Genomic DNA, 56600 nt, shown 5'->3' on the forward strand with positions numbered 1-56600 from the left:
TAATGCGGTGGCGTGTGGTCTGAGGTTTACGCGATGTAATGGAGAGTTTTTGGCCCAAGATTTGGTTGAGCAGCGTAGATTTACCAACATTGGGTCGGCCTACAATGGCAATAAAGCCACAGTGCTGATCCTCTGGATCACTCTTTTTGGGTTCGGCTTGCTCTGCGAAGTATGCGTCGAGATCAAACTCTTGTTCGTCATCTTGGTGCTTAGACATGGCTTAAGCGCTCCAATGCTTGGTCAGCCGCTGCTTGTTCCGCTTTGCGTCGACTGGTTCCGATTCCTACAACTGGCTTCTCTAAGCCAGCAACAACGCACGTAACAGTAAACTGCTGGTTGTGCGCTTCACCTTTTATCTTAGTCACATCGTACTGAGGTAAAGGCATACGCTGCGCTTGCAAATGTTCTTGCAGACGCGTTTTCGGATCTTTTTGTGACACACCGGGTTGAATGGCATCTAATCGAGGTTGATACCACTTCAATACAATGCTTTGTACCTGATCGGTATCGCTATCCAAGTAGACAGCACCAATGATGGCTTCAATCGCATCTGCAAGGATCGAGTCACGGCGGAAACCACCGCTTTTCAATTCACCTGGACCTAATTTTAAGTAATCTCCAAGCTCAAACTCACGACCAAGTTCAGCCAAAGTGTCACCGCGAACAAGCGACGCACGCATGCGGCTCATATCGCCTTCATTCACCTTTGGGAAACGATGGTATAAGTCATCAGCAATGACAAAACTTAAAATTGAATCGCCCAGAAACTCAAGACGTTCGTTGTGTTTTCCACTGGCGCTGCGGTGTGTCAGCGCCATTTCAAGATGGTTGATATCTTTAAACTGATACCCAATCCGTCTTTCTAGTCTATCTAATGTCGAGGTCATTTTCTCTCGCTAGTCTATTCCACCAATGCGGCTAAAACGAACACCCGTAGGTATCCATGACGGCAGAATACTGTCGCCACCACGTTCAAATTCAAAGCTAATCCAAATGCCAGTTGCTTTACCGACTAAATTAGCCTCTGGTACAAAGCCCCAGTAGCGGCTGTCAGCACTGTGATCTCGGTTATCACCCATCACAAAGTACTGTCCTTCTGGCACAACCCATTGATTGGTCCCCGCTCTCGGGTAGTAGTCGCTAGTGCTATAACGACGCAATGGGTTGATTAGGATCTGGTGCTGGTTGTCATCAATTTTTTCATCCAGTTGAGCCAGTGGTACGCCATTAAGTGAGTATGGACTCTCTTTAACGTTGTTAAGCTCCAATGGATTACAGGTCGTCTCTCCCGCTTTTTTCAGACATAGCTCTTTACGAGCGTTGTAGCCAACAGTATCTCCCGGAACACCGATCACTCTCTTAATGTAGTCTATGTTCTCTTGCTTAGGGTATTTAAACACCACGATGTCGCCGCGTTCAGGTTTACCCATTTCAACCAGTTGATTACGCCAAACAGGATCTTTTATCCCGTAAGTAAATTTTTCAACTACGATGAAGTCGCCAACGAGCAAGGTTGGCATCATCGACCCTGAAGGGATTTGAAACGGTTCATATAAAAATGAACGTAAAACCAATACAAAACCGATGACAGGGAAAATAGAGACGCTATTTTCTATCCACCAAGGCTGGGCAAGCAGCTTGGTTTTTGTCTCTTGGTCTAACCCTGTAGTTTGAGCTTCAATTTCTTCGACTTCTGCGAGACGCTTTTTACCCCAAACCCATTTCTCTAACGCCCATACGATGCCGGTAACCAATGTAGCTATTACCAAGATCAGCGAAAATGTATTGGCCATTCCAATCCCTTATTTAGCATGTTCTAAAAATACGAAAGTGAAAGGGCCTTCACCCTTTCACTTCCTTAGAGCGATTTAGCGGCAAAAAGTTTAGTCTTTGCCGACATGAAGGATCGCTAAGAACGCTTCTTGAGGCAGTTCGACATTACCGATCTGCTTCATACGTTTCTTACCTTCTTTCTGTTTCTTCAATAGCTTTTTCTTACGGCTTACGTCACCGCCATAACATTTTGCGATTACGTTCTTACGCAACTGCTTCACCGTCGAACGAGCGATGATGTGGTTACCAATAGCCGCCTGTATGGCGATGTCGAACATCTGACGAGGAATGAACTCTTTCATTTTCTCAACCAGCAATCGACCACGAGACTGTGATTGTGCTTTGTGCGTAATAATCGCCAAGGCGTCAACACGGTCACCATTCAACATCACATCAACACGTACCATGTCCGAAGTCATGTAGTGGTGGAAATTATAATCCAATGACGCGTAGCCGCGAGACGTCGATTTGAGACGGTCGAAGAAATCGAGTACTACTTCAGCCATAGGAATATCGTAAGTGATAGCCACTTGATTGCCGTGGTACACCATATCAACCTGAATACCACGCTTCTCTACACACAAGGTGATAACGTTACCCAAGTAGTCAGATGGAACCAAAATATTACAACGCGCTATTGGCTCACGAATTTCATTCAAATCGTTCACTGCAGGCAATTTAGCAGGGCTGTCTACATACAATATTGTGCCATCGGTTTTCTCGACTTCATACACTACCGTAGGGGCGGTAGTAATTAGATCGAGGTCGTATTCTCGCTCTAGACGCTCTTGGACAACTTCCATGTGAAGCATACCTAAGAAACCACAGCGGAAGCCGAAACCGAGTGCTGCGGAGTTTTCTGGCTCATAAAATAGCGACGCATCGTTCAGGCTCAATTTGCCCAGCGCATCACGAAAGTTTTCGTAATCGTCTGACGATACAGGGAACAAACCTGCATAAACCTGTGGTTTTACCTTTTTAAATCCTGGTAATGCCTCGTCACTGCCGCCTTTAGCAAGCGTCAGCGTATCGCCCACCGGTGCGCCTAAGATATCTTTGATACCACACACTACCCAGCCAACTTCGCCAGTATTTAAACCGTCTGCATCAATTTGCTTAGGCGTAAAGATACCAATGCGATCAACACCCCAAATTTGGCCGGTGCTCATCACTTTAATTTTATCGTTTTTCTTTAGTTTGCCGTTCTTAATCCGAACTAGCGACACAACGCCTAAGTAGTTATCAAACCAAGAGTCGATGATAAGCGCTTGAAGCGGCGCATCGGGATCGCCTTCAGGAGCAGGAATCGAAGCGACAATGTTCTCTAAAACATCATCGACACCAAGACCCGTTTTTGCTGAACAGCGGGTCGCTTCCATTGCATCAATACCGACGATTTCTTCAATCTCTTCAGATACGCGCTCTGGATCGGCAGCTGGTAAGTCAATTTTATTCAGAATTGGCACAACCTCGAGATCCATTTCGATCGCGGTATAGCAATTCGCCAAGGTTTGAGCTTCAACACCTTGACCGGCATCGACAACAAGCAAAGCGCCTTCACAGGCGGCCAGTGAACGCGATACTTCGTAAGAAAAGTCTACGTGTCCAGGGGTGTCGATGAAGTTAAGTTGATAGGTTTCACCGTCTTTGGCGTGGTAATCCAAAGTCACACTTTGAGATTTGATGGTGATCCCGCGCTCACGCTCTAGGTCCATCGAATCCAATACTTGAGCTTCCATCTCACGAGCACTCAGACCACCACATTCCTGGATCAAGCGATCCGAAAGTGTAGATTTACCATGGTCGATGTGGGCGATAATCGAAAAGTTACGAATGTGCTTCATAATAGGGTGTGACAACTTCCAATAGATAAGTGAAATCAGTCCAACAAAAGGACAAATTAGTACAAGTTGCGAGATTCTACCCAAAAAATAGACGACTCGCTATCGGTTTTGGTATTGAGTGAGGTGCTTTTAGGGTTGATGGATTTGTATGGCTGCGCCTAACTGGCGAATTAAAGTGACTTGTTGAGAGCGTGAATGGACTGAATGTGCAAAGCCTCGCTTGAGCCACAAAAGGCTGCCAACAAAGCCTAGTGCTCCACCTAGTATAGCGGCAACTTCTCCCTGCCCCCCCATAGAGTGGTAAACAAGGTTAGCTAATACACTGCCTAACAGCATGGCTAGCAAAGGAATCAGGTACATTTTTGCAGCGTTTTTGACGATTTCAGACTCTGGAAAGCCTATCTCAACTTGTTCGCCTACCTGCAATGGTTGGTCGGTAAACAGCGTCCACAAGTGTTCTCGGTTACCAATAACCTTGGTCACTTGGCCCGTTGCACAGTTCGATTTGGAAGCACACCCTGAGCAGCTGCTTTGCTGTTGACACGATAACACCGCTTTAAATCCCTGTGGCTCTTTACTGACTTCTGCCACAGTCGCTATGGCCGTCATCATGGTTGCGCGACCGCTGCAAAGCTGACTGAACGGGCAATTTCATTTGCCGTTTCTGGTGGGATGTCCCCAACAACAATCACTTCTTTGTCTCCTAGTTGCTGAGACTGGAAAGTACGTCGACCTTGACGCACTAGCTGATTGCGCAGAGTGAGGTTGTCTTGTTCAGTAATGTACACCGAGAACTGAAAAAGCCCGTCACTAAAAATCTGGCTCTCAACCACTTTGTTGGTCAGAGGCATTCGGTAACGAGTATGGGGCTTAGCTTCAAAGCCGACAGGAACGTTATTGACGATCCAATTTGAATCACTCACACGATTATTGGGCAGCTTAAATACTGGCGGCAGTTCAACGTCTTTTAACCCAACCATTAGCTCCGCAAGCTTATCGTCAACGGTAAAAGCGACCGTTCGATATTGCTCTAGGACTTCACCGGTTCGATCCACAAGATCACCACGGATCGGTAGATAGGAGTTTTCGTCTATCCACACCACGTAAGAGTAGCGTTTTCCATCTTTAGGCACGATGCGAACCACTTGCGCAGATACTCCGGCCTCTCTTGCTCTCCCCATAGCAACAAAGTCGTAGGCGCTCGCTAGACTGTCAATATCGACGTTCAACATTGGCATAAGTGGTGCCACCATATTGGTCGATTTGACTGAAAAAGGTTCAATGCCAGGTTCGATGTAGCTCACTTCGCCACCACGTAGAATGACTTCTCGTACAGGGCCGCTTAAATAAATGAGTTGAGCAAATCTGTCCCCCTCTATATCGCTAGCTTGTCGATAAAGAATGGGCTCAATGCTGTTTTTACGGATAAGAATGTACGATAGCTCGTAGTTCAGAGTTTGACTGGCTTGATTAAGTCTCTGCAACAGTGTTTCTGCTGAGGGCTCTTGAGCGTGCGCAACTGAGGTTAGCAGTGAACTCAAGAGCAATAGAATAGCTAAAAAGCGGGTTTTCATAGATTATTCGGTGACCACCTGCTCGCCGGAAAGGAAACGCAGTTGTAACTCATAGTCCTGCATCATTGCATTAATTTTTTGGCGTTGCTGCATCAACTCTTGTTCGGTGAGTTGTGGTTCAACGCTGCTGCGTAATGAGTCTTGAGTCAAGCTCACTGGTTCAACAGTCCCTGCAAATGGAACGGTTTGTAACACAGGTGGTTGTGTAATTGCCGCGTCTTCACCGCCAATGCCAGAATACTGCTGAACACCGACAACAACAGCCAACGACACACTGGCAGCAATCGCAACTTGACCCAGTTGAGACAACCAAGCTGGACGACTCCAACGAGCTTGCTTAGGTGTCGGTTGCTCATCGACTTGCTGAACTGGCACAACAGATGGCCCTTCATGGAGTGCATGAGGGTTATGTGCAGGCTCTTGTTCGAGTGCAGCCGCCACAGACGCTGCGATATCCCATTGTGGATTGAGCGGTTCTTCACCTCGTAAGGTATCGCCAATCACATGGTAATTTTGCCAAGAGCGACCTAGCTGAGCATCGTTTTCAAGATCATGAATGACCTCGATATCTATGCTTTCGCCATCCATCAAAGCGGACACTTGCTCTCTGTTTGCCATTGTATTCACCTAGTTCTTTAAAGACTCATGTGCGCAATAAGCATTCGCAAACATGAACCAATCACGAGCTACCAAAAGGTAATGCTCAAATTAAGTACGCTCCATCAACGGTTGGATGCGTTTATCCACCGCGTCTCGTGCGCGAAAAATTCGTGAACGAACTGTACCCACGGGGCACTCCATGACATGAGCAATTTCTTCGTAACTCAAACCTTCAATCTCACGAAGAGTAATGGCGGTTTTAAGATCGTCTGGCAACTCAGCCACGGCAGCAAAAATATGCTGCTTCAATTCATTGGACAACGTTAAGTTCTCTGGGTTCGTTATTTCTCTCAAATTGCTACCCAGTTCAAAGTTTTCTGCTTCGACAGCATCTACATCACTGGCAGGCGGCTTACGGCCCACCGAGGTTAAGTGATTCTTCGACGTGTTTACAGCCACGCGGTATAACCATGTGTAAAAAGCACTTTCACCACGGAAAGAGCCAATTGAGCGATAGGCCTTAATGAACACCTCTTGGGCAACATCGGGCACATCACTTGGATTATTGACGTATCGAGCTATCAAATTGCATACTTTGGTCTGGTATCTTCCTACCAGTAAATTAAATGCTTGTTTGTCACCCTGCTGTACACGCTCAACCAAAACTTGATCGGTCAATTGCTCGCTCATTCGAGCCGTTACTCCTCTGCTCCGGGGCTATATTTTTTATTATCAATATTGGCCCGATGTGACGACTAGATCTGTCGAGCACTATTTATGACTCATTGATTAGACGAAAGTTCCCACTGAATGAACTTTTTTTACAATGGGATGTGAGGTAATCTTATCTCTTTCTTATTTGGGAAGATATACCGCCAAGGATAATCTCTCGGTTAAGTATGTCTAAGTAGAGTGAGTATGAGTCGAGCGCAAGGACACCAGTGTGACGTATTGGTGATAGGAAGCGGTGCAGCAGGTCTATCTTTGGCCTTACACGTCGCCAACAATGCTAAGGTAATCGTTCTTAGCAAGGGATTGAGCAGCGAAGGCGCAACGTTTTATGCTCAAGGTGGTATCGCCGCTGTATTTGACGAAGATGACACCGTCGAATCACATGTTGACGACACATTGGTCGCAGGCGCAGGACTTTGTGAAAAGCAAACCGTTGAATTTATAGCCGAAAACGCTCGTCAATGTGTACAGTGGCTCATCGATGGTGGCGTGCCTTTTGATGAAATCGAAAATAGCGACGACTCCGAGACTAAATACCACCTAACCCGCGAAGGTGGACACAGTCATCGACGAATTTTGCATGCAGCCGACGCTACAGGTAAGGCGATGCAATACTCTCTCCAAGACAACGTCATCAATCACCCCAACATATCCATATTTGAGCGCCACAATGCGTTAGATCTGATCTTAGATGATCCTGATTCAGAAGATGGTACGGTCATTGGAGCTTATGTCTGGAATAGAGACAGCGAGCAAGTTGAAACCATCAGCGCCAAATCGGTGGTATTAGCCACTGGTGGCGCATCAAAAGTGTACCAATACACCTCCAACCCGGATGTTTCATCTGGAGACGGTATCGCTATGGCTTGGCGCGCTGGGTGTCGGGTTGCCAATATGGAATTTAATCAGTTCCACCCAACCTGCTTATTCCATCCCGATGCACGAAACTTCTTGCTGACTGAAGCTCTTCGTGGTGAAGGGGCTTATCTTAAGCGTCCCGATGGCACTCGTTTTATGCCCGACTTCGATGAGCGTGGAGAGTTAGCGCCGCGCGATGTTGTTGCTCGCGCTATCGACTTTGAAATGAAGCGCCTTGGTGCCGATTGTATGTACTTAGACATCAGTCATAAGCCTGCCGAGTTTATTCAAAAGCATTTCCCGACCATAGATCATAGGCTTAAAGAGTTGGGTATCGACATGACCAAAGAGCCGATCCCTGTGGTACCAGCGGCCCACTACACCTGTGGTGGTGTTATCGTAAATCAATCTGGTCGCACCGATATTCGAAACTTGTACGCTATTGGCGAAGTCAGCTATACCGGTCTGCATGGTGCCAATCGCATGGCTTCTAATTCACTTCTAGAGTGTGTCGTTTATGCTTGGTCCGCCGCTAATGATCTTTTGCGTCAGCTGCATAAAATCCCTGCTCCAACTAATTTGCCGCAATGGGATGAAAGCCAAGTTACCCACTCAGATGAAGAAGTTATTATTCAGCATAACTGGCATGAACTGCGTTTGTTTATGTGGGATTACATGGGCATTGTACGTACCGATAAACGCTTGGAGAGAGCGTTAAGACGTATCGAACTGCTTAAGCTTGAGACTCACGATTACTACGCAAATTTCAAAGTATCGAACAACTTGTTGGAGTTGCGTAATTTGTTACAGGTTGCCGAGCTAATGGTACATTGTGCAATGAAGCGCAAAGAGAGCCGCGGCTTGCATTATACGTTGGACTACCCCGACAAACTGCCTGACAGCAAGCCCACCATTTTAGACCCTAAAGAACTAAAATAGAGTCAAAAAAAACCACCGACTTCGGTGGTTTTTTTATCTTTATGTAAAGATCAGATAAAGAGAGCAAACACGCTTAGCATGTAAGCTATCAATTGAATTCGGAAGCGATTAACTAAGAGCGAACTTTGCTCAAATTGTGTGCGACTATCTTATCGATCATTGAAGCGTGAGCTAAATTCTCACTGCGACCGTGTCCCATTATCCAGGTGAAAAGATCCGGATCATCGCACTCTAATAACGACACGAAATCTTTCTGCTCTTGTTCCGTTAACGTCTCAAAACATTCTTCAAAAAAAGGCATTATGACCACATCGAGCTCAAGCATGCCTCGGCGGCAGGCCCATTTTATACGGGCTTTGTCTTCTGTACTGTACATGTCACTTCCTTGGGCAAAGTTAGTCGTTCGAGTGTAACAAGGTGTTTGCTACTGCACTATCGGTTCTCTACGTTAAACCGCCTAACGTCACAGAAATTAAAGCTGTACAAAAAAAAGCTTTTAGACAAATGGTCTTAAGCTAATTACCATGTCGCTAATGATCTTAGTGGTTTACAACTCACCACAATACGGCGATAGCAGGAAAGCACATCATGACCGACATATATTACAACCAGATAAGCACTAACCCGTTAACCACACCTTCTGCCACTTGGTTAAGAGATTGGGCTTTAATCACTGTAACGGGCCCAGATAGTAAATCGTATTTGCAGGGCCAACTGACCTGTGATGTTGTTTCTCTCGAAGCTAATCAATTCACGTTTGGTGCCCATTGTGACGCCAAAGGTAAAGTCTGGAGCTTGTTTAGGATTTTTCATATCGACGGTGGGTACGGATTGCTGTTACCTCGATTAGGTGCAGAAAAAGCCTTATTCGAGCTAAAAAAATATTCGGTTTTCTCCAAACTAGAAATGGTGCTTTCTGAAAGTGAGTTAATGGGCATCATTTCAGATGAGTCTATTGCTGTAGACCAAACAGCAAAGCTTCAATCGGTGAACGTCGATGCCACAAGAACCGTCGTCATTGGCGAAGCAGAACGTCTGCAATCACTTATCGATGAGCACTCTTTGTCATTGATAGAGCAAGGCGTTTGGCAACAGCACGACATTGCCAACGGTATTCCTCGTGTGGATGAGAACAATCAAAATCAGCATATCCCGCAAGCCTTTAATCTACAGGCCATCGGTGGGATTAGCTTCGATAAAGGTTGTTACACAGGTCAAGAGACCGTTGCACGGGCAAAGTACAGAGGAACCAATAAGCGTGCCTTGTTTATTGTCACAGGGTTGATGGGTGCTGATGCAACTCAACCATTATCGCTTGAACGCGCAGTCGGCGAAAATTGGCGCAGTGCTGGGCAGTTAATTGAATGTGTAGTGGTTGGAGAAACAGCTTATGCCACCATTATTCTAGCCAATGACACCGCCACAGATGCTCAACTTCGCCTTGCGGGAACCGATACTCTCTGGGCACTTGGTAAGCTACCTTACACACTTGATGAGCAAGAATAACCCTTTGGTGGCGATCTTAGATCGCCACCACATTCCTTATACCCTTCATAGTCAATCGTACTCTACTCGAACGATTGAAGAGACCGCACAAGCACGCGGGATCTCTGCTGACAGCATGCTCAAATGTGTATTGATGAGAGATTTGGATGATCAGTTGTACCTCGCCTGTACCCGCGGAACTAAGCGCGTCATTCCACAAGCAGTTCGCTCTCACTTTGATTGTCGACGAGTCACCTGTGTCGCCCCCACCGATGTAGAATCCCGTTGTGGGTACGCCCTAGGCACCGTCAATCCTGTACTACTCCCAACGAGCGTTTTCCGAGTATTCGATCACCATATAGCCTTAACAGAAAGTATCACCATTAGTAGCGGCAATCCTCTATTGGGCATTGGCATTAAGTACGCAGACCTTATTGAGCTGTGCCGTTTGTTAGGTCATCCCGTACAGGTAAGCTCTGTCCGCTAATCTCAATATAGAGACATCTGTTGCATTATTTCATGCTATTACCGATCGAGATCTTACTCTCAGGTCATACCAATGATTTTTATTGTTTTTAAATTGAATAAATATTCATCTACATATATTGTAATTTCACTCTTTAGGAAGCCCAAGATACTCAATTTGAGCATCTCATTCTTATCGAGCGCAGCAGATTGACTAATAACTCAAGTTATCCTGCTGTTCTGTGTAATGCATCTGTGACTTTTGACCCACCTCTGTGTGGGTTCTTTTTTTTGCATAATAATGCAAGTCATTAAATCCTTCCCAAATATTGAACTTTTTTACCTGAACCTTAGTCTATATTCATACGTACGATAATCTTGTGTTTAGCGCAAAAGTTTGCACACCTGTTTTAAAATTCGGTGGTGCAATCCTAAAAATATAATTTTGTGCTACAAAGCACGCTAAACAGCGTACCTTTTATTGGTTTCGATGACGGGCGCTCAAAATAGCCAATACGCATAAGGAAAAATCCAGTTTCTCTAAAACAGTCACAAAGCTGTCACTGGTGTGCGTTTATAATGCACCCGCAATACATAAGGATAATAATAATGAGAAAATTTAAACGTTACCTTCCGGGGCTGATTGCGAAACATGTAATGCGCCTATTTAAAGGCAGTATTTATATCTACGGAATCGGACGATTTGAATTTGATGAAGGGAAACTCATTTTGCCAAAGCAAGCTAAGCAACTTGACTTCAAGACCGTTAAAGAAGTTAACGAAGAAGTTAAACGCCTACGCTTCGCATACGCATAAATCAGTTGGCTATGAATAAGGGCATCAAATGATGCCCTTTTTTAATGGATATGTGTTTGGCTATCGAGCGTTGGGGTCTAATACCCCTTTTGCGAGATTGGGCAGTTCGCCCTTCAACCCTAATGCACGATTCATAATTTCATGTTTTGCACCCGGAAGTTGACCTGCAAGGCTCATCCCAATGCCACGAATGAGTTTTTTCGCTGGATTATCACCTTCAAACAGATCTTTAAAACCTTGCATCGCTGCAATCATTTTAGCTGCTTCGGCTTTTCGCCAACGTTCGTATTGGCGCAGGTTTGCTTTGCTACCAATATCTTTTCCTTTATCGACCAATGACGCCAACTCTTGTGCCAGCGCCGCGGCATCTAAAAGACCTAAATTAACGCCTTGACCTGCTAGCGGGTGGATGGTGTGCGCAGCATCCCCAACCAAGGCAACACGTTCTACAACAAAATCACGTGCGTACCTCATGGTCAAAGGGAATGCTCGACGCGGGGATTGAAGATAACTCATACCCAGTTTGGCATCGAACTCAGCGGTTAATGATTTCTCAAACTCGTCATCATCCACAGACATCAGTCGTTCTGCTTTTTGAGAGTCGACTGACCAAACAATCGAACTAAGATGCGATTGGTGCAGTGGCAAAAATGCAAGTGGCCCTTGCGGGGTAAATGCTTGGCGCGCAATCCGTTGGTGTGGCTCGGTAGTACGTACATTGGCGACTATAGCCGTATGCCCATAATCCCAATGAGTCAAAGGGATATCTTGCTGCTTACGAATCCAAGAGTTCGCACCGTCGGCCCCAACAACAAGCTTAGCCGTTAGGCCTTGTCCATTGTCTAGCATCAACCACGCTTCAGACTCGCCCATATTAAGAGACTGACATTTGGTTTGACTAAACAATGTAATATGGCTCTCGCGCTTAACTTGCTGGTATAACGCATGAGTAATGATTTGGTTTTCAGCGATGTAACCTAGGTTACTTGGAGACATACGCATAGCGTCAAACTCAATCTTTGCGAAGCTGTCTTGCTCCCACACTTCCATCGCTTGGTATGCCGTCACACGTGATGCTTCTATCTCTGCCCAAACTCCCAAGTTTCGAAAAATGTTTTCGCTTGCCCGACTGAGCGCAGAGACTCGACTATCGGGTTCATTTGAGATTGGCGTATCCAAATCTTGGCTCTCAATAACCGCCACTCTCAACCCTAATGGCTTAAGTGCAAGTGCAAGAGTAAGACCGACCATTCCGCCGCCAATCACAGCGACGTCTACATTATTCATCATGATGTTTCATCTCTATTTAGTTCGCTGCTTACCATCGAGTGTTGAGGTCTAGAGCCAACCCACCCTAGGGTTTGCTCAACGAGCGGTCGCTGCACAGGTGAGAGCCAGTCCATCGCCATTAAGCCGACGTTGCGAGACGCACTAATTAATGGGTTATTCGTTGAAAACGTTGTGACAAGAGCATGCGTGAGTAAGCACGTATTGTCGACATCTGCTTTTCTTGCTTTTCGGTAATTAAGCAGTTGTTTGGGGCAACCCAATTCATAAGTTCCACACGCAATCACTCGCACAAGAGCAACGACATCGCGCAGTCCTAAATTAAATCCCTGTCCCGCAATCGGGTGGAGCGTTTGCGCTGCATTACCTATTGCTACAACTCGGTGATGCGTGGTGGTATGCCTGCGATGCAAAGATAAAGGGTACTGGCTACGCTGACCGGCTTTTAGTATTCGCCCTAAACGCCATCCAAAAGCTGATTGAAGGTAGTCTATAAATTGCTGATCTGAATACTGACTCACCTGATGCACTTGAGATTCGTTCACACACAAAACAAGGGACATTCGAGATTGATTAGGATGTTCTGCACGCATTGGAAGCAGCGCTACAGGCCCTGACGACGTAAATCGTTCAAATGCGCATTGTTCATGCGACACTTGGGTAACAATATTAGAAATAATAGCATGTTGACCAAAAGGGGTAATTTCGCGCTTCAACCCTACTTGCTCACAGGTGCTCGAAAACGTTCCGTCTGCTGCAACGATCAGTTTGCCACGCAAATGATTTCCGCTGCTGAGGAACACCTCTACGTCATCCTGATGCTGAACGATCTCTTTTATCGAATCTGGTTGATAGAGATCGATACTGCGCTCTTTTACTGCGTTAATCAGCGATTTACCAACAAGCTCGAGCTCAATAACCGCGCCAAGCTGCCCAACGCCATAATCTTGCGCAGTCATTTCTGTTGCACCAGCATGGCCTCTGTCGGACACCTCAATGCGAGATATCGGTTGCGCAAACGCAGAGATATACTGCCATAAACCTAACTGTTTCAGATGATCAATAGAGCCTTGTGCTAATGCGATCGCCCTAGCATCAAATCCTGGGTGTTCGTCATCCCCCGAACTGGCTTCAATCACTGCTATTCGCAAAGGTTGCTTAAGCTCTTCAAGCGCTAGTGCTAAACAACTTCCTGTCATCGCCCCACCGACAATGATCACATCATATTCGGTCACTCAGAACTCTTCCTTAATGCAATTTTGGCTTAGAATTTGATTTTATGCTGGGCTTGGTTTGGCGAGCGAGCTCAACGTAGACAGTCAAGACACACGCTTTAACGTGCTCTAGTACTTGTTCCAGCAAGTCCGCTTGTTCTTCGAGATCATCGTTTTCATCGATGCCCAGCTTCGAAATTTCCTCTAGGTCGCCCATTGCTTCTTTTACGTCGGCTGGGAGTTTATTGAGTTTCGCATTGGCTAAGCCGACACCAGAAATAAAGTGATTCACCCACTCTGTTACCGCATCAGCATAGGTCATTAAATCGTCCCCATCAGGAAGCAACATTGACAACTCAAAACTTCCATCTCCGAGCTCGTTAGAGGCAAAATCAAACACTGTGTTCGCGTAGTTAAGCGCTGACATAGGCCAGCCCATCCCGTCGTTTGTGTAATCGAACAACATCGGCTGCCAGGTTGCTTCAGACGTTGTCACGCCTCCACAAATCATTCCGATTAGAAGCCCTTGCATTTCAGCCGGCGTGACCGCTAACGATTGCTGCGATAGCTCTTGAGCAATCTGCTGATAAGGAGGGAGAGAAGTTGCGCTCATGTTGATAGTCTCACTACGAAATTGTACTCGCTATCCTATCATGTTCACCAAAGTGTTGGAAAACCGTCGCTTAGCGTTTATTTGCTTTGGTGATAAGTCTTTCGATAATGAGCAAATAAATTGGCTGAGTAATAGGCAAGTTGAACAAAATATCACTGTATAGACCCCAAATGCCTCACTTCAGAAGTGAAAAGCTTGAATCTTAGAATCGCATTTTCTATAGTTCGAAAGCTGTGGCAACGGAGATTTGTCCAACCCTCTTAAGAGAATGAGTGATTCATTAATGAGTAATCAAGCGGTCGAAGTAGAAATTCTGGGGAAACTGACTCGGGTAGCCTGTCCTCCGGGACAAGAACAAGCCCTAATTAACGCCGCCAAGGAATTGGATCGTCGATTGAAATCGATGTCTGAAAAAACTCAAGTGTTAAACGCTGAAAAGCTCTTAACCATTGCTGCGCTAAACGCATGCTATGAATTACTCGAATCACAAAAAGTCAGCACGACAGAGCTGGACAGTATCGAAAACAAAATGGCACAATGGAGTCAGCAGCTGGATGCGGCTTTAAACAATGTGACACGGAAAGAGTCAAACGAATAAATTTCCCTGGGGTGTTCGTCAGTTGGATGCAAGTCCCTGAGCCGATAAGCAATACCTAAGGGTTAGTATTTAGTAGCTATTGAGCAAGCTTGGCTAGTACCGAGAAGCCTACGGTTATTATTGCTGATCCGCCTTGAACCAGCTGGTTCAAGGGCCACACATCCGCAACGGCACTCTGGGGTTCCCTTTCATGATTAATCACTCGTCAACGCCTTTACATACAGGCATGACTCGAACAGAGTTCAGACAAGTCATTCGAGCTCGGCGTAATCAACTGTCCGAGCAACAGCAGCAAGATGATGCACACCAATTACTCGACACCTTACTGAAGGTCGATGAATGGGTAAACGCGTCGACCATCGCCCTTTATCTTAGCTTTGATGGAGAGATCAACACCCAAAACTTGATTCAGTGGTGTTGGGATCACGGCAAGCGGGTGTGCGTTCCGGTGCTGCATCCATTTTCTACGGGACAGTTGTTGTTTTTGGAGTACACGCCATCAACACCAATGCGCATAAACCAATACAACATTGCTGAGCCAGCACTCAATCAGTTATCCATCGTACCTGTTGCAACCATTGACCTTATTGCAACGCCACTGGTTGGCTTCGATAACAATGGACACCGCATCGGCATGGGCGGTGGCTATTATGACCGTACGTTAGCGCCGTTTCTACACACGACTACTGGCCCAATGGCACTCGGGCTTGCTCATCATTGTCAACACGTAGAAAAGCTGCCTACAGAGTCTTGGGACGTTCCATTACCTTGTATTGTGACTCCCAGCAAAATTTGGCGTTGGTAATCACGCATAGGCTGCTATAATCTTGCCGCAACAAGCTACACACCATTATTGACGCTACTGGAGATAAGCATGACTCAAGACGAAATGAAAAAAGAAGCTGGCTGGGCCGCTCTAAAATACGTAGAGCCAAACAGCATTGTTGGGGTTGGTACCGGTTCAACGGTAAATCATTTCATTGATGCTCTTGGTAGCATAAAAGAAGAAATTAAAGGCGCTGTATCGAGCTCAGAAGCTTCTACTAAGCGTTTAGAAGAACTTGAAATTCCTGTATTTGATTGTAACGAAGTCGGTGGACTGGACGTCTATGTCGACGGCGCAGACGAGATCAATGCAGATAAAGAGATGATCAAAGGTGGTGGCGCAGCCCTCACTCGCGAAAAAATTGTTGCGGCAATTGCTGACAAATTCATTTGTATTGTTGACGACACAAAAGCGGTAGACGTTTTAGGACAATTCCCACTCCCAGTCGAAGTGATTCCAATGGCGCGCTCTTTTGTTGGTCGCGAATTAGTAAAACTGGGCGGCGATCCTGCTTATCGTGAAGGCGTAGTTACCGATAACGGCAACATCATTATCGATGTATATGGCCTTTCGATCACCAACCCTAAAGATCTAGAAGACAAAATTAATGCTCTTCCAGGCGTAGTAACTGTAGGTTTGTTTGCACATCGCGGCGCCGATGTAGTTATCACAGGTACCCCACAAGGTGCTAAGATCGAAGAGTAATTCGATTAAAAACTGTATTTGACTTTCAAACGGCGCTAATTGCGCCGTTTTTTGTAGTTTGAAAACAGAAAAAGCGTGTTTTTTTCGTAATTTTCTTACCCATCACTTCATTTTTCTGATAATTTATTGGTCACAATAAATACAATAAAAACGATTGCGCGATAGCGCATAGCAAATACACATTGCCTGCAACAGGTATTCAGCAAGGTTTAAGGATGACAAGCCATGAGCAAAGTTTCACTGCCCAAAGAAAAGATTAAAATACTGCTTTTAGAAGGTGTTCACCCTTCATCTGTAGAAGTACTAGAGGCCGCAGGTTATTCAAACATTGAATACCATAAAGGCTCACTTGCTGAGGAAGAACTGCTAGAAGCAGTAAAAGACGTTCATTTTATTGGTATTCGCTCGCGCACTAACCTCACCGAAGAAGTGTTTGCAGCAGCCAATAAACTGGTTGCTGTTGGGTGTTTTTGTATTGGAACCAACCAGGTAAACCTAGCCTCAGCAGCTAAACGCGGTATTCCAGTCTTTAACGCACCTTTCTCTAACACTCGTAGTGTTGCTGAGTTGGTATTGGGTCAAACGCTGCTGCTATTGCGCGGCGTCCCAGAAAAAAATGCCCTTGCACATCGCGGAGTGTGGAAGAAAAGCGCAGATCACTCTTACGAAGCGCGTGGTAAGCGTCTTGGTATTATTGGTTATGGACACATTGGTACCCAGCTGAGTATTTTAGCTGAGAACCTAGGTATGCGTGTCTACTTCTATGACATCGAAAATAAACTTACCCTTGGTAACGCCACTCAAGTTGCCACTATGGCCGAGCTACTTAACAAGTGTGACGTTATCTCATTGCACGTTCCTGAGACCAAAGAAACTAAGGACATGATGGGCGCCGAGCAGTTTGCTCTAATGAAGCCTGGTGCAATCTTTATCAATGCGGCTCGTGGCACCGTTGTCGATATTCCTGCACTATGTGATGCACTGCAAAGTGGACATATTGCTGGTGCTGCTGTTGACGTGTTCCCTGTTGAGCCTGCGACCAACTCAGACCCATTTGAATCTCCGTTGATGCAATACGACAATGTGATCTTAACTCCTCACGTTGGCGGTTCGACTCAAGAAGCTCAAGAAAATATTGGCGTTGAAGTTGCGGGTAAGCTAGCAAAATACTCAGACAATGGTTCTACACTATCGAGTGTGAACTTCCCAGAAGTATCACTCCCTCAGCATAGCGATTGTTCGCGTCTATTGCACATTCACGAGAACCGTCCTGGTATCCTTACGCAAATTAACACCATCTTTGCAACCGAAGGTATTAACATCGCGGGTCAGCATCTGCAAACAAGCAGTGACATTGGTTATGTAGTGATTGATGTCGAGACTTCGCGTTCTGAAGAAGCGTTGGCGAAACTTAAGCAAATTGAAGGAACAATTCGAGCTCGAATTCTTCACTAATTCTGCTGTTCGATCCGACACTAATTGTACAAAAGCCACTTCTATCAGAAGTGGCTTTTTTTGTAGCGATTTAATGACATTAGTTCAGCTGATAGATTACCTGTACATCGTCACTAATGCTTATTGTGGCATCGGTATAATCTTTGGTGTTGCGTGCTGAATCGAGAGCGACATGCTCGCTAACACTGGCTCTAATTGGGCCTCGGTGCTGGTAATTGACCTGCCAGACATCCCCAAGTTCACGCTCAAAGCCTGCAGCAAGTGACGCGGCCTTTTGATTGGCATCTCTAATGGCCGCCATTCGAGCAAGCTCTCGGTAACTCTGCTCTTCAGACACCATTAGTTTCACATAATCAATACTGTTGATCCCCTCCCCTAACGCATCGCTTAGTAAGGCATCCAGTTTACTCAAGTCTTTGACCGTAACTTTTACTGTGCGAGTTGCGCGATAACCAATGGTTTCGGTTTTGCCGCTTTCAGTTCGATGATACTCAGGACGTAAACTGATATTGGCGCTATCGATGTGATCCGACGATATGCCTTGGTTTACAATGCGCTGAGTAAAATCAGCCACAACCTTATCCACCACCTGTTTCGCCTTCTGCGCATCCACATTGCTTTCGACTACCTTTACCGAAATCTCTGCGTGATCGGGTTTGGCATTCACTTCACCATAACCTGTGACAACGACGTGTGGAAAATCAACATCTGCTGCCAAAGCACTTCCCGCCCATAGCGCCGCAATAACCCACCAAACTTTCAACATACTGATTCCTTTATTTAGATTCACGCTGTATCGCCTTTATCAACGAGCGCTTAATTAGCAAAGCTTACTACTATATTGACCACTCAAACTCCGATTAGTGCCGAAGCCATTCTAATTATGCCCAAAAAGCAAAAACGCACCTATTGAGGTGCGTTTCATATTTCTTAAGCAATCTATTGAAAATTACTCTGGCTTGTTCAAGTGAACATCCATTTGCGGGAATGGAATTTCAATTCCTTCGCCGTCTAAACCTTCTTTAATTGCCTGCAAGGTATCAAAGTAAACATTCCAGTAATCCTCGGTGCGAACCCAAGGGCGTACCACGAAGTTAACCGACGAATCAGCAAGCGCCACAACACCAATTTGGATTCCAGGCTCTTTAAGAATACGCTCGTCCGCCTCAAGAATTTTGTGGATCACTTCTTTGGTCTTTTTAAGATCGGCCGAGTATGAAACACCGATGACGTGATCGATCCGTCGAGTATCATGTCGAGAGTAGTTAGTAATTGCTCCGCCAATGACTGCCGCATTAGGTACAACAACCATCTTGTTATCAGGCGACTTAAGTACTGTTTGGAAGATTTGAATCGCTTCTACTGAACCAGCAACACCACCGACTTCGACGTAATCACCAGACTTAAACGGTCTAAAGCCAACAATTAATACACCCGCAGCAAAGTTAGACAATGAACCTTGCAGAGCAAGACCAACCGCTAAACCTGCAGCACCAATTACAGCAACCACTGACGCGGTTTGCACTCCGATGCGACCAAGCGCTGCGATGAGGAAAATAACAAACAGTAGGTAACGAACCATCGCTGATAAAAATTCAACAACGGCTGGATCCAGTTTACGTTTAGTCAGTAGCTTACCAATGCTACGGCCTACGCCTTTAGCAACAAGATTACCAATGAGAAGAATAAGAATGGCGGTAATGATGTTGACGCCATAGCCAATCAATAAATCAGAGTTATCAGTTACCCAGGTAGTGGCATCGGCGACAGTATCGACAACATCCATTGGGGTAACCGGCTCTACGGGTTCTGGTACAACGGTTTCTTCAGACATGATTCTTCCCTAAACAATATTTGGTATAAACGTTTTACATGGCCTGCTAGACAGTTAATGACAAATACAAAAGATGTGAACTCAACAGACCAGTAGCTATAACTACAGCGCAAACAACTATATACAAATTGAAAACAAAGCGTAAGCGTACAAATAAAAAAAAACCTGCCAATTGGCAGGTTTTTCATAAATTAGACTTTCGTATTAAAGAACGTCTACAGCGTTTAGGTCAGCAAATGCTTTCTCTAGACGAGCAACCATTGACGCTTGACCAGCACGTAGCCATACGCGTGGATCGTAGTATTTCTTGTTTGGTGCAGCGTCGCCAGTTGGGTTACCGATTTGGCCTTGTAGGAAATCGAAGTTCTCAGCAGAGTACTTACGGATACCGTCCCAAGTTGCCCACTGTGTATCAGTATCGATGTTCATTTTGATAACACCGTAGCCGATAGACTCTTGGATTTCTTCTTCAGAAGAACCCGAACCACCGTGGAATACGAAGTTTAGAGCGTTAGGTGCAATACCGAACTTCTCTGCACAGTATGCTTGAGAGTCGCGTAGGATAGTTGGAGTAAGAACAACGTTACCCGCTTGGTAAACACCGTGTACGTTGCCGAAAGAAGCAGCGATTGTGAAACGTGGGCTAACAGCCATTAGTTTCTCGTAAGCGTATGCTACGTCTTCAGGAGAAGTGTAAAGCTCAGATGCGTCCATATCAGAGTTATCTACGCCGTCTTCTTCACCACCAGTACAACCAAGTTCGATTTCGATGGTCATGTTCATTTTAGCCATGCGCTCTAGGTACTTAGCACAAGTTTCGATGTTCTCTTCTAGAGACTCTTCAGAAAGGTCTAGCATGTGAGAAGAGAATAGAGGCTTACCAGTTTGAGCGAAGAACTCTTCACCCGCGTCTAGTAGTCCATCGATCCAAGGAAGAAGTTTCTTAGCTGCGTGGTCAGTGTGTAGGATTACTGGAACACCGTAAGCTTCAGCTACAGCGTGAACGTACTTAGCACCCGCTACAGCACCAAGGATTTGTGCACCTTGACCTTCTAGTTTAACGCCTTTACCTGCAAAGAACGCTGCGCCGCCGTTAGAGAACTGAACAACAACTGGAGATTTAACTTTAGCTGCTGCTTCAAGTACTGCGTTTACAGAGTCAGTACCTACAACGTTTACTGCTGGAAGTGCGAACTTGTTCTCTTTTGCTACTTCAAATACTTTCTGTACGTCGTCACCAGAGATTACACCTGGTTTTACGAAATCAAAGATCTTAGACATGGAAGTCATCCTATTTCTGTCGTTAATTTAAAATAAAGCGGCTTGCTTAAAAGTTGCGCAAAGTCTAGCACAGGATAATCCCGAACTCACTATTACGCGGCAAACCTAAAATAACAAAAGGGCGAGAATTCCTTCTCGCCCTTAAAAAGTTAAGCTTTTGCGCGCTCTTCAAGCATCGCTACTGCAGGAAGTACCTTACCTTCAACAAACTCAAGGAAAGCTCCACCACCGGTAGAGATGTAAGAAACGTCAGCTTTGATACCGAACTTGTCGATAGCAGCTAGTGTGTCACCGCCACCTGCAACAGAGAAACCTGCAGAGTCAGCGATTGCTTTAGAAATACCTGCAGTACCCGCTTCGAAGTTTTTGAATTCGAATACACCAACTGGGCCATTCCAAAGGATAGTTTTTGCGTTAGCAATGATGTCCGCTAGTACCGCTGTTGAATCAGGGCCTAGGTCGAAAATCATGTCATCGTCTTGTACGTCAGCAACGTTTTTGATTTCTGCTTCTGCATTTTCATCAAACGCTTTTGCACAAGCTACGTCAGTGGCTACTGGGATAGAACACTCTTTCATTAGCTTCTGAGCAGTTTCAACAAGGTCAGCTTCGTAAAGAGACTTACCTACGTTGTGACCTTCAGCTGCAATAAAGGTGTTTGCGATACCGCCACCCACAACCAATTGGTCAGCAACTTTAGAAAGCGACTCAAGCACAGTAAGTTTAGTTGATACTTTTGAACCACCAACGATAGCAACAAGTGGGCGCTCTGGGTTATCCATTGCTTTGCCTAGAGCTTCAAGCTCGGCGGCAAGTAGAGGACCTGCACAAGCAACTGGAGAGTAAGTACCTACACCGTGTGTAGATGCTTGAGCACGGTGAGCCGTACCAAATGCGTCCATTACGAAGATGTCACATAGTGCTGCGTACTTCTTAGAAAGCTCTTCTTCGTTCTTCTTCTCGCCTTTGTTAAAGCGAACGTTTTCAAGAACGACCAATTCACCAGTGTTTAGCTCAAGACCGTCTAGGTAATCTTTAGCAAGTTTAACGTCGCAGTCTAGTGCATCGTTAAGGTAGTTAACTACAGGCTGTAGAGAGAACTCTTCTGCGTATTCACCTTCAGTTGGACGACCTAGGTGAGAAGTAACCATTACTTTTGCGCCAGCTTCTAGGCACGTTTTGATGGTTGGCAGAGACGCAAGGATACGTGCGTCAGAGGTCACTTTACCGTCTTTTACTGGTACGTTTAGGTCAGCGCGAATGAAAACGCGTTTGCCAGCCAGATCAAGGTCGGTCATTTTAATTACAGACATGTTTCTTCCTCTACATTAAAGTTTTTTAAAGCTGTAGCCCAGCAGTGTGCTGAGTCATTGAAACTGATTCTATATGCTTTGTATGGGGACGACTTATATTTATTTCAACCTGTGAAATATAACCCAAAAGCAAAAAGTTTTCCTGCTACTTTTCTGCATTGTCCATCGCAATTGCAGTGTCCAACATTCGGTTGGCAAAGCCCCACTCGTTGTCACACCAAACCAACATCTTTACCAGTGTTTCGTTACTGACTCGGGTTTGGGAACCGTCCACAATCGCGCTGTGCGGATCGTGATTAAAATCGATGGAGACGAGCGGCTTTTCAGTATAGTCAACAATAGACTGTAATGTAACCTGAGACGCCTCTAAAATGGTTTGATTTATGTCATTAACTTTCACTTTTGTAGCTAAGGTAACGCTTAAATCCATCGCAGTGACGTTAACAGTGGGTACACGAACCGAAATGGCCTCAAATTTGTTGGAAAATTTCGGAAATATTCTTTCGATGCCTTTGTGTAATTTTGTATCCACGGGAATGATCGATTGACTCGCACTGCGAGTTCTTCGAAGGTCAGGGTGGTAGGCATCGATCACTTGCTGATCATTCATTGATGCGTGGATCGTAGTGATCGTACCCGACTCAATACCAAAGGCATCATCAAGCAATTTTATCACTGGCACTATACAGTTAGTGGTGCATGATCCATTAGAGACCACGTTGTGATCCGCTCTCAATGTCGTATGGTTTACACCATAAATAATGGTGTTATCCAGATCGTTTGCGCCCGGGTGTGAAAAAAGTACTTTCTTCGCACCAGCCTGAATGTGCTTTTGCCCGTCTGCTTGCGAGCCAAACACACCAGTACAGTCTAAAACGATATCGACGTTTAGGTCGCGCCAGGGCAAAAGGTCGATATCAGCCAGGTGTAAAATGCGAATTTCATCTTGGCTGCCATCATGTGCCTTTATGTAAAGATGCTCTTGGGTGTTATCCACTTTATGGGAAAATCGACCGTGGCTTGAGTCATATTGAAGTAAATGAGCCATCGCATCGGGTTGCGCCAATTCGTTTACTGCCACCACTTGTATTTGGTGGTTTTTCCCACTTTCGTAAAGCGCTCTTAGTACGTTTCGACCAATGCGACCAAATCCATTTATGGCAACTCTTAACATCTTTCTACTCAATGACTCAAATTTTAGTGTGTACCTTAAACCAACCGCAGGGTGATGCAAAATAAAATAGCCATTTGCGGTAGTTTAGGCGTTAACTGCTCTCGAGTAAAAACTGCTCGAACTGCTCAACGGCAGAGCGACTGTGCTGAGTAAGAGAAGAAATGTAGTAGCTTTTTCCAGAACTGACCGTCGCCTCAAAAGGTTGTATTAATCGACCCAGCTCAATATCTCTACGAGCGAGCTCAACATCTCCCATTGCAACCCCGAAGCCGCCAATCGCAGCGTTCACCGCTTGGTCTAAAGTAGCAAAATGTTGATTGGCTTGACTGAGCACGCTGTTTCCAAGGGTTTTCGCCAACCACAACTTCCAGTCCTTATGCTCAGCGCTTGGGTGCAACCAAGTTAATCCAGTAAGTTGCTCAACGTCCGGCTGACCACCTTGCCACATTGCAGGAGATACCACGGGTGACAGCTTTTCTGCAAACAGCAATCGGGAGTAGTATGGCGGCAATTGTTCATGTTCACTGTAACGAACCCACAAATCAAAGTGATTAAGATCAGCCACACTGGTGTGTTTAGTAGTAGCGGTTAACTCCACTTCGTGATCAGGAAAACGCTGTTGAAAGCCGGCTATTTTCTGTAAAAGCCAGCTACTGATGCAGCTTGGCGCACAAATTCGCACCGTATTTTGAGTGTTTGATAATGCACTTTTGGCTAATTGTAGTTCGATGATCGCTCTTTGTGCGTACTGTAAAAACACGTAACCCGATGGTGTCAATTTAAGCCTGCGGGTAAGCCGCTCAAATAAGCTCACTCCCATCTGCTCTTCTAAAGATAATATCTGCCGACTAATAGCGCCTTGCGTCATATTAAGTTGCTCTGCCGCATGAGTGAAGTTAAGCAGCTCTGCTACGACGACAAACACCTGTAAGCTTTTTGTTGAGGGGAGACGTTCCAAATCATTATCCATTAAAAAAAGTCATGGATAGAATGCCATTTTTTCTATGGTCACAAAAGCAACATCACCATAAATTATGCATCAGATAACAAATTAATCTCATCTTAACGTACTATTTGTGAGTAATAATGCACAGCGACTCTAGCCAAACTCCAAGAAACCCGGCTTCACTAGCGCCTAAGGCAATACAAAAGTTAATACCATACCAATCTGCAAGGCGAATTGGTGGAGAAGGTAATGTATGGCTAAATGCCAATGAACTAGAACACGCCATCGATTTTGGTCAACAGAGCGAAGAAAACCGCTACCCCGACTTTTTGCCACAGACATTGGCCAGTGCCTATCAGCAGTACGCTCAAACCACACACCCCGTTGTTGCAGTAAGGGGCGCTGATGAGGCGATCGATCTGATCATTCGTAGCTTTTGTCAGCCGCAAAAAGACAGCATTGTCATTAGCTCGCCTACTTATGCGATGTATCAGTTTTGTGCCGATGCCTTTTATATTGACTGTATTGACGTTCCATTAACTGAGCAATTCTCCCTCAATACTGAAGCCTTGGCGCAACAGGCAGCAACAAGCAAAGTCATTTTTGTCTGCAACCCCAACAACCCAACGGGCAATGCACATTCCATAGAGTCCATTGAACAGTTACTCAAACAAGTCGATGGCCAAGCGTTAGTCGTCGTCGATGAAGCTTACATAGAGTTTAGTGAAAGCTCTTCCGCTGTTGGATTAATAGCTGACTACCCGAATTTAGTGGTAATACGCACACTGTCAAAAGCATTTTCTCTAGCGGCAACCCGCCTTGGGTTTATCATCGCATCACCTCAAGTCATGAGCATAATCGAGCGCCTTATTGCCCCGTACCCAATTCCAGACTGCGCAGCAACTATCGGCTTAGCTGCACTTTCGGATGCGGGCATTCAAAAAATGCTCGACGCGACAAAGGCGCTACTCGTTACCAAGCAACGCTTTATCGAATCCATTAAGCAGTTGGAGGTTATCGACAAGATTGTCGATTCGCACACCAACTTCGTTTTACTTCACTCCCGCTCGCCCCTTTCGCTGTTTGAGTTTCTAAAACAGCACGGCGTTGTGACCCGTAATCAAGATCACGAGCCCGCTTTACGCGATCATGTCAGGATCACCATAGGTAGTGACACCTCAATGCAATTGGTTGAAACACTGATTGCTCAATATAATCAACACTACTTACAACAAGGACGAGTTGAACAATGAATAAGTATCTCTCAGTCATAATTGCAGCCGCAACCCTACTCTCTACCTCTGTAATAGCGAAAGAAGTAAGGCTGGCGTCAGACTTTACTTACCCACCATTTAACTACAAAGATAGCAGTGGCAAACCTGTAGGGTTTGACATTGAAATCGCAGATGCATTGTGCGAAGAAGCTCAACTTGAGTGTGTATGGGTATCACAAGGTTGGGATGCGCTGATTCCAAGCTTACTGTCTCGCAAATCTGATGTGATCATGGCATCGATGCGCATAACAGAAGATCGTAAGAAAAAGGTACTGTTTACCAACAAATACTATCAAACACCTGCACGTTTTGTTGCCGCTAATGACGTCTCAGATGGCATTTCCATCGATGCTCTAAAAGACAAAGTCATTGGTGTTCAAGGTGGAACAATTCACGACCGTTACGTGACCGATAAGTTTGGTGACGTCGCCGAAATTAAACGATACAGCGGACAAGACGAAGTATACATCGACATGCAAAATGGCCGTTTAGACTACACCTTTGGTAACGCCGACCAGCTTCTATTAGCGTTCTTGGAGAAAGACCAAGGCAAAGGGTTTGAGTTTAAAGGCGAAGCCGTTACCGACAAAGAATACATTGGTGAAGGAACGGCACTGGCGCTACGTCAGCAAGATAAGCAACTGGCAGAGAAGTTTAATCAGGCGATAATTGCCATTCGTGCCAATGGTACTTACGACAAGATTGCCAGTAAATACTTCACCTTCGACATATACGGTGACTAGAACAAGATAAAATAACAACGTCATGAAGCTACAAAGCGGGCAGAATTTGCTCGCTTTTTTTGTGTTTAAGACATTCACAACAGATAGCTAAACTCTTAACTTTCCTCAATGCCTCATAGTTGCACAAGCCTTCACTATACTCACTTCACATTTTTGAACATCTCTCCCACTTATAACCTTACATAAATCATTGACATAGATTGGATTTCTAATAGCCACTCATTTTGTGTGAACTTACCGTCTAGTAAATAAGTATGTAACGCACCTATAATGAACTAGATACAATTGATTACATATTGACACAATTATTTACAGGGTTGTGTTGAGCTAACAATTGTACTTTTCATTTAACACGGAACGCTGATATGAAAAAAAACCAAATAGCCATCGCGCTTGGTCTCAGTGGTTCGCTTGTACTTTCAGGGTGTGGAGACTCCGGTGGAGCCTCCGGCGATACATCGACTCAAACTAGTACATATAGCGTAACCGCAATTGACGGCTATCTGCGAAATGCTGAGGTTTGGCTAGACCTCAATAAAAATAGTATAAAAGACCCAGACGAACCCAGTGCTACGTCTGGCGCGGGCGGTGTGGCAGAGTTGGACGTTTCTAATGTAACTAACCCACAAAACTACCCGGTCATTGTTCGCGCAATTGCAGGACAAACAGAGGATGAAGACCAAGGACTTGTGACTTCAGATTATGTTATGTCCGCCCCACCTGGCGAAGACAAAGTAACGCCACTTTCTACTTTAGTAAATGTACTCCTTGAGCAATCACTCGATGGCTCTGAAACTCCTTCTGAGATAGAACAGAAAAAGCAACAAGCGCTATCAAGTGTTGCTCAACAATTAGGTATCGATAGTGATGATGTGTTAGGAGACTTCATTGCAGATAACCAAGCGGCAGCAGCGTATGCTGCAGAGAACTTGGTGCTATCACAAGCCCTTCCAGAGGACTCCTCAGAGTTAGCTGCAATTCTAGAAGAAGACAGTGACAGTTCGCCGTTTGTAAAAATTGTTCAAGTCGTCAACGCTGAAATCAACAAAAAAATCGACCAAGTTGAATCCAGCAACGGAAGTATGGATTACGATTCTGTGGGTGATGCACTCGACACTCCTGTTGGAGCGACAGACACTGATAATGATGGTGTGCCAGATGAGCTCGATAAATTCCCCAACAACCCTGCAGAGTATGCCGACTTTGACGGCGATGATACAGGAGACGATGCCGATCTCGATGACGACAACGACGGTGTCAATGATGACGTTGACCAATTCCCTTATCAAGACGACAAGGCGGGTGACTTTGATAACGATGGCATCGACCTCTTAGACGATCAATACCCAAATGATACTGATAACGATGGTTATGAAAATAACGTTGATGCATTCCCTCTAGATCCAACCGAGCACAGTGATAGCGATGGTGACGGTACAGGTGATGTGGCCGATCTTGATGACGATAATGACGGCGTAAATGATGATATCGACCTCTACCCTAACAATGACCAACTTGCGGGTGATTTTGATAGTGATGGTATCGACTTCTTAGACGACCAATACCCTAATGATACTGACAATGATGGCCATCAAAATGACGTTGATGCTTTCCCTAATGATCCAACAGAGCATGCCGACGCCGATAACGACGGTACAGGTGATGTTGCCGACCTCGATGACGACAATGATGGCGTTAACGATGTAGATGATCTCTTCCCTAACGACGATACCTTAGCGGGTGACTTTGATAACGATGGGATCGACTACCTAAATGACCTGTATCCAAATGATACTGACAATGACGGTTATGAAAATGACGTTGATGCTTTCCCTAACGATCCAACAGAGCATGCGGATAGTGACAACGATGGTATCGGCGACAATGCTGACGAAACACCAAATGGCGAAGCGGGCACCGGGGTATGGGATGACTCAACCTGGGATAGCGGTGCAACGTTCCAATAAATGATTTAAGGAAGAAACTATGAAAAAGCAAATTCTTATTGCTGCCATCAGTGCAGGATTGGCACTACCAGCGTTAGCAGTACCCAATACTTTTACTGCCGGTGACGCTATAGTAGCGGCCGAAATGAACGAAAACTTCACAGCATTGGAAAATCGTATTGCAGTACTTGAAGCACGATTAGGTATTAATGCCACGTTCAGTGAAATGATTGGTGGCAATACCTATTCTGGTCAATTTATCTACTTCGGTTACTTCGGTGACGACGATTTTGATACCGGCAGCATGGTGAATAATTCTGGAGACGGGTTCACTTCTCCATATGCTGTCCGCTTTTTGAAGGGTGGCGGGCAAGTGACCATGACATTCGAAAGCGACGGTACAATTACCAACGATATGGGACAAGAGTCTGAGAGTGAAGGCCTGCTTGTTGGGGCATGTACAGACTATCAAGCTGAAACCTGTCCTAGCTATAGTAATGACATGCAAACCTACTCAGATAGCTGGAATGAAGCAGCACCAAGCAGTACCTGGTCTGTCGATGACTCAACCGGCATCGTCACTATTGTGTTTGACGGTGATCCAGATGATACCGAGCAATTTAAAGTTTCAGGTGACGGTAGCGTGATATACAGTCTTTCGTACTTCAATGAAAACGATGGTATGCGCGAAGTTGAAAACAGTGTGGTGATATTGACTCGTGATTAAGTCAGAGTAAAGTGCACGATAGCTCACTTTACTGCACAACCGAAAAGGTGCTGGGATAAACTCCAGCACCTTTCTTATTTTATGTCACTAAGATAGATTCTAATTGGCCTTATTTCTCTGCTGCAATAACAGAAATTTCCACCAACAACTCTTCTCGAGCCATATCCGCCGTAACACAAGCACGAGCTGGAGCATGACCTTCTGGAACCCACGCATCCCATACCGCATTCATGGCTTGAAAATCGTCCATAGTTTTAATGTAAATCGTGGCTGAGAGCATATGGTTTCGATCGCTTCCTGCTTGAATCAGCAGTGCGTCTACTTTATCGAGCATGGTTTGGGTTTGCTCAGTAACGTCTTTGGTCGCATCGGCGCACACTTGGCCACACAGGTAAATGGTGCCGTTATGTTTAACAATACGACTCATACGAGCCTTAGTTTCTTGGCGTTCAATCATTTTGTTTATTCCTAAAAAAGCCGGGCTATATGCCCGGCTAACGATTTATCTTAATAAGAACTACGCAAGTAGATCGTTTGCTGTGTTAACAACGTTTTCAACGGTAAAGCCAAACATTTCGAATAGCTGACCTGCTGGTGCAGATTCGCCAAATGTTGTCATACCGATAATGCGGCCGTCAAAACCAACGTACTTATACCAGTAATCTGCAATGCCCGCTTCAATGGCAATACGCGCAGTCACGTCAGACGGAAGTACTGACTCACGGTATGCTGCGTCTTGCTTGTCAAATGCATCTGTTGATGGCATTGAAACAACACGTACTTGCTTACCTTCGGCAGTAAGCTTGTCTGCTGCATTAACCGCTAGTTCAACTTCTGAACCTGTTGCAATCAAGATTAGCTCTGGCTTAGCTGCGCAATCTTTAAGGATGTAAGCACCTTTTGCAATGTCGGCAACTTGCGCCGCATCGCGATCTTGTTGAGCAAGGTTTTGGCGAGAGAAAATAAGAGCGGTAGGACCGTCTTTACGCTCGATAGCCAGTTTCCATGCTACTGCAGATTCTACTTGGTCACATGGACGCCATGTGCTCATGTTTGGTGTTACGCGAAGTGATGCCATTTGCTCAACCGGTTGGTGAGTTGGACCATCTTCACCAAGACCGATAGAGTCGTGCGTGTAGACTTGGATGTTTTGAATCTTCATCAAAGCAGCCATGCGCATTGCGTTACGTGCGTATTCCATAAACATAAGGAATGTTGCACCGTAAGGTACGTAACCGCCGTGCAGTGCAAGGCCGTTCATGATAGCCGTCATACCGAACTCACGCACACCGTAGTGGATGTAGTTGCCCGATGCATCATCAGCACTCAGTGATTTAGAACCAGACCACATAGTGAGGTTTGAAGGTGCCAAGTCAGCAGAGCCGCCCATGAATTCAGGTAGCATTTGACCGAAAGCTTCAAGCGCATTTTGTGATGCTTTACGAGACGCGATGTTCGCTGGGTTTGCTTGAAGATCAGCAATAATTTGAGCCGTTTTTTCTTCCCACTGAGCAGGAAGCTCACCACTCATGCGACGTTTGTATTCAGATGCAAGCTCTGGGTAAGCAGCAGCATACGCAGCAAACTTCTCATCCCATGCAGCTTCTTTAGCTTTACCAGACTCTTTTGCATCCCACTCGCCGTATACGTCAGCTGGGATTTCAAATGGACCGTGTTCCCAACCAAGGAACTCACGTGCCGCTTTAATTTCGTCTTGGCCAAGTGGTGCACCGTGACAGTCGTGTGAACCGGCTTTATTAGGAGAACCAAAACCAATGATGGTCTTAGTACAGATAATCGTTGGACGTGGATCCGCTTTTGCAGCAACGATAGCGGCGTTAATAGCTTCAGGATCGTGACCGTCAACAGCAGGAATTACGTGCCAGCCGTACGCTTCAAAACGCTTAGGAGTGTCGTCAGAGAACCAACCTTCAACGTGACCGTCGATAGAGATGCCATTGTCATCCCAAAATGCAATCAGCTTGCCCAAACCAAGCGTACCTGCCAAAGAACACGCTTCGTGCGAAATACCTTCCATCAGACAGCCATCACCCATGAATGCATAAGTGTAGTGGTCAACGATGTCGTGGCCTTCTTTGTTAAATTGAGCCGCAAGAGACTTCTCTGCCAATGCCATACCAACAGCGTTGGTGATGCCTTGACCTAGTGGACCCGTAGTCGTTTCGATGCCTGGGGCGTAACCGTACTCTGGGTGACCTGGAGTTTTAGAGTGCAATTGACGGAAGTTTTTCAGATCGTCAATCGATAGCTCGTAACCAGAAAGGTGCAATAGAGAGTAAATAAGCATTGAGCCATGGCCGTTCGACAAAATAAATCGGTCGCGGTCAAACCACTCTGGGTTGGTTGGGTTGTGATTTAGATGATCACGCCAAAGGACTTCAGCGATATCAGCCATACCCATAGGTGCACCTGGGTGACCTGAGTTGGCTTGTTGTACTCCATCCATGCTTAGTGCGCGAATAGCGTTGGCTAATTCTTTACGAGACGACATGTCTGCTCCTGATTGCGTATGCGTTAATGACGGGAAGATGCAAGATTCAACTTGCACTCCACATCAAGGTGGTGAAATATTTGCCACATTGTCGCAAAGGGCAATTGGCTGTGCAATCGCTTTGCCCCTACAAACTGCACCAAATGAAGTTTTTTTTCTAAAAATCACCACTTTTGTTTGAATTGGGATGTGATCTACCGCAAACGTTTGGTTATCACATAGATCAAAAAATGACTTGTAATTCACACTTCGAAACATAGAATAGACGTCTAGATGTAGAAACAGCTACACACCTAATATGACATAGGCAGTTTTGTCTTTAAAACTGCCTATGACCAAATTTGTTTATTGGAGCAAACATGGCTAAGCACCTTTTTACTTCTGAGTCAGTATCAGAAGGTCATCCCGACAAAATTGCCGATCAGATTTCAGATGCGGTACTTGATGCGATCTTAGAACAAGATCCAAAAGCACGCGTTGCCTGTGAAACGTACGTTAAGACCGGCATGGTTATGGTGGGTGGTGAAGTCACCACTTCAGCATGGGTAGACATTGAAGAGCTTACTCGTGAAACCGTTCGTGAAATCGGCTACGTTCATTCAGACATGGGGTTTGACGCAGACTCTTGTGCAGTACTCAATACCATTGGTAAGCAATCGCCAGACATTAACCAAGGTGTTGATAAAGCCGATCCTAAAGATCAAGGCGCGGGTGACCAAGGTATTATGTTTGGTTACGCGACTAACGAAACTGAAGTATTGATGCCTGCGCCAATCACTTACTCTCACTTGCTGGTACAAAAGCAAGCAGAAGTTCGTAAAAACGGCACACTACCATGGTTGCGTCCGGATGCTAAATCTCAAGTTACCTTCCAATACGACCAAGGTAAAATTGTTGGTATCGATGCAGTTGTGCTGTCTACTCAACACTGTGACAGCATCTCGACTCCAGACTTGCGTGAAGCGGTAATGGAAGAGATCATCAAGCCGGTACTTCCTGCTGAATGGCTAAACAAAGAGACTAATTTCTTCATTAACCCAACTGGCCGCTTTGTAATCGGCGGACCTATGGGTGACTGTGGTCTTACTGGCCGTAAAATCATCGTCGATACTTACGGTGGTGCAGCTCGTCACGGTGGCGGTGCATTCTCTGGTAAAGATCCTTCAAAAGTTGACCGTTCTGCCGCATATGCAGCACGTTACGTTGCTAAAAACATTGTTGCTGCTGGCCTTGCAGACCGTTGTGAAATTCAACTTTCTTACGCTATCGGTGTTGCTGATCCAACGTCAATCATGGTTGAAACGTTCGGTACAGAAAAAGTGCCACACGACATCATCATTGAAGCGGTTCGTCAAAACTTCGATCTACGCCCATACGGCCTACAAGAGATGCTAAATCTTCTTCAACCTATTTATAAGAAGACAGCAGCTTACGGTCACTTTGGTCGCGAAGAGTTCCCATGGGAAGCGACAGACAAAGCAGAAATCCTAAAAGGATTCGCAGGTCTTTAATAGCGCCAAATAATGACTTCCAACACCTCGCCAAGTGCGAGGTGTTTTTTTATCTGCACTAAACTATGTAGCTTCTGGGTTCATACGCTTCAACTGGCCAAATCTCTTTTCTACACACGACTTTGATTCTTTTGCGCACTATTCCCGTAAAAAATTTGTGTTTTCCTCATTTGGGTTCATAGTTAACATGATGTAATAATAATTTACATAATATTAACACCTATTTTTTATGGGGAATTTATGGTGGCCGATTGCTGTCGTCCACTGCTACGAGAATTAATCAGGAGGATTTATGCCTCGTACCGCAGAACCGAACGATTTTAAAAAATCGAAACCGGGTGAAGAGTACGCTCGTACTCTGCCTTGTAATAAAGTCGGGTATACCGAACCCTTTCATTGGCTCGCGCTAGGAATGAATGACCTAGTTCGCTCACCCATTATCAGTGCCTTTTACGGAATATGCTTTGCCGCAGCCGCTGTAGGTATTGTGTACTTAGTACACATCCAAGGAACGCACTTAGTCATTCTGCCAAGTTTGATTGTGTATATGTTAATTGGCCCATTTTTAGCGCTAGGGTTGTACGATGCCAGTTGGCAGCGAGAGAAAAACCGCAAACCAAGTCTTACTCATAGCATAAAAGCCATAACCAGAAACTCAACCTCACAATGGGGCTTCGCCGTGTTGTTGATGGTCGCAATGATATTTTGGATGCGAATCGCGGCGCTATTACACGCTCTATATCCGCCAGTTGAAGGCGCAGGATTAGCTGAGTTTGCACCTTTCCTCATTGTGGGATCGGTCGTTGGTTTTATATTGGCGACATTTATTTTTAGCATATCGGTATTTTCGATGCCGCTAATGCTAGAGCGCCGCGTAGACATGATGACCGCAATATTCACCAGCTTTAATGCCGTTAAGAATAACGCAGCAACCATGTTGGTGTGGACGGCGATTATTTGCGGTGGTGTACTCATTGGCTTCGCAACTTATGGCATTGGTATGATCATAACAATGCCAATATTAGGGTACGGTACTTGGCATGCGTACCACGCAGTGATACAGAAAAAATCCACACCGCCACCCTACTAATGCGCTTTTATAGTTCAACTCCTTTACGTTACACTACGGCCTCTTAATAAGAGGCCGTTTTTTTGAATTTACCATCGCCAGCGCAATCTCAACTAGAGCACATTGAGCACTGCATAAGCCAACAGATACAAAAGGCACAGCAGCACTTTCAACGTTCATTTGAACGACCGACATTCAGCTTTAAACTTCGAGGGCGTGCTGCGGGTAAAGCGTATTTGCATCTCAATCAACTGCGTCTAAACCCAGTGCTATTTGTGCAAAACGAGGCTGAGTTTTATAGCGATGTCATTCCCCATGAAATCGCACATTTACTGGTTTATTCGTTATATGGACGAGTCAGACCTCATGGGCCAGAATGGCAGCATATGATGCAAGAAGTCTTGGGAGTACCTGCACACACACGCCACCAGTTTGATGTGACTGATGTTATGGGTAAGACCTTTGCCTACCGCTGTGGTTGCGATACGCATCATTTAACCATTAGGCGACATAACAAAATAGTCCGTCAACAAACTCGCTATCGCTGCACCCGATGTGGCGATGAACTCCAGCACGTGAGTTAGTACTCGCCGCAAGTTTAACTTAAGTGATAGAATTCAAACTAAAGCCACCCTTTAGTTGTAAACGATTAGCCGATGTATCGCTTATTTGTCCTTTTAGTTACCATCCTTGTTTCCTATACAGTAAGTGCCGCACCACCGGTTTCCTTTTCTCAAGCGAAGCGATTGGCTGTGGGCATTTATGCAGATAAAGCCGAAAGCTTTTACTGCGGTTGCGATATTGAGTGGCAAGGCAAGAAGGGCATCCCAGACTTAGCCAGTTGCGGCTATGAAGTCAGAAAACAACAAACCAGAGCAAACAGAATAGAGTGGGAGCACATTGTCCCTGCGTCTAACTTTGGTCGCGCCAGACAGTGCTGGCAAGACGGTGGACGAAAAAACTGCGTCAAAAATGATCCGGTTTTCGCCGTGATGGAAGCCGATATGCATAACCTCACCCCAACCATTGGCGAAGTGAATGGCGATCGTTCTAACTACAATTTTAGTCAGTTTTCACAGCCTCAACCTCTGTATGGTCTTTGCGACTTCAAAGTCGACTTTAAAACACGACAAGCTGAACCCCGAGATGACGTCAAAGGACAAGTCGCTCGCGTTTATTTTTACATGTACGACCGTTATGGGCTAAACATGTCTAAATCTCAGCAGCAACTTCTTATGCAGTGGGACAAAGATTATCCTGTGACAGAATGGGAGCGTGAAAAGGACCAGCGAGTGTCCAGCATCATGGGCCACAATAATCCATTTGTTACCGGTGAGCAGCGCTGGCAACTCGATCACCAAAACACTCAACAAGGTCTAGCCAATGTTAAAGAGCTGGTATCGTCTAACGAGATAATTGTGGTTAGAGGAAACAAAAACTCTAAGGTCTATCATTTACCGGAAGGTTGCCCAAGCTACAACCAAGTAAGCAGCAAAAACATTGTCAACTTTAACTCTGAAGCATTAGCGAAAGCTGCGGGTTATCGTAAAGCAGGAAACTGCAAAGGATAGCGCTCACCTTAACGGGCGCTCATAGCCAGGCTTCATCCTTTTTGAATGTACCGCTCGATATCAGCTTACTCCTTCTACCTTTCAATTTTTACTGTTGAATAGACTGATAATTTCTTGAAACTCCTTGTAATTCGTCTCAGTTGTGACCATGTTAGAGAGTAAAGTTACAAGCAAGGATATTGATGTGCGAATTCCACGTATCTATCACCCCCAGCCAATTGACACACTGGGTTCACTTCCGTTAAGTGACGATGCCTCTGGGCACGTTGGTCGAGTTCTTAGAATGAAAGTTGGCCAGCAGTTAGAGCTCTTTGACGGTACTGGGTGTCAGTACTCGGCCACCATTACCGAAGTGACTAAAAAGCAGGTGTTGGTTGACGTCACCGATAAAACGCTTCGCAGTAGTGAATCTCCGTTGGACATTCATTTAGGGCAAGTTGTCTCTCGCGGCGATAAGATGGAATTTACTATTCAAAAATCCGTTGAGCTTGGTGTCAATACCATTACACCTCTGATTTCAGAGCGCTGCGGAGTTAAACTCGATACCAAGAGATTTGAAAAAAAGCTTAGTCAATGGCAAAAGATCGCTATTGCCGCGTGTGAACAGAGTGGACGCAATATCGTTCCTGAGATCCGCCCAATAATGCAACTCGAGCAATGGTGCGCCGAAGAGTACGATGGTCTAAAATTAAATTTGCATCCACGCGCTCAATACTCGATCAATACCCTACCCGAGCCAGTAGAGAAAGTACGTCTTTTAATTGGACCTGAAGGTGGGTTATCTGCCCAAGAAATAGAGATGACTGAGCAATACCAATTTAGCGAAACCTTGCTTGGTCCTCGCGTATTAAGAACAGAGACCGCTGCGTTGACGGCAATAACAGCGCTACAAGTTCGCTTTGGCGATCTTGGATAACGACCGATTTTGTTAGGCACAGGCCTAAGTTTAGGAGAACAGAATGTTAAAACTTGGAATTGTCATGGACCCTATCCAGTCCATCAATATTAAGAAAGATTCCAGCTTCGCAATGATGCTTGAAGCACAGCGTCGTGGTTATGAAATCCACTATATGGAAATGGCCGATCTTCACTTAGAGCAAGGTGTCGCTATTGCCGATACTAAGGTCGTGACTCTAAAAGAAGATCCCAATGGTTGGTACGAATTTACCTCGGAACAAACCATTGAACTGTCTGAACTCGATGCGGTTTTAATGCGCAAAGATCCTCCATTCGACACTGAGTACATCTATGCGACCTACATTCTTGAGCGCGCAGAAGAACAAGGCTCTCTGATCGTAAACAAGCCACAAAGCCTGCGTGATTGTAATGAAAAACTCTTCACCGCGTGGTTCCCAGAATTGACACCTACGACTATCGTTACCCGTAAGGCTGAGAAAATTAAGCAATTTCAAGCTGAGCATGGTGACGTAATTCTAAAACCTCTAGATGGTATGGGTGGCTCTTCGATTTTCCGCGTAAAACAAGGCGATCCTAATGTGTCTGTGATCATCGAAACCCTGACCAATCACGGTGAAACCTACGCAATGGCGCAAACCTTCGTTCCTGACATAAGCAACGGTGACAAGCGTATTCTAGTGGTCGATGGCGAGCCAATGCCTTACTGCCTAGCAAGAATCCCTGCCAAAGGCGAAACGCGTGGCAACTTAGCGGCAGGTGGACGAGGCGAAGCTCGACCGCTCAGCGAAACCGACAAAAAGATTGCACTTGCTGTCGCCCCTGCTCTTAAAGAGAAAGGACTGATCTTTGTTGGCTTGGATGTGATTGGTGATAAGTTAACTGAAATCAACGTCACCAGCCCCACCTGCATACGCGAAATCGAAGCGGCATTTGATATATCCATCACAGGTAAATTGATGGATGCTATTGAACGTCGAGTAAACGCCAAGGCTTAATCGATTTAAAGGAGAGGGATATGAATTTAAAGAATCATTTTCTAGTGGCGATGCCAAGCATGGTTGATCCCTACTTCAAGCAGTCGGTCATCTATGTGTGTGAGCACAACGATGAAGGTGCGATGGGTATTATGATCAACGCCCCTATCGATGTGACTGTCGAAAAAATGCTGCAACAGGTGGACGTCGATCCTGTCCACCCACAAATCAAAGTCGATAGCTTAAAACAGAAAGTGCTTAATGGTGGCCCAGTGTCTGAAGACCGTGGCTTCATTTTGCACATACCAAAAGATGACTATCAGTCCAGTGTTCAAATGACAGATGGACTTGCGATGACAACGTCCAAAGATATTCTCACCGTATTGGGCACAGAAGCGGAGCCTAAACAGTACTTGGTTGCTTTAGGCTACTCGGGTTGGGAAGCGGGTCAACTTGAACAAGAGATGGTAGAAAACTCTTGGTTAAGCATTGAAGCAGACAACGACATCATCTTTGATACACCTATTGATGAACGCTGGCGTAAAGCGCTAACAAAACTCGGCATTGATGCTGCAAATCTATCTGCGGAGTCTGGTCACGCATGAGTTCTAGAAGCATTATGGCGTTCGATTTTGGAACCAAAAGTATCGGCTCGGCCATAGGCCAAGAAGTTACCGGTACTGCGAGTCCTCTAAAAGCGTTTAAAGCCAACGATGGGATCCCTAACTGGGATCTCATTGAACAACAAATCAAAGAATGGCAACCAGATTTACTGGTTGTGGGGCTACCAACGGATCTTCAAGGTAAAGCGCTAGAGTCCATTACCCCACGCGCTAAAAAGTTTGCCAACCGGCTTCATGGTCGCTTTGGGTTACCTGTAGAGCTCCACGATGAGCGACTATCGACTGCCGAAGCTCGTTCAGAGCTGTTTGAGATGGGCGGCTATAAAGCCCTTTCAAAAGGAAATGTAGATTGCCAATCTGCCGTGGTGATTCTAGAAAGTTGGTTTGAGTCTCTGTGGGATAGTTAAAACACTTTCTAACTGAAGTTTAATCCGGCCAACTCCACCCAGAGCTTATTCCTTGAACACAGTCACAGCAGCACCCCTGCTGTGACTTTGACACTTTCATAAATCAAAATAGTCAGCTCTTTCAATCATTGCTTAAACCCAACCATAAGATTTGAAAACAGTTTTTAGCATTACGGTGCAATTTATAGGTCGCCGTGCGGAAAAAGAATGCTTAACAGCTAATTATATGTTATTTGTACAGTAGTATAGGTAAACACATAGACGGTAGAAGCATGGATAGCTCTCGTTACAATGTTGGCAAAACGTTGCTCGGTTATTCCTTAGCATGTGGGCTATTTGGCACATATGCTGGACGGGTTTGTCCCATGTTGGAAACCCTTACGCTAGCGGAAGTTTATTCCCACTGTGGTGTCGTGTTTGCTGTTCTATTTGGCGTTCGCCACACAATTTCTCGAAGACTTACGTCATTTAACACCACCAGCTTTGTTCTATTAGACACTATTCTATTTTTGGTCGCTGGGGTTCTTCTAGCCACGTATTACAACCTAAATTATCAATTTACTATCGACAGTAATGCCAAGGTGGTGTTTGGATTCTGCATGTTCGGTTTCTTTACTGGGCTATTACTCGAGCTTGATGCAAAAATTGACAACGTTCGATGGGCAAACGCATCTGAGTCGTCTTTAACGCACTCCTCAGGTGAACGGCGCTCAATGGTAAAGCAGGCCATTACGTTGGTCGTTTTAATGTTTATCGCCCTTTCAGTATCGCTGACGATGGTCGGTGTGAAAGGAGTATTTTGGCTTGAACACAATCCCGCGCAATTATTAGATGGCAGTGGAAAAATCAGTGTAATCAAAGAGTTTCTTTACGTAGCGGTAGTTTTGATGGGCTATGGAGTTAGCATCATGTCGCTATGGCGCAAATGGATGTCGCTCGTTTTAGATAGTCAGGAGCTCGCTCTTTCAAAAGTGACCCAAGGTGATATAGCACAGCGCCTTCCCATCCATAACAATGATGAAATCGGCGCGATAGCAACCATGACCAACAGCATGTTAGATGCATTGCAGCAGACGCAGCATGAAGTCACCATCACCAGAGATGTTGCCATTGTCAGCCTATCGGCTCTCGCCGAGTCTCGTGACAACGAAACGGGCGCACATATATTACGGACTCAAGAGTACGTTAAAGCCTTGGCCCAGCAAATGGCTACATACCCGAAATATTCTAGTAAGCTTACCCCCGACTACATTGAACTGCTCCACAAATCTGCGCCGTTGCACGACATAGGCAAGGTGGGCGTGCCTGACTCTGTGTTACTCAAACCGGGAAAACTAACTCCTGAGGAGTTTGAAACAATGAAGCAGCACCCCGTAATCGGCGCGAAAGCCCTTTCGATTGCAGAAAGCCAGATGGGAAGCAGCTCGTTTTTGCATGTCGCTAAAGAGATATCGCTAACACATCATGAAAAGTGGGATGGAAGTGGTTATCCATACGGGTTAACCGGCGAGGAAATCCCTCTTTCTGGAAGACTGATGGCGCTAGCAGATGTGTATGATGCACTCATTTCTAAGCGTGTTTACAAACCTGCTTTCTCACATCAGAAGGCCTGCTCTATTATTGTTGACGGAAAAGGTACGCACTTCGACCCCGAAGTCGTGGAAGCTTTTTTGGCCGCAGAAAACGTATTTGTCGATATTGCAAAACAATACCAAGATAACGATCAGCAAACGGCCGCTTAATAGCGAAGATCGCGTCGGATTTACTGTATTTACAATGCGTAAACCCAACACGCGTATACGAAGCTAACAGTGCGAAGCTAGCCGTGTTTAATCCATATCGATCTGCACATTGGCGAGCGAACCACTCGCAATGGCATCGCCACGCTGGGTTTTGATCATCAATCGTAAATCGTTAGCAGAGTCAGCACTGTGCATGGCTTCTTCTTCGGTGATCTTATCGTCAATCACTAGCTGGTACAGAGACTGATCAAAAGTGCACATACCAACTTCATTAGATTTCGCCATCGTGGATTTAAGCTCGTGTGTTTCTCCTTTACGGATCAAATCGGACACTCTTGGGCTATTAAGTAGGATCTCAAATACGCCGTGTCGCCCTTCGCCACTTTTATCCCGCAGCAATTGCTGACCAATGACACCTTTGAGGTTTAGTGAAAGATCCAACAAAAACTGTTCACGCTGATCTTTAGGCACTAAGTGCATGATCCTCTCTAGGGCTTGGTTGGCGTTATTGGCGTGTAGTGTCGCCATACACAAATGCCCTGTTTCGGCAAAGGTCATCGCATATTCCATGGTTTCTCGGCTACGGATCTCACCAATTAAAATCATATCTGGTGCTTGCCTGAGCGAGTTCTTTAACGCCACTTCGTAACTTGCAGTGTCGAGTCCAACTTCTCGTTGCGTCACAATGCAGTTTTGATGCTCATGGACAAATTCGATAGGATCTTCGACCGTTAATATATGGCCGCTACGATGTTGATTTCGATAACCGGTCATCGCTGCCATCGTGGTTGATTTACCCGACCCGGTCGCGCCGACTACTAAAATCAATCCTCGCTTAGCGACAGCAAGATCTTTCAAAACGTCCGGTAATTTCAACTGTTCAAAGGTAGGGATCTCCGTTTCAATCCGGCGGATCACCGCCCCTGGCAACTCGCGTTGGAAAAAGGCACTGACTCTAAATCGGCCACCATCTCGCACTATGGCGAAATTGGACTCTCGCGTCTCGCGGTAATCTTTACGACGATCATTATCCATCATCGAATCGAGCAGCGCCGTAACACCAGACTGATGTAATTTGTCGCCATTAGCACGCAGCTCACCGTCGACGCGAAACAAACACGGAGCGCCAACAGTAATATAGACATCGGAAGCCTTTAAGCTCACTATGGTGTCCAGCATTTGTTTGAGTTCCATTATCGTGCTCCTAAGCTAAAAGCTTCCGCTATCAAGACCAATTTTTTGTTCGACTTCGCTTTGCTCAACCTCGCCTTTCATCATTAGCTGTTTGCCCGCTTGCTCCATTGTGGTCATACCTAACGTTGCACCGGTTTGAATGATTGAGTACATCTGCGCGACTTTATCTTCACGAATTAGATTACGGATGGCTGGATTAGCGATCATTATTTCGTGACAGGCTACACGCCCTCCCCCAGTTCGCTTTAGTAATTTTTGAGCGATAACAGCGCGCAACGATTCCGACAACATTGAACGCACCATGGCCTTATCGGTACCAGGGAATACATCAATGATACGGTCAATCGTTTTTGCGGCCGAACTGGTGTGGAGCGTACCAAACACAAGGTGACCGGTTTCTGCTGCAGTAAGCGCGAGACTGATGGTTTCTTGATCTCGAAGCTCACCCACTAGTATAACGTCTGGATCTTCACGTAACGCAGAACGAAGTGCCGCTTTAAAGGAGTGAGTATCGCGATGCACCTCACGCTGGTTGATTAGGCACTTTTTGTCTGGATGAACAAATTCTATGGGGTCTTCGATGGTCAATATATGTTTATTGTGATTTTGATTAATGTAATCCACCATCGCGGCCAATGTGGTTGATTTACCCGACCCTGTAGGTCCAGTAACTAACACCAAACCACGTTCATAATTGGCGATCTGCTCAAAAATCTCAGGGCAGTTGAGCTGCTCAAGGCTTGGGATTTTGACAGGTATGGTACGAAATACCGCTGAGCAGCCTCTTGCTTGATTAAACGCGTTTACGCGAAAACGCCCAACTTGAGGTAATTCAAAGGAAAAGTCGACTTCCAGCTTTTCTTCAAACTCTGCACGCTGTGCGTCGTTCATGATTTCGAACACCAATTTGTGCACATCAGAATGTGAAAACGCAGGAACACCTAATTTACGAACATCACCATCAATGCGCACCATTGGAGGAACTCCCGCAGAAAGGTGTAGATCTGAGGCATTATGCTTTACACTAAAATCCAATAACTCAGCAATATCCATCTAATTTCCTTATAAAAACTGATATGAGCACAATTCAACACAATTTAGACTCGATTAATCACGAATTGAACAGCTTTGAAACTAAGTTTGGTCGCCCAACCGGCTCTGTGCAACTTTTGGCGGTGAGTAAAACCAAACCTATAGAAGCCATCGAGCAAGCAATCGAGGCGGGGCACCGCTGCTTTGGCGAAAACTACGTCCAAGAAGGTGTTGATAAAATTCAATATTTTAACGAACACTATACCGAGAAAAATCTCGATTGGCACTTTATCGGCCCCATCCAATCCAACAAAACTAAGCTTATCGCTGAAAATTTCGACTGGGTTCACTCTATCGATCGCGAAAAAATAGCCAAAAGACTCAGTGATCAGCGTCCATCAGAGATGGCGCCTCTTAATGTGCTAATTCAAGTTAATACCAGCGGCGAACAGAGCAAGTCTGGTATAGACCCCGAAGAGGTACTGAAGCTCGCTCAATACATTGACGCTCTGCCTAATCTAAAGCTTCGTGGATTAATGTCTATTCCCGCAAATGTTTCCCAATATAGCGAGCAGCTCGCCGCATTCAACGCGTTGAAAGACTTGAAAATCTCGCTCGAAAGCACCATCAACAGTATAGATACATTATCCATGGGTATGAGCGGCGATATGCAAGCCGCCGTAGAAGCAGGAAGCACTATGGTTCGTATAGGCACCGCTATCTTTGGTGCTCGTGACTACAGTAACCTCAACTAGATTATGACGTAGGAAGTAAAGCTGAATGGAATTTAGAGAAATAGCATTTATTGGAGCGGGTAACATGACGCGCTCTATTATCGCTGGCATGCTCAGTAGTGATTATCCGAAACAACAGATCACCGCAACAGCGCCAAGTGAGTCAACTCGCACCGCAATTTCAACTGAATTTGGCATCAATACGTCATCGAACAATGTCGTTGCAGCCAAGTCCGCCGATGTCATTGTCCTAGCGGTAAAACCGCAAATGATGGAAGTGGTCGCCGCAGAATTAAAGGCTCTCGATTTATCATCAAAGTTGATTATATCCATTGCCGCTGGAATAACCTGTGAACGCTTGGAGGCAATGTTCGAACAATCATTGCAACTGGTCCGTGTTATGCCTAATACTCCAGCATTAATTCGCGAAGGCATGAGTGGCTTGTACGCTCCAAACAGCGTTTCTGAATCGGACAAAACCTTCTCAGATCAGTTAATGTCTGCAGTGGGTAAAGTATGCTGGGTCGACACGGAAGCCGGGATCAATAATATTATCGCCGCAGCAGGCAGTGCACCGGCTTACTTTTTCTTGTTCATGGAAGCGATGCAACAAGAAGCCATTGCACAGGGATTTGATGAGAACACAGCGAGAATGTTAGTACAGCAAACCGCATTAGGTGCGGCGGAGATGGTGGTTGCGAATCCCGATTTAGGGTTATCAACACTTCGAGAGCAAGTGACTTCGAAAGGCGGAACGACAGCTCAAGCACTCGCAACCTTTAATCAGCACAATCTTAGCGATATAGTAGCCAAAGCCATGCAAGCGGCTGTGACACGCGCTGAAGAGATGGAATCACAAATTTAAGCCCTATTGGTGCTCATACATTATTAAGAGGACGCACTATGCAGTCAGTAACTTTTTTAATCCAAGTCGTATTTGACCTCTACATTATGGTGGTCTTGATGCGTATTTGGCTTCAAGCCGCACGCGCGGACTTTTACAATCCATTCTCTCAGTTTGTGGTAAAAGCGACTCAACCTTTTGTTGCGCCACTGCGTCGAGTTATTCCCTCAATTGGAAGTTTAGATCTCGCCACAATCGTCTTTGCGTATTTAGTGACACTACTAAAATATACGCTTTTGGTGCTTGTCGCTTCAGCAGGTGCGGTGAAATTTGATACCACGCTTCTACTGCTTTCTGCACTATCGGTGGTTAAACAATTTGGTCACCTAGTATTCTGGGTATTAATCATCCGCGCTATCATGAGCTGGGTAAGCCAAGGTCGTAGCCCAATTGAGTATGTTTTCTCACAGTTGTCTGAACCTTTCTTAGCGCCTATTCGTCGCCTATTACCCGATTTAGGTGGTATTGATCTTAGTTTGTTAATTGTGATTATTTTGCTGCAATTTGCCAACATGCTCATGGGTGATTTCTTAGGCAACCTTTGGTATATGGCCTAGGCAATAAGTATTGTCATGCCCTCTTGGTATAGTAAAAAAGGCGAAGCCATTGTGCTTCGCCTTTACGTTCAACCTAAAGCCAGTCGCGATAAAATCGTCGGCGAGCATGGTGATGAACTAAAAATAGCGATTACCGCACCACCCATCGATGGTAAAGCCAATGCCCATTTGATTAAACTGCTTAGTAAATGGTTTGGCTTAGCCAAAGGCTCCATACACATAGAGAAAGGGCAACAAGGACGCCATAAACAGGTGTTATTAGACTCCCCTTCCACCATACCTAAAGAGATTGAATCACTGTTATGACACTTCGAATATTTACTTTACTGGCTTGTCTAGTTTCACCCTTTTCCATGGCAGCTCAATTTCAAAATATCAAAGACTTAGAAGTGCATTACTCGGCGTTCAATGCACAGTTTTTGACTGCAGACGTTGCCCGCAGCTACGACATTAAACGAAGTGGCTATAATGGTGTTATCTCAATCAGCGTTTTAGACCGCTATCAAGCTGGTAAACCCGCGATTGAAGCCAAAGTGACAGGCAGCGCCAAGAACTTGCTGGGTAGCCAGCGTAAGCTCGATTTCAAGCCCATTAAAGAAGGCAATGCTATTTACTACATTGCTCAATTCCCGATTACTAATGAGGAATTGCTAAGATTTACGATTAATATTGATGGCCAGCTAAAAGGTAAAGGCCCAATTAATTTCCAACAAACTTTCTACACCCAAGAGTGATCCCATGACCCAATCGATCGTTTTAGCTACTGGCAACCAAGGCAAAGTCAAAGAGATGGCAGATCTGCTATCGGAGTTTGGTTTTACTGTGCACGCACAAAGTGAATTTGATGTTCCCGATGTCCCTGAAACCGGCACCACCTTTATTGAAAATGCCATCATCAAAGCGCGTCATGCTGCAAAGATCTCTGGTCTTCCTGCCATTGCTGACGATTCTGGGCTTGAAGTCGATTACCTTAAAGGCGCACCGGGTATCTATTCTGCTCGCTTCTCTGGGGAGGGCGCTACCGATGAGAAGAACCTCAATAAGCTATTACAAGAGATGCAAGGCGTTGAAGAGTCCCAGCGCACTGCACGCTTTCACTGCGTGTTGGTGTTGATGCGTCATGCGGCGGATCCAACGCCACTGATTGCCCATGGTAAGTGGGAGGGTCGAATCCTTACCCAAGCGCACGGCAGCAATGGTTTTGGTTACGACCCTGTATTTTACGTTCCTGAGGAAGATTGTGCGTCTGCTCAGTTAGATCCTACACGTAAGAAGCAGTTGTCACACCGCGGTAAAGCATTGGCGTCGCTCTTTGCTCAACTCAAAGCGCAGCAATAATCGTGACCATCACACCACCGCCTCTAAGTTTGTATGTACACATCCCATGGTGTGTACAAAAGTGCCCCTATTGCGATTTTAACTCGCACGCTCAAAAAGGTGAGATCCCACAAGCGCAATATATTGATGCTCTACTTGAAGACTTGGACATCGACTTAAAGCGCTACCAGATATCTCCAAGTGCAAGACCACTGACATCAATATTCATTGGTGGTGGAACTCCAAGCCTGATAGAGCCTCAGAATATCGGTCGCTTGCTCGATGGCATAAAGCAGCGAATTAATTTTTCCGACAACATCGAAGTCACTATGGAAGCGAATCCAGGTACTGTCGAAGCCGAGCGATTTGCGCAATACGTGGTTGCGGGTGTTACTCGCATTTCTATCGGTGTACAGAGCTTTGAGCAAGAAAAGCTACTGACCCTTGGTCGCATCCACGGCAAACAAGAGGCGTTAACCGCCGCAAAACTGGCGCATACTATTGGTCTAAATAGCTTTAACTTAGATTTAATGCACGGTCTGCCGAATCAATCCCCGCAACAAGCGATTGATGATTTAAAAATGGCGATTGAGCTAAATCCACCCCATTTGTCTTGGTACCAACTGACGATTGAGCCTAATACCTCTTTCTATTCCAAACCACCCGTCTTGCCCGATGACGATGACTTATGGGATATATTTGAAAAAGGGCATGAGCTGCTGTCTGAAGCCGGTTACACCCAATATGAAACTTCTGGGTACAGCAAGGCTGGTTATCAGTGCCAGCACAACCTTAACTATTGGCGATACGGTGATTACTTAGGCATTGGCTGTGGCGCTCATGGCAAGCTCAGTTTCGAAGACGGTACCATCACGCGAACAGTAAAAGTAAAACACCCTCGTGGGTATCTAGACCTAACGAAAGAATATTTAAGTGATGAGAGCCAAGTCAGCCAAGAAGAGCGCCCGTTTGAGTTCTTTATGAATCGCTTTAGGCTGCTAGAGAGTTGCCCAAAGCAGGAATTTGTATCTCGTACTGGGCTGCCGCTAGACGCAATAAACACGCCGGTTCTGGAAGCAATCAACTTAGGCTATTTGGAAGAGAGTGAAGATCATTGGCAGATCACTCAAAAAGGAAAGTTGTTCCTTAACGATCTGTTGGCTCTATTTGTCTAAAATAAATGGGGTCAGAGTCGAATGACTCTGACCCCATTTTTTTACCCCATTTATTTACGGCTTAACCGCGACCAAAATATTGCGATTGATGGAAGAGTCGACCTTGTGCAAATACCCAGAGTATGGCGCTTCACTGAGCACTTTAAACCCATGATTTTCGAAGACTTGAGCGAGGCTGCGCCACTTAAGGGTAAACTCATTAAAACTCAGTACAATCGCGCCTTTCGGTTTTAACACCGCTTTCCACGCATGTAACGAATCATCCACTAGCTCCAGCGGACTGCGCGCCATTTTCACGTCTTTCGCGGACTTACTGCCATGCTGCACCCCATAAGGCAAATCAGACACCATCACGTCACAGCTGTTCTTTTTAAGCACCTGATCGGCAATGCGAGTGTCCGCGGCGTAGAGTCTTAATTGCTGAGTATCACCTGCATTAAACGCTTCTTTCTTGCTCGCAGCTTCTAGTAAAAAACCGTCAGCCACTTTTTTGCCTTGAGCCGACTGCTTAAGCTTTTGAGTTTTATGCTTAAAGCGCCCGTTTTTCATAAACTTAACGATAAAGGTTTGAATTTCATGAACCGATTTGGGGTTTATCTCGACACCAACAACATTGAGCCCTTGGATCAACCCTTCGTATAGCGTTGTACCTTTGCCACACATAGGATCTAGCAAGGTGATCTGTTCGGAGTTGGTTTGAGCTGCGCTGACCGCGAGATTTATCATCAGCCGAGTAAATTGCTCGTTGGTTTTACCGGTATAGCGCAAGATTTGACTCATACTTTGTGGAAAAGTATGAGTCGGCTCTGGCGACAAAGGTCTGAGCAGATCGCCTTCAACAACCTCAAACAGCGCATAATAGATAGACGCCCCAGTAAGCCGCGATTGGGCCTCTAGGGACAACGCTTCGGTTGTTGAAAACGCCAGTGCGGCGGGTAAGCCGATATCACTGTCGAGTGACGTTTCAACGTGAATATTTAACCCTGCTAACATCGCCGTAATTTCAGAGTGTGCTATCGATAGCGCAGCCTCGAAATAGATACGGTTGTGACCAGGGTTAGCCAAAATGACGTATTTATGGATCGTACTCATGAATCTTTTAAAGCGGTAAGCTTTTCCCACGGCTTGTCGGTGAATCGGACGTAAAACCTACTAAGTTAAGCTAGGCAGTACGTTTATATTTTATGTCCCACACACCGTGACCAAGGCGGTGTCCGCGAGCTTCAAATTTAGTCAATGGTCTTTCATCTGGACGAGGAATGTAAGGTCCCTCTGTCGCAATATTAGCGTAACCAGGCGCTTGCTCCATGATTTCAATCATGTGCTCTGCATAGTTTTCCCAATCGGTCGCCATATGAAAAATGCCCGTTTCCAATTGCAATTTACTGCGCACCATCTCAGCAAAGTCTAATTGAACAATACGACGCTTATGGTGACGCTTTTTGTGCCAAGGGTCAGGGAAGAACAGTTGCACCGTGGCTAAGCTGCTTTCCGGGATCATATTGGCAAACACTTCTACCGCATCGTGGCACATGACGCGTAAGTTTGTGACACCAGCTTCTTGAGCAGACGACAAGCATGCTCCAACACCTGGGCTATGAACTTCGATACCGATGAAGTTTTTATTTGGTGCAGCCTTAGCCATTTCGACCAACGACGCACCCATACCAAATCCAATTTCAAGCACGACTGGGTTGTCATTACCAAACACGTCTTTCCAAACCAAAAGCTGCTCTTGGTAATCGATACCCATTGTTGGCCAGCACTCATCCAGTGCTTTTTGTTGGCCTTTAGTTAGGCGCCCTTCACGACGGACGAAGCTACGTACTTTACGTATCAGCTTACCGTCTTCGGTGTATTCATTGGTGGTTACGTCACTCATTGATCTGTCTGCTCTAATTTCATTCGAAGCGAGAATTATCCAAAGAATAGTTCATGGTGCAAGTTTTATTGCGATTACCATAGATTTTTGAGGGTTTTATTGACCGCAGTTCTATGTTGCAATGCGTCGCACTATCAGCAATCAATGAACAATAATGACTCCTTTTGCGCGAAACATCTTAACTTGGTACCAAGATTACGGCCGTAAAAATTTACCGTGGCAACAGGGTAAAACAGCGTACCGCGTATGGCTGTCGGAAGTGATGCTTCAGCAGACCCAAGTCGCCACAGTGATCCCTTACTTTGAACGATTTGTAGAGACGTTTCCCGACGTTGAGTCGCTAGCCAATGCAGACATAGACTCGGTGTTGCATCTTTGGACGGGTCTTGGCTATTACGCTAGAGCTCGTAACCTGCATAAAGCAGCTAAAGTAGTGACATCTGAGTACGGTGGTGAGTTTCCTCTCACGCTAGAGCAGATGAACGCTCTTCCCGGTGTCGGTCGCTCCACCGCGGCTGCGATTCTCTCTTCGGTTTACAATCAACCTCACGCCATTCTTGATGGGAATGTGAAGCGGGTACTTGCGCGGCACAACGCCATTGCCGGATGGCCTGGCAAAAAACCTGTAGAGAACGCCCTTTGGGGGGTTGCTGAGCAGTATACCCCTAAGACGGAGGTGGAAGACTACAACCAAGCGATGATGGATATCGGGGCCCTTGTGTGCACGCGCACCAAGCCTAAGTGTGGCCTTTGCCCGATATCGTCGAGTTGCGCAGCCAATGAACAAGGAAATCAAACCGATTACCCTGGCAAAAAGCCCAAAAAAGAAAAGCCGATTAAGGCTGCTTGGTTCTATCTCATTCATTGTGAAAACGAGATCTGGCTTGAGCAGAGACCAAGCACTGGCATTTGGGGTGGACTACATTGCTTCCCAGAGCTGGATAGTCACCAACCAGATGAAGTTCTAGAGTCTCTTTCAATACCACACTCAGCGGTTGACTCTACTGAACACCTCAATGGTTTTAGACATACCTTTAGCCATTATCATTTAGACATTAATCCCGTATTGGTAAAATTAGCTCAGCGCCCAAGCGTTATCATGGAACAAGGAAACGGTATCTGGTATAACTTAACCAATCCGATTCAAGTAGGGCTGGCTGCACCTGTCAAACAGCTTTTAGAGTCACTCCCTTACGAACTTAATCAAAAGGAATCCTTATGAGCCGCACCGTATATTGTGCCCGTCTAAAACAAGACGCCGATGGCCTCGATTTTCAACTTTACCCTGGTGATTTGGGCAAGCGCATCTTTGATAACATCTCCAAACAAGCATGGGGTGAATGGCAGTCTAAACAGACTATGCTGATCAACGAGAAAAAGTTGAACATGATGGATCCAGAGCACCGTAAGTTGTTAGAAGGTGAAATGGTCAAATTCCTTTTTGAAGGCCAAGACATTGTGATTGAAGGCTACACTCCACCTAGCGAATAAGAGACCCATTGGAACATATTGGTACCCAATACCCGTGCATCTAGACTGTATGCCAATGTGAAATGGGTACCTCTTCCTACGCTGTATGAAAAATCTCCCATTTATTATTTTATTGCTTACATTGGCCGGTTGTAGCCGAGAATTTGTCGAAGGCATGTACGACGTTAACTACGAACCAACCAATCGTTTTGCTACCAACCTTGCTCGCCTTCCAGGCCAATTTGAGCGTGATACAGATGCGCTTGATCGCCTAATCACTAATTTTTCTGGCGATATCGAAAAACGCTGGGGCCGAAGTGAAGTTAAGATTGCCGGTCGCAGCAATTACGTCAAATACATCGATAACTACCAAAGCCGCGCTGAAGTCAACTTTGCCACAGGTAAAATCACGATTTCGACCGTTGCCACTGAAGAGCCCAAAAAGCATTTACGTACTGCAATTGTCACAACGCTGCTCACGCCTGATGACCCAATGCAGGTCGATCTATTTTCGTCACAAAATATTCGATTAACGGGCGAACCTTTTTTGTATAAGCAAGTAGTTGATCAAAACGGGCAGCCGATCCAGTGGAGTTGGCGGGCAGGAAAATTTGCAGATCATCTAATAGCCAACGAAATAAAAACGAAGCAAATTGATTTCAAAGTCGCTCACTATGTTGAAATCCCAATGGTTCAACAGCACTTTGAACTGCGCAGTTACAAATACTCAGACATCGTTCAGAGGGCCTCTCAACGATATGATATTCCAGAAGATTTGATCTACGCGATCATCAAAACAGAGAGCAGTTTTAACCCCTATGCTGTCAGTTGGGCCAACGCTTATGGATTAATGCAAGTGGTGCCAAAAACAGCTGGTGCCGACGTTTTTAAGTTGGTCAAAAAGAAGCCCGGAATACCTACTCCAGAGTATCTATTTAACCCAGAAAACAACATCGATACAGGTACTGCCTATTTCCACATTTTGAAAAATCGCTATCTTAAAGATGTGCAAAATCCCCTGTCATTGGAGTACAGCATGATTTCCGCATACAACGGAGGCTCTGGCGGCGTGTTAAATACATTTGATAGAAACAGCCGCAGTAACGCAATGAGCAAGCTAAACTCGTTACAGCCAAATCAGGTGTATTGGGCACTAACCAACAAGCATTCCAATGCGGAAGCGAGGCGATATTTAGAAAAAGTCACCAACTACAAAGCCGAGTTCAACAAAGGCAAAGGGTGATTTTTTAGGCTCAACCGTCAAAAGTGTGCAAATACTCAGCAAATGAATTTTTATTTGCTTAAATTTGCAAAAATCAGTTGACGGAAGCCGAGAAAATCCGTTTAATAGCGCTCCGTTGCCTCGATAGCTCAGTCGGTAGAGCAGAGGATTGAAAATCCTCGTGTCGGTGGTTCGATTCCGCCTCGAGGCACCATTTTTTATAGTGGTCTTGATAAAGAGCAACGTGATTCACAGCAAAGCTGTGACGTGTCGGTGAACTGGCCGTCCGCGTTCGATTCCGCCTCGAGGCACCATTATTTATTTGGTGTTGAAAGTTGCAACGTTAACAATCAAAACCGAAAAAAAGCATTTAGTGTGCCGACTTAGCTCAGTAGGTAGAGCAACTGACTTGTAATCAGTAGGTCACCAGTTCGATTCCGGTAGTCGGCACCATTTGCCTCGATAGCTCAGTCGGTAGAGCAGAGGATTGAAAATCCTCGTGTCGGTGGTTCGATTCCGCCTCGAGGCACCACTTATTTTTAAGTGTTGCTTAGCAAGAAAGCAATTCTAAATAGAATTGTTCCCCCTTAGTTCAGTTGGTAGAACGGCGGACTGTTAATCCGTATGTCGCAGGTTCGAGTCCCGCAGGGGGAGCCACATTAGAAAGCTCTGGTCATTTGACCAGAGCTTTTTCCTTTTCTAAAGCCACTGAAAACTATTTTCATCGCATTGACGATAGCCTGAGCATTCAACTATCTTGAATACAGCTACCTTTTATTAAGTACCCACCCGTCAATTAGCAAGCACCGAATGAAACTTAAACTTCCCGTACTTCACATAGACTTTATATACACGTAGAAAACAGTTAAAACTCTCAATTCCCCTCTCAGTTAGCACTTTCATGTAGTTTTAAACCACCACTACCTTCAATCAGACAGACTGCTTTTTACACATAATGTCCAAAAATGGCTCACTGAGAACAGAAAACCATCAAACGCACAATTTATTGAATTTTTCTGTTGACGCCAGAGGGCAAAAACCGTTTAATACACCCCGTCGCCGACTTAGCTCAGTAGGTAGAGCAACTGACTTGTAATCAGTAGGTCACCAGTTCGATTCCGGTAGTCGGCACCATTTGCCTCGATAGCTCAGTCGGTAGAGCAGAGGATTGAAAATCCTCGTGTCGGTGGTTCGATTCCGCCTCGAGGCACCACTATTTCAATAGTGTTGCTTTTAGAAAATTTGTTTTGCAGCGGAGCTGCAACGTGTCGGTGAACTAGCCGTCCGCGTTCGATTCCGCCTCGAGGCACCACTATTTCAATAGTGTTGCTTTTAAAACGAAAAAGCGATTCTGTAAAAGAATTGTTCCCCCTTAGTTCAGTTGGTAGAACGGCGGACTGTTAATCCGTATGTCGCAGGTTCGAGTCCCGCAGGGGGAGCCACATTAAGAAGCTTTGGTCATTTGACCAGAGCTTTTTTCTTTCTCAGGCAGATATAATTCTCAGCTAAGCTGCAGAGGCACCACTAGTTAATAGTGATGTTTAAAACGAAAAGCAATTCTACAAAAGAATTGTTCCCCCTTAGTTCAGTTGGTAGAACGGCGGACTGTTAATCCGTATGTCGCAGGTTCGAGTCCCGCAGGGGGAGCCACATTTAAAAGCTCTGGTCATTTGACCAGAGCTTTTTTCTTATTTGGGTGCTGAGACTCTAGCTATCACTGCAATGCAACATCCAGCGAAATCCATATTTATCGGCAACTTGGCCAAAGTGTGCTCCCCAAAAGGTATCTTCTAAAGGCATCACCACTTCACCCTCTTCTGCCAACCTATCAAAAATCATTTTCTGTTTAGCACGATCATTCATTTCGAGAGAAAACGCGACCCCTTTGTCTGTTTGCGCGCGAGTACCGTCAGACATCATTAAGGTAAATAAATCACACTCAAAGGTAGCGTGCATGACCCAGTTAGGATCGGCGCCTTCAAAAGCTTGAGGTGCTTCAGAATAAAGCTGTTTATCGCCAATTTTCCCTTCAAATACCGCACAATAAAAGTCTAACGCTTCCGCGCACTTTCCGTTAAAAAATAGGTATGGAGTAAGTGTATTCATAGTCATCCCTTTTTAGTCTTGTAAGGCCCATCACACTATTTCGACGAGCACTTATTACACTGTAATAGTGTCGTACAGTAATGGAGGTTCGTCGAGTCATGGACGCTTTTGACATTCTTACCGAGAACCAAATTAAGTCGTGGGAAAAACGTAAGGCTGAAGGTAAGGACACACCAGCAAAGAACCCAACTTCAGGTAAACGCTCATCGTTTGAGGCCATGCTGTACAGAAGCATACTCGACCTCTACAAACAGATGGCCAGCGTTGAATCTGGAACAAAGCAATATGCACAACTGGATCGCCGTGCAGAGAATATAAAAGCGCAGCTTTTAGTCTCTATGGAAAGGCAAAAGATGTTTATTAATAGCCAGATTTTTTCTCAACAATTATTGAATCGAAAGGCTGAGATACTAGGCAAACAGAAAGTGGACACCAAAGTACTGCACCCATAGCAATTTTGGCGGCATGATGTAGTTACAAGGTAAGTTAGAACTGGGAATAAAAAAAGGTCTGGCAAATCGCCAGACCTTGTAGTTTCACTTTGTAATTCTAGTTAGTTAGCCTTCTAAGCCAAGCTGGTGCGCGGTTAGAATCGCCGCATATACGCTTTCTGCATTCACAGGGAAAGGCATGTTGTGAATAGTTTCACCTTCAGCGGTTGCGCCTTCGGCCACTTCCATCAGTTTAGCGTGGTCGATCTCTTTAACACCCATTTCAAACAAGTTAGTCGGCAAACCAATTTCTCGGCAGAAGCCAATAACTGTATCAATTTCTTCCAGAGGTGCGTTTTCAAGTACCAGCTGAGTCAGTGTGCCAAACGCCACTTTCTCGCCGTGGTAAAGGTGGTGACACTCTTCAAGTTTGGTTAGACCGTTGTGGATAGCGTGCGCTGCTGCAAGGCCGCTACTTTCAAAGCCGATGCCACTTAGGTAAGTGTTCGCTTCAATAATGTTTTCTACCGCAGTGGTACATACACCATTTTCTACTGCCACTTTCGCTTTTAGGCCATCTTCAAGCAGAGTCTCGTAACATAATTTAGCCAGAGCTTGTGCAGAGCGAGTTGGAGCTCCGCCTGCCATAGTTGGCTTACCAGAAGTCATGTTAGCGCGTGCTTCGAAGTAAGTAGATAGTGCATCACCCATACCCGCTACAATGAGACGTACTGGAGCGCCTGCGATAACGGCAGTATCCATGACAACCATGTCTGGGTTCTTAGGGATCATTAGGTATTCAGCAAACTCACCTTCTGGTGTGTAGATAACCGCAAGTGCACTGGTTGGTGCATCAGTAGAAGCAATGGTTGGTACGACTACTACAGGTTTTTTCGCGTAGAATGCAACTGACTTAGCGGTGTCTAGCGTTTTACCACCACCAATACCAATGATCACGTCTGCTTGTTGAGTGGCGCAGATATCTGAAATACGATCGATCTCTTGGCGTGAACACTCACCACCAAATACGTCCATGGTCAGTGGCATATCTTCTTTAACGAAGCTCTCTTTAACCGTGTCGCCGACTAGGCCAGTAACAAACTCATCCGCGATGGCTAGCGGGTTCATGCCCAATGACTTAACGTATCCAGCGATAGAACCTAGAACATTTTTACCTTGTACGTACTTGCTTGGGCTAATGATTATTTTATCCATTGTGTAGACCTTATGTTTCACGTTATTGGTTATGTTTTTTGTTGAACTCATCTTAAGTCAGATACGCAAAGCTGCTAAAAGAATCAGCACTTTTTACCGCCAGTTTTTGACCGGGTAAACAAAGCCCGCCCAAACCAAATTGCCGATAGCGCCGATTAGCGCGGGAGATCACTTTCTCACGCTTGCGATGTGATATCGTTTCATTATGAAACGCCAAATTTGAGCTAGATCGTTTCAAAATGGAACGAGATTTTTTTTGTTGAGACTGCTTGTCAAACTTCTAACATCAATGGCAATCCTACAAATACGAATACAACAACAAGAGAATTTGCGATGAAAAAGCTAATCAATAACGTGGAAGATGTAGTCAAAGAGCAAATGGAAGGTCTAGCCCTTTCTCGTCCTGAACTAAAAACCACTTACGAGCCTCGCTACATGTGGCACGAACAAACGCCTGGCCAAGTGGCTTTGGTATCTGGTGGTGGTAGTGGCCACGAGCCTCTACACACGGGCTTCATTGGTAAAGGCATGCTAACAGGTGCTTGCCCAGGTGAAGTATTCACCTCACCAACACCCGATCAAATGTACGAGTGTGGCAACCAAGTGAACACTGGCGAAGGCGTACTGTTCTTCATTAAAAACTACACCGGTGACGTTCTAAACTTCGAAACCGCAGTAGAACTTCTACACGCAGACGGCATCAAAGTAGGCTCTGTACTCATCGACGATGACGTAGCGGTAAAAGATAGCCTATACACTGCGGGCCGTCGTGGTGTTGCCGGTACAGTACTGGTTGAAAAAATTGTCGGCGCTGCTGCAGATAAAGGCTATAGCCTAGAGCAATGTGAAGAGCTTGCTCGTCGCGTCAACAACAACTGTCGCTCATTCGGCGTTGCATTGGATGCTTGTGTCGTTCCTGCCGCTGGCAAGCCATCGTTTGTGTTAGCCGATG

At 45.5% G+C, this 56600-nt stretch carries 59 protein-coding genes, 8 tRNA genes, 1 other RNA gene and 1 pseudogene (2 of these 69 running past the window's edge); 43 read left to right on the forward strand and 26 right to left on the reverse strand.

Annotation, left to right across the window (positions count from 1 at the left end):
* From era to rpoE, 8 genes are all read right to left on the reverse strand, one after another.
* A protein-coding gene (era, locus tag JQC93_RS15970; protein ID WP_205159400.1) for a GTPase Era crosses the window boundary here: on the reverse strand, positions 1–217 show its beginning. The gene continues 767 nt to the left of window position 1, outside the view; 217 of the gene's 984 nt are visible here — the first part of the coding sequence; the start codon lies at positions 215–217; the stop codon falls past the left edge of the window.
* A complete protein-coding gene (gene rnc, locus JQC93_RS15975; RefSeq protein WP_205159401.1) occupies positions 210–887 on the reverse strand; it encodes a ribonuclease III in 678 nt (225 codons plus the stop codon). The genes era and rnc overlap by 8 nt, the downstream gene beginning before the upstream one ends.
* Positions 888–896: 9 nt before the next feature.
* Positions 897–1793 (reverse strand): signal peptidase I, encoded by an 897-nt coding sequence (gene lepB, locus JQC93_RS15980; RefSeq protein ID WP_205159402.1) that lies wholly within the window; start codon positions 1791–1793, stop codon positions 897–899.
* Positions 1794–1883: 90 nt separating this feature from the next.
* Positions 1884–3677, reverse strand: coding sequence for a translation elongation factor 4 (gene lepA, locus JQC93_RS15985; RefSeq protein WP_205159403.1), 1794 nt, complete (start codon positions 3675–3677; stop codon positions 1884–1886).
* A gap of 129 nt (positions 3678–3806) precedes the next feature.
* Positions 3807–4289, reverse strand: a complete 483-nt coding sequence (locus JQC93_RS15990; protein ID WP_205159404.1) for a SoxR reducing system RseC family protein — start codon at positions 4287–4289, stop codon at positions 3807–3809.
* Complete coding sequence (gene rseB / locus JQC93_RS15995) at positions 4286–5251, reverse strand: sigma-E factor regulatory protein RseB (RefSeq protein WP_205159405.1); 966 nt, start codon at positions 5249–5251, stop codon at positions 4286–4288. Before rseB ends, JQC93_RS15990 begins: the two co-directional genes overlap by 4 nt.
* A 3-nt stretch (positions 5252–5254) precedes the next feature.
* On the reverse strand, positions 5255–5869 hold the full coding sequence (locus JQC93_RS16000) for an RseA family anti-sigma factor (RefSeq protein ID WP_205159406.1): 615 nt from the start codon (positions 5867–5869) through the stop codon (positions 5255–5257).
* Positions 5870–5959: 90 nt separating this feature from the next.
* Entirely contained in the window at positions 5960–6541 is a 582-nt protein-coding gene (rpoE, locus tag JQC93_RS16005; RefSeq protein WP_084883918.1) for an RNA polymerase sigma factor RpoE, read from the reverse strand.
* Positions 6542–6769: 228 nt separating this feature from the next.
* On the opposite strand from rpoE, the gene nadB reads away from it, so the two are divergent.
* On the forward strand, positions 6770–8380 hold the full coding sequence (gene nadB, locus JQC93_RS16010) for an L-aspartate oxidase (RefSeq protein WP_205159407.1): 1611 nt from the start codon (positions 6770–6772) through the stop codon (positions 8378–8380).
* A gap of 112 nt (positions 8381–8492) precedes the next feature.
* Here nadB and JQC93_RS16015 read toward each other — a convergent pair whose 3' ends face one another.
* Positions 8493–8756, reverse strand: a complete 264-nt coding sequence (locus JQC93_RS16015; RefSeq protein WP_205159408.1) for an FAD assembly factor SdhE — start codon at positions 8754–8756, stop codon at positions 8493–8495.
* 212 nt (positions 8757–8968) lie between these two features.
* On the opposite strand from JQC93_RS16015, the gene ygfZ reads away from it, so the two are divergent.
* The 3 genes from ygfZ to JQC93_RS16030 all read left to right on the forward strand — a co-directional run bounded on the left by ygfZ (position 8969) and on the right by JQC93_RS16030 (position 11146).
* Positions 8969–9886 carry a CAF17-like 4Fe-4S cluster assembly/insertion protein YgfZ gene (gene ygfZ / locus JQC93_RS16020; RefSeq protein WP_205159409.1) on the forward strand — a complete coding sequence of 306 codons (918 nt, stop codon included), beginning with the start codon at positions 8969–8971 and terminating at the stop codon, positions 9884–9886.
* A complete protein-coding gene (locus JQC93_RS16025) occupies positions 9873–10352 on the forward strand; it encodes an aminoacyl-tRNA deacylase (RefSeq protein ID WP_205159410.1) in 480 nt (159 codons plus the stop codon). The genes ygfZ and JQC93_RS16025 overlap by 14 nt, the downstream gene beginning before the upstream one ends.
* Positions 10353–10939: 587 nt before the next feature.
* Positions 10940–11146: a DUF1107 domain-containing protein gene (locus JQC93_RS16030; protein WP_205159411.1), complete on the forward strand. Its 207-nt coding sequence runs from the start codon at positions 10940–10942 to the stop codon at positions 11144–11146.
* Between the two features lie 60 nt (positions 11147–11206).
* On the opposite strand, the gene JQC93_RS16035 is transcribed toward JQC93_RS16030, so the two are convergent.
* Genes JQC93_RS16035 through JQC93_RS16045 form a run of 3 tightly spaced genes read right to left on the reverse strand, consistent with a single transcriptional unit; the run spans position 11207 to position 14260 of the window.
* Positions 11207–12436 (reverse strand): FAD-dependent 2-octaprenylphenol hydroxylase, encoded by a 1230-nt coding sequence (locus tag JQC93_RS16035; protein WP_205159412.1) that lies wholly within the window; start codon positions 12434–12436, stop codon positions 11207–11209.
* The gene (gene ubiH / locus JQC93_RS16040; protein WP_205159413.1) at positions 12433–13668 is read right to left on the reverse strand and encodes a 2-octaprenyl-6-methoxyphenyl hydroxylase; all 1236 of its coding nucleotides are present in this window, start codon (positions 13666–13668) and stop codon (positions 12433–12435) included. Before ubiH ends, JQC93_RS16035 begins: the two co-directional genes overlap by 4 nt.
* Before the next feature lie 13 nt (positions 13669–13681).
* Positions 13682–14260: a YecA/YgfB family protein gene (locus JQC93_RS16045; RefSeq protein ID WP_205159414.1), complete on the reverse strand. Its 579-nt coding sequence runs from the start codon at positions 14258–14260 to the stop codon at positions 13682–13684.
* 283 nt (positions 14261–14543) lie between these two features.
* Between JQC93_RS16045 and JQC93_RS16050 the strand changes: the two genes are divergently transcribed.
* The 5 genes from JQC93_RS16050 to serA all read left to right on the forward strand — a co-directional run bounded on the left by JQC93_RS16050 (position 14544) and on the right by serA (position 17844).
* Entirely contained in the window at positions 14544–14858 is a 315-nt protein-coding gene (locus JQC93_RS16050; protein ID WP_084883904.1) for a cell division protein ZapA, read from the forward strand.
* A non-coding RNA gene (ssrS, locus tag JQC93_RS16055) (6S RNA) lies at positions 14859–15044 on the forward strand.
* A gap of 4 nt (positions 15045–15048) precedes the next feature.
* The gene (locus JQC93_RS16060; protein ID WP_236009614.1) at positions 15049–15663 is read left to right on the forward strand and encodes a 5-formyltetrahydrofolate cyclo-ligase; all 615 of its coding nucleotides are present in this window, start codon (positions 15049–15051) and stop codon (positions 15661–15663) included.
* 69 nt (positions 15664–15732) lie between these two features.
* On the forward strand, positions 15733–16389 hold the full coding sequence (gene rpiA / locus JQC93_RS16065; RefSeq protein ID WP_205159415.1) for a ribose-5-phosphate isomerase RpiA: 657 nt from the start codon (positions 15733–15735) through the stop codon (positions 16387–16389).
* 225 nt (positions 16390–16614) lie between these two features.
* Positions 16615–17844, forward strand: a complete 1230-nt coding sequence (gene serA, locus JQC93_RS16070; RefSeq protein WP_205159416.1) for a phosphoglycerate dehydrogenase — start codon at positions 16615–16617, stop codon at positions 17842–17844.
* A gap of 79 nt (positions 17845–17923) precedes the next feature.
* On the opposite strand, the gene JQC93_RS16075 is transcribed toward serA, so the two are convergent.
* From JQC93_RS16075 to JQC93_RS16100, 6 genes are all read right to left on the reverse strand, one after another.
* On the reverse strand, positions 17924–18610 hold the full coding sequence (locus tag JQC93_RS16075) for an SIMPL domain-containing protein (protein WP_205159417.1): 687 nt from the start codon (positions 18608–18610) through the stop codon (positions 17924–17926).
* A gap of 183 nt (positions 18611–18793) precedes the next feature.
* A complete protein-coding gene (gene mscS, locus JQC93_RS16080; protein WP_408068615.1) occupies positions 18794–19630 on the reverse strand; it encodes a small-conductance mechanosensitive channel MscS in 837 nt (278 codons plus the stop codon).
* Positions 19631–19882: 252 nt separating this feature from the next.
* Complete coding sequence (gene fbaA / locus JQC93_RS16085) at positions 19883–20959, reverse strand: class II fructose-bisphosphate aldolase (protein WP_205159419.1); 1077 nt, start codon at positions 20957–20959, stop codon at positions 19883–19885.
* Positions 20960–21108: 149 nt separating this feature from the next.
* Positions 21109–22272 (reverse strand): phosphoglycerate kinase, encoded by a 1164-nt coding sequence (locus JQC93_RS16090; protein WP_084883895.1) that lies wholly within the window; start codon positions 22270–22272, stop codon positions 21109–21111.
* Positions 22273–22417: 145 nt separating this feature from the next.
* Positions 22418–23446: an erythrose-4-phosphate dehydrogenase gene (gene epd, locus JQC93_RS16095; RefSeq protein ID WP_205159420.1), complete on the reverse strand. Its 1029-nt coding sequence runs from the start codon at positions 23444–23446 to the stop codon at positions 22418–22420.
* Between the two features lie 91 nt (positions 23447–23537).
* Positions 23538–24404, reverse strand: coding sequence for a LysR substrate-binding domain-containing protein (locus JQC93_RS16100; protein WP_205159421.1), 867 nt, complete (start codon positions 24402–24404; stop codon positions 23538–23540).
* A gap of 128 nt (positions 24405–24532) precedes the next feature.
* Between JQC93_RS16100 and hisC the strand changes: the two genes are divergently transcribed.
* The 4 genes from hisC (at position 24533) to JQC93_RS16120 (ending at position 29082) form a co-directional block, all read left to right on the forward strand.
* Positions 24533–25645: a histidinol-phosphate transaminase gene (gene hisC / locus JQC93_RS16105; RefSeq protein WP_205159422.1), complete on the forward strand. Its 1113-nt coding sequence runs from the start codon at positions 24533–24535 to the stop codon at positions 25643–25645.
* A complete protein-coding gene (locus JQC93_RS16110) occupies positions 25642–26409 on the forward strand; it encodes a transporter substrate-binding domain-containing protein (RefSeq protein ID WP_205159423.1) in 768 nt (255 codons plus the stop codon). The genes hisC and JQC93_RS16110 overlap by 4 nt, the downstream gene beginning before the upstream one ends.
* A 365-nt stretch (positions 26410–26774) precedes the next feature.
* A complete protein-coding gene (locus tag JQC93_RS16115) occupies positions 26775–28376 on the forward strand; it encodes a hypothetical protein (protein WP_205159424.1) in 1602 nt (533 codons plus the stop codon).
* 19 nt (positions 28377–28395) lie between these two features.
* Positions 28396–29082 carry a hypothetical protein gene (locus JQC93_RS16120; protein ID WP_205159425.1) on the forward strand — a complete coding sequence of 229 codons (687 nt, stop codon included), beginning with the start codon at positions 28396–28398 and terminating at the stop codon, positions 29080–29082.
* A 109-nt stretch (positions 29083–29191) separates the two neighbouring features.
* Here the strand turns inward: JQC93_RS16120 and JQC93_RS16125 are convergent, their stop codons facing one another.
* Both JQC93_RS16125 and tkt read right to left on the reverse strand, forming a co-directional pair.
* Complete coding sequence (locus JQC93_RS16125; protein ID WP_205159426.1) at positions 29192–29539, reverse strand: RidA family protein; 348 nt, start codon at positions 29537–29539, stop codon at positions 29192–29194.
* A gap of 60 nt (positions 29540–29599) precedes the next feature.
* Entirely contained in the window at positions 29600–31594 is a 1995-nt protein-coding gene (gene tkt / locus JQC93_RS16130; protein WP_205159427.1) for a transketolase, read from the reverse strand.
* Between the two features lie 359 nt (positions 31595–31953).
* Between tkt and metK the strand changes: the two genes are divergently transcribed.
* From metK to JQC93_RS16175, 10 genes and pseudogenes are all read left to right on the forward strand, one after another.
* Positions 31954–33105 (forward strand): methionine adenosyltransferase, encoded by a 1152-nt coding sequence (metK, locus tag JQC93_RS16135; RefSeq protein WP_084883885.1) that lies wholly within the window; start codon positions 31954–31956, stop codon positions 33103–33105.
* A gap of 292 nt (positions 33106–33397) precedes the next feature.
* Positions 33398–34195, forward strand: a complete 798-nt coding sequence (locus JQC93_RS16140; RefSeq protein WP_205159428.1) for a DUF2189 domain-containing protein — start codon at positions 33398–33400, stop codon at positions 34193–34195.
* Positions 34196–34257: 62 nt separating this feature from the next.
* Positions 34258–34758, forward strand: coding sequence for a SprT family zinc-dependent metalloprotease (locus tag JQC93_RS16145; RefSeq protein WP_205159429.1), 501 nt, complete (start codon positions 34258–34260; stop codon positions 34756–34758).
* A gap of 72 nt (positions 34759–34830) precedes the next feature.
* A pseudogene (locus tag JQC93_RS16150) lies at positions 34831–35502 on the forward strand (endonuclease); the annotation flags it as partial.
* A complete protein-coding gene (locus JQC93_RS20555) occupies positions 35479–35745 on the forward strand; it encodes a sunset domain-containing protein (protein ID WP_456243400.1) in 267 nt (88 codons plus the stop codon). The pseudogene JQC93_RS16150 and the gene JQC93_RS20555, both read left to right, overlap by 24 nt.
* Positions 35746–35929: 184 nt before the next feature.
* Positions 35930–36661: a 16S rRNA (uracil(1498)-N(3))-methyltransferase gene (gene rsmE, locus JQC93_RS16155; protein WP_205159431.1), complete on the forward strand. Its 732-nt coding sequence runs from the start codon at positions 35930–35932 to the stop codon at positions 36659–36661.
* Positions 36662–36704: 43 nt separating this feature from the next.
* Entirely contained in the window at positions 36705–37658 is a 954-nt protein-coding gene (gene gshB / locus JQC93_RS16160) for a glutathione synthase (protein WP_205159432.1), read from the forward strand.
* A gap of 20 nt (positions 37659–37678) precedes the next feature.
* The gene (locus JQC93_RS16165; protein ID WP_084883876.1) at positions 37679–38242 is read left to right on the forward strand and encodes a YqgE/AlgH family protein; all 564 of its coding nucleotides are present in this window, start codon (positions 37679–37681) and stop codon (positions 38240–38242) included.
* Positions 38239–38667, forward strand: a complete 429-nt coding sequence (gene ruvX, locus JQC93_RS16170; RefSeq protein ID WP_205159433.1) for a Holliday junction resolvase RuvX — start codon at positions 38239–38241, stop codon at positions 38665–38667. Before JQC93_RS16165 ends, ruvX begins: the two co-directional genes overlap by 4 nt.
* Positions 38668–38939: 272 nt before the next feature.
* The gene (locus JQC93_RS16175; protein ID WP_205159434.1) at positions 38940–40409 is read left to right on the forward strand and encodes an HD domain-containing phosphohydrolase; all 1470 of its coding nucleotides are present in this window, start codon (positions 38940–38942) and stop codon (positions 40407–40409) included.
* An 87-nt stretch (positions 40410–40496) separates the two neighbouring features.
* Here the strand turns inward: JQC93_RS16175 and JQC93_RS16180 are convergent, their stop codons facing one another.
* Positions 40497–41603: a PilT/PilU family type 4a pilus ATPase gene (locus JQC93_RS16180; protein ID WP_205159435.1), complete on the reverse strand. Its 1107-nt coding sequence runs from the start codon at positions 41601–41603 to the stop codon at positions 40497–40499.
* A gap of 15 nt (positions 41604–41618) precedes the next feature.
* A complete protein-coding gene (locus JQC93_RS16185) occupies positions 41619–42656 on the reverse strand; it encodes a type IV pilus twitching motility protein PilT (RefSeq protein WP_205159436.1) in 1038 nt (345 codons plus the stop codon).
* Positions 42657–42679: 23 nt separating this feature from the next.
* On the opposite strand from JQC93_RS16185, the gene JQC93_RS16190 reads away from it, so the two are divergent.
* The 7 genes from JQC93_RS16190 to hemW are packed head-to-tail and all read left to right on the forward strand — an operon-like array spanning position 42680 to position 47322.
* The gene (locus JQC93_RS16190; RefSeq protein WP_205159437.1) at positions 42680–43390 is read left to right on the forward strand and encodes a YggS family pyridoxal phosphate-dependent enzyme; all 711 of its coding nucleotides are present in this window, start codon (positions 42680–42682) and stop codon (positions 43388–43390) included.
* 25 nt (positions 43391–43415) lie between these two features.
* Positions 43416–44234 (forward strand): pyrroline-5-carboxylate reductase, encoded by an 819-nt coding sequence (gene proC, locus JQC93_RS16195; protein ID WP_205159438.1) that lies wholly within the window; start codon positions 43416–43418, stop codon positions 44232–44234.
* A 38-nt stretch (positions 44235–44272) separates the two neighbouring features.
* On the forward strand, positions 44273–44830 hold the full coding sequence (locus JQC93_RS16200) for a YggT family protein (protein ID WP_205159439.1): 558 nt from the start codon (positions 44273–44275) through the stop codon (positions 44828–44830).
* A 15-nt stretch (positions 44831–44845) separates the two neighbouring features.
* The gene (gene yggU, locus JQC93_RS16205; protein ID WP_205159440.1) at positions 44846–45136 is read left to right on the forward strand and encodes a DUF167 family protein YggU; all 291 of its coding nucleotides are present in this window, start codon (positions 44846–44848) and stop codon (positions 45134–45136) included.
* A complete protein-coding gene (locus tag JQC93_RS16210) occupies positions 45133–45564 on the forward strand; it encodes a DUF4426 domain-containing protein (RefSeq protein ID WP_205159441.1) in 432 nt (143 codons plus the stop codon). Before yggU ends, JQC93_RS16210 begins: the two co-directional genes overlap by 4 nt.
* Positions 45565–45568: 4 nt before the next feature.
* On the forward strand, positions 45569–46168 hold the full coding sequence (locus tag JQC93_RS16215; RefSeq protein WP_205159442.1) for an XTP/dITP diphosphatase: 600 nt from the start codon (positions 45569–45571) through the stop codon (positions 46166–46168).
* Positions 46168–47322: a radical SAM family heme chaperone HemW gene (gene hemW / locus JQC93_RS16220; protein WP_205159534.1), complete on the forward strand. Its 1155-nt coding sequence runs from the start codon at positions 46168–46170 to the stop codon at positions 47320–47322. Before JQC93_RS16215 ends, hemW begins: the two co-directional genes overlap by 1 nt.
* Positions 47323–47376: 54 nt before the next feature.
* Here the strand turns inward: hemW and JQC93_RS16225 are convergent, their stop codons facing one another.
* Both JQC93_RS16225 and trmB read right to left on the reverse strand, forming a co-directional pair.
* Complete coding sequence (locus JQC93_RS16225; protein ID WP_205159535.1) at positions 47377–48405, reverse strand: TRM11 family SAM-dependent methyltransferase; 1029 nt, start codon at positions 48403–48405, stop codon at positions 47377–47379.
* A 79-nt stretch (positions 48406–48484) separates the two neighbouring features.
* Entirely contained in the window at positions 48485–49204 is a 720-nt protein-coding gene (gene trmB / locus JQC93_RS16230; protein WP_205159443.1) for a tRNA (guanosine(46)-N7)-methyltransferase TrmB, read from the reverse strand.
* Positions 49205–49358: 154 nt separating this feature from the next.
* Between trmB and mutY the strand changes: the two genes are divergently transcribed.
* From mutY to JQC93_RS16285, 11 genes are all read left to right on the forward strand, one after another.
* The gene (mutY, locus tag JQC93_RS16235; protein ID WP_205159444.1) at positions 49359–50426 is read left to right on the forward strand and encodes an A/G-specific adenine glycosylase; all 1068 of its coding nucleotides are present in this window, start codon (positions 49359–49361) and stop codon (positions 50424–50426) included.
* Positions 50423–50695, forward strand: a complete 273-nt coding sequence (locus tag JQC93_RS16240) for an oxidative damage protection protein (RefSeq protein ID WP_205159445.1) — start codon at positions 50423–50425, stop codon at positions 50693–50695. The genes mutY and JQC93_RS16240 overlap by 4 nt, the downstream gene beginning before the upstream one ends.
* An 85-nt stretch (positions 50696–50780) precedes the next feature.
* Positions 50781–51917 (forward strand): membrane-bound lytic murein transglycosylase MltC, encoded by a 1137-nt coding sequence (gene mltC / locus JQC93_RS16245; RefSeq protein WP_205159446.1) that lies wholly within the window; start codon positions 50781–50783, stop codon positions 51915–51917.
* Between the two features lie 117 nt (positions 51918–52034).
* Positions 52035–52110, forward strand: a tRNA-Phe gene (locus JQC93_RS16250).
* 163 nt (positions 52111–52273) lie between these two features.
* Positions 52274–52349: transfer RNA gene (locus tag JQC93_RS16255), tRNA-Thr, on the forward strand.
* 3 nt (positions 52350–52352) lie between these two features.
* Positions 52353–52428: transfer RNA gene (locus JQC93_RS16260), tRNA-Phe, on the forward strand.
* A 49-nt stretch (positions 52429–52477) separates the two neighbouring features.
* Positions 52478–52553 (forward strand) — tRNA-Asn (locus JQC93_RS16265).
* A gap of 401 nt (positions 52554–52954) precedes the next feature.
* Positions 52955–53030, forward strand: a tRNA-Thr gene (locus JQC93_RS16270).
* A 3-nt stretch (positions 53031–53033) separates the two neighbouring features.
* Positions 53034–53109: transfer RNA gene (locus JQC93_RS16275), tRNA-Phe, on the forward strand.
* Positions 53110–53262: 153 nt separating this feature from the next.
* A tRNA-Asn gene (locus JQC93_RS16280) sits at positions 53263–53338 on the forward strand.
* Between the two features lie 132 nt (positions 53339–53470).
* Positions 53471–53546: transfer RNA gene (locus JQC93_RS16285), tRNA-Asn, on the forward strand.
* 57 nt (positions 53547–53603) lie between these two features.
* Here the strand turns inward: JQC93_RS16285 and JQC93_RS16290 are convergent.
* Positions 53604–54002 carry a VOC family protein gene (locus JQC93_RS16290; RefSeq protein ID WP_205159447.1) on the reverse strand — a complete coding sequence of 133 codons (399 nt, stop codon included), beginning with the start codon at positions 54000–54002 and terminating at the stop codon, positions 53604–53606.
* Positions 54003–54100: 98 nt separating this feature from the next.
* Here JQC93_RS16290 and JQC93_RS16295 point away from each other — a divergent pair, with 98 nt between their 5' ends.
* Positions 54101–54454 (forward strand): hypothetical protein, encoded by a 354-nt coding sequence (locus tag JQC93_RS16295; RefSeq protein ID WP_205159448.1) that lies wholly within the window; start codon positions 54101–54103, stop codon positions 54452–54454.
* A gap of 105 nt (positions 54455–54559) precedes the next feature.
* Here the strand turns inward: JQC93_RS16295 and JQC93_RS16300 are convergent, their stop codons facing one another.
* A complete protein-coding gene (locus tag JQC93_RS16300; RefSeq protein ID WP_084883849.1) occupies positions 54560–55648 on the reverse strand; it encodes a glycerol dehydrogenase in 1089 nt (362 codons plus the stop codon).
* A 333-nt stretch (positions 55649–55981) separates the two neighbouring features.
* On the opposite strand from JQC93_RS16300, the gene dhaK reads away from it, so the two are divergent.
* Positions 55982–56600, forward strand: the 5' portion of a protein-coding gene (gene dhaK, locus JQC93_RS16305) for a dihydroxyacetone kinase subunit DhaK (RefSeq protein WP_205159449.1). It continues 437 nt past the right edge of the window; the window shows 619 of its 1056 coding nt (coding positions 1–619); it begins with the start codon at positions 55982–55984; the stop codon falls past the right edge of the window.

The organism is Vibrio ulleungensis (genome assembly GCF_016900875.1).
Lineage (GTDB): Bacteria > Pseudomonadota > Gammaproteobacteria > Enterobacterales > Vibrionaceae > Vibrio > Vibrio ulleungensis.

Bases quoted from the DNA above. Each gene is read 5' to 3' on its own strand.
- mltC (WP_205159446.1), top strand. From the start codon at position 50,781: ATGAAAAATCTCCCATTTATTATTTTATTGCTTACATTGGCCGGTTGT.
- JQC93_RS16295 (WP_205159448.1), top strand. From the start codon at position 54,101: ATGGACGCTTTTGACATTCTTACCGAGAACCAAATTAAGTCGTGGGAA.
- nadB (WP_205159407.1), top strand. From the start codon at position 6,770: ATGAGTCGAGCGCAAGGACACCAGTGTGACGTATTGGTGATAGGAAGC.
- epd (WP_205159420.1), bottom strand. From the start codon at position 23,446: ATGTTAAGAGTTGCCATAAATGGATTTGGTCGCATTGGTCGAAACGTA.
- proC (WP_205159438.1), top strand. From the start codon at position 43,416: ATGGAATTTAGAGAAATAGCATTTATTGGAGCGGGTAACATGACGCGC.
- mutY (WP_205159444.1), top strand. From the start codon at position 49,359: ATGACTCCTTTTGCGCGAAACATCTTAACTTGGTACCAAGATTACGGC.
- JQC93_RS16060 (WP_236009614.1), top strand. From the start codon at position 15,049: ATGATTAATCACTCGTCAACGCCTTTACATACAGGCATGACTCGAACA.
- gshB (WP_205159432.1), top strand. From the start codon at position 36,705: ATGTTAAAACTTGGAATTGTCATGGACCCTATCCAGTCCATCAATATT.
- JQC93_RS16300 (WP_084883849.1), bottom strand. From the start codon at position 55,648: ATGGATAAAATAATCATTAGCCCAAGCAAGTACGTACAAGGTAAAAAT.
- JQC93_RS16140 (WP_205159428.1), top strand. From the start codon at position 33,398: ATGCCTCGTACCGCAGAACCGAACGATTTTAAAAAATCGAAACCGGGT.
- fbaA (WP_205159419.1), bottom strand. From the start codon at position 20,959: ATGTCTAAGATCTTTGATTTCGTAAAACCAGGTGTAATCTCTGGTGAC.
- JQC93_RS16025 (WP_205159410.1), top strand. From the start codon at position 9,873: ATGAGCAAGAATAACCCTTTGGTGGCGATCTTAGATCGCCACCACATT.
- JQC93_RS16180 (WP_205159435.1), bottom strand. From the start codon at position 41,603: ATGGAACTCAAACAAATGCTGGACACCATAGTGAGCTTAAAGGCTTCC.
- rpoE (WP_084883918.1), bottom strand. From the start codon at position 6,541: ATGAGCGAGCAATTGACCGATCAAGTTTTGGTTGAGCGTGTACAGCAG.
- hisC (WP_205159422.1), top strand. From the start codon at position 24,533: ATGCACAGCGACTCTAGCCAAACTCCAAGAAACCCGGCTTCACTAGCG.
- tkt (WP_205159427.1), bottom strand. From the start codon at position 31,594: ATGTCGTCTCGTAAAGAATTAGCCAACGCTATTCGCGCACTAAGCATG.
- JQC93_RS16190 (WP_205159437.1), top strand. From the start codon at position 42,680: ATGAGCACAATTCAACACAATTTAGACTCGATTAATCACGAATTGAAC.
- yggU (WP_205159440.1), top strand. From the start codon at position 44,846: ATGCCCTCTTGGTATAGTAAAAAAGGCGAAGCCATTGTGCTTCGCCTT.
- JQC93_RS16075 (WP_205159417.1), bottom strand. From the start codon at position 18,610: ATGTTGAAAGTTTGGTGGGTTATTGCGGCGCTATGGGCGGGAAGTGCT.
- JQC93_RS16185 (WP_205159436.1), bottom strand. From the start codon at position 42,656: ATGGATATTGCTGAGTTATTGGATTTTAGTGTAAAGCATAATGCCTCA.
- JQC93_RS16125 (WP_205159426.1), bottom strand. From the start codon at position 29,539: ATGATTGAACGCCAAGAAACTAAGGCTCGTATGAGTCGTATTGTTAAA.
- JQC93_RS16015 (WP_205159408.1), bottom strand. From the start codon at position 8,756: ATGTACAGTACAGAAGACAAAGCCCGTATAAAATGGGCCTGCCGCCGA.
- JQC93_RS16090 (WP_084883895.1), bottom strand. From the start codon at position 22,272: ATGTCTGTAATTAAAATGACCGACCTTGATCTGGCTGGCAAACGCGTT.
- lepB (WP_205159402.1), bottom strand. From the start codon at position 1,793: ATGGCCAATACATTTTCGCTGATCTTGGTAATAGCTACATTGGTTACC.
- ygfZ (WP_205159409.1), top strand. From the start codon at position 8,969: ATGACCGACATATATTACAACCAGATAAGCACTAACCCGTTAACCACA.
- ruvX (WP_205159433.1), top strand. From the start codon at position 38,239: ATGAGTTCTAGAAGCATTATGGCGTTCGATTTTGGAACCAAAAGTATC.
- JQC93_RS16210 (WP_205159441.1), top strand. From the start codon at position 45,133: ATGACACTTCGAATATTTACTTTACTGGCTTGTCTAGTTTCACCCTTT.
- rpiA (WP_205159415.1), top strand. From the start codon at position 15,733: ATGACTCAAGACGAAATGAAAAAAGAAGCTGGCTGGGCCGCTCTAAAA.
- JQC93_RS16175 (WP_205159434.1), top strand. From the start codon at position 38,940: ATGGATAGCTCTCGTTACAATGTTGGCAAAACGTTGCTCGGTTATTCC.
- JQC93_RS16030 (WP_205159411.1), top strand. From the start codon at position 10,940: ATGAGAAAATTTAAACGTTACCTTCCGGGGCTGATTGCGAAACATGTA.
- JQC93_RS16200 (WP_205159439.1), top strand. From the start codon at position 44,273: ATGCAGTCAGTAACTTTTTTAATCCAAGTCGTATTTGACCTCTACATT.
- lepA (WP_205159403.1), bottom strand. From the start codon at position 3,677: ATGAAGCACATTCGTAACTTTTCGATTATCGCCCACATCGACCATGGT.
- JQC93_RS16115 (WP_205159424.1), top strand. From the start codon at position 26,775: ATGAAAAAAAACCAAATAGCCATCGCGCTTGGTCTCAGTGGTTCGCTT.
- JQC93_RS16165 (WP_084883876.1), top strand. From the start codon at position 37,679: ATGAATTTAAAGAATCATTTTCTAGTGGCGATGCCAAGCATGGTTGAT.
- JQC93_RS15990 (WP_205159404.1), bottom strand. From the start codon at position 4,289: ATGATGACGGCCATAGCGACTGTGGCAGAAGTCAGTAAAGAGCCACAG.
- JQC93_RS16120 (WP_205159425.1), top strand. From the start codon at position 28,396: ATGAAAAAGCAAATTCTTATTGCTGCCATCAGTGCAGGATTGGCACTA.
- JQC93_RS16045 (WP_205159414.1), bottom strand. From the start codon at position 14,260: ATGAGCGCAACTTCTCTCCCTCCTTATCAGCAGATTGCTCAAGAGCTA.
- rnc (WP_205159401.1), bottom strand. From the start codon at position 887: ATGACCTCGACATTAGATAGACTAGAAAGACGGATTGGGTATCAGTTT.
- JQC93_RS16050 (WP_084883904.1), top strand. From the start codon at position 14,544: ATGAGTAATCAAGCGGTCGAAGTAGAAATTCTGGGGAAACTGACTCGG.
- JQC93_RS16290 (WP_205159447.1), bottom strand. From the start codon at position 54,002: ATGAATACACTTACTCCATACCTATTTTTTAACGGAAAGTGCGCGGAA.
- trmB (WP_205159443.1), bottom strand. From the start codon at position 49,204: ATGAGTGACGTAACCACCAATGAATACACCGAAGACGGTAAGCTGATA.
- mscS (WP_408068615.1), bottom strand. From the start codon at position 19,630: ATGGATGTTGTCGATACTGTCGCCGATGCCACTACCTGGGTAACTGAT.
- JQC93_RS16110 (WP_205159423.1), top strand. From the start codon at position 25,642: ATGAATAAGTATCTCTCAGTCATAATTGCAGCCGCAACCCTACTCTCT.
- serA (WP_205159416.1), top strand. From the start codon at position 16,615: ATGAGCAAAGTTTCACTGCCCAAAGAAAAGATTAAAATACTGCTTTTA.
- JQC93_RS16215 (WP_205159442.1), top strand. From the start codon at position 45,569: ATGACCCAATCGATCGTTTTAGCTACTGGCAACCAAGGCAAAGTCAAA.
- JQC93_RS16000 (WP_205159406.1), bottom strand. From the start codon at position 5,869: ATGGCAAACAGAGAGCAAGTGTCCGCTTTGATGGATGGCGAAAGCATA.
- JQC93_RS20555 (WP_456243400.1), top strand. From the start codon at position 35,479: ATGGGCCACAATAATCCATTTGTTACCGGTGAGCAGCGCTGGCAACTC.
- metK (WP_084883885.1), top strand. From the start codon at position 31,954: ATGGCTAAGCACCTTTTTACTTCTGAGTCAGTATCAGAAGGTCATCCC.
- JQC93_RS16035 (WP_205159412.1), bottom strand. From the start codon at position 12,436: ATGATGAATAATGTAGACGTCGCTGTGATTGGCGGCGGAATGGTCGGT.
- JQC93_RS16240 (WP_205159445.1), top strand. From the start codon at position 50,423: ATGAGCCGCACCGTATATTGTGCCCGTCTAAAACAAGACGCCGATGGC.
- rseB (WP_205159405.1), bottom strand. From the start codon at position 5,251: ATGAAAACCCGCTTTTTAGCTATTCTATTGCTCTTGAGTTCACTGCTA.